Genomic DNA, 55465 nt, shown 5'->3' on the forward strand with positions numbered 1-55465 from the left:
CGCCCTCTTCGAGACGCTGACCGTGGCGGAGCAGGCCGCCGCGCTCCGTCGACGCCTCGACACCGAACCGACGATCGGCGCCGCGGGGGAGACGACCCCGGCCGAACAGAAGCGGAGCACTGCAGATGTCTGACATCCACACGGTCGGCGTGGTCGGCGCCGGGGTCATGGGCACCGGCCTGGCCCAGGCGCTCGCCCAGACCGGCCACCGGGTCCTGCTCGTCGACCGGACGAAGGAGATCCTCGCCGCCGCCGAGCGGACCATCGCCCAGGGCCTGCGCTTCGGCAGGGTACTGGGCGCCAAGGGCCCCAAGGAGGACCGGCGGACCGTCCTCGGGCGGATCGGCCTCACCACCGACTACGAGGGCTTCGACCAGGCCGACTTCGTGATCGAGAACATCACCGAGGACTGGGGCCTGAAGAAGGGCGTCTACGAGCGCCTGGACGCGGTCTGCCCGGAGCGCACCGTGTTCGCCGCCAACACCTCCGTCATCCCGATCACCCGGATCGGTGCGGCCACCTCCCGCCCCGACCGGGTGCTCGGCATGCACTTCATGAACCCCGTCCCGCTCAAGCCGACCGTGGAGATGATCCGCGGCCACCACACCTCCGCCGCGACCGTGGACACCGCCCGCACCCTGCTGTCCCAACTGGGCAAGGAGGGGATCCTGGTGGAGGACTCGCCGGGGTTCGTCACCAACCGGGTCCTGATGCTCACCGTGAACGAGGCCGTCTACCTGGTCCACGAGGGCGTGGCCGGCGCCGAGGAGGTCGACCGGATCTTCAAGACCTGCTTCGGCCACACCATGGGCCCGCTGGAGACCGCCGACCTGATCGGCCTGGACACCATCCTGCAGTCCGTCGAAGGCCTCTACACCGCGTTCAGCGACAGCAAGTACCGGCCGTGCCCGCTGCTGGTCCGGATGGTCGACGCCGGCCTGCTCGGCCGCAAGAGCGGCCAGGGCTTCTACAACTACGCCACCACCCTGGCCTGACCGTACGCATCAGCCCCAGCCCCAGCCCCAGCCGCACCCGGCACCCGAACGAGAAGAAGGAAACGCCCGCCATGACGACGGCCGACCACAAGCCGCAGATCCTCGCCTTCCTCGCCCAGTTCTTCGGCGAGCACCGCCTCACCGACGACGAGGACATCTTCGCCACCGGATTCGTCAACTCGCTCTTCATCATGCAGCTGGTGCTGTTCGTCGAGGGCGAGTTCGACATCACCGTGGACGACGACGACCTGGAGATGGCCAACTTCAACACCGTGCGCGCCATCGACGCGCTGGTCACCCGCAAGCGCGCCGCCGTCGGCGCCGCCGCGCAGCACTCCTGACCCTCCCGTGACCTCCCCGACCGCAGAGACGAGGAGAGAGAGGGACCGATGGCCATCAGAGTTCAACTGACCGAGCGCCAGGCCGCGGCGCGGGAGGAGTACGAGTCCTTCACCCGGCAGGCCGTCGCCCCGCACGCGGACGCCTGGGACCGCGCCGAACGCCTCCCCGAGGCGTTCCTCGAGGAGTTCGCCGCCCGCGGCCTGCTGGGCGCCGCCGTCCCGGCCGGGTACGGCGGCGCCGAACTGGACCCGATCACCTTCGGCCTGCTCAACGAGGAACTCGGCCGCGGCTGCTCGTCCGTGCGCAGCCTGGTCACCGTGCACGGCATGGCCTCGTACGCCGTCGCCCGGTGGGGCGGCGACCGCCAGCGCGAGCACTGGCTGCCGAGGTTCGCCACCGGCGGGGCGATCGGAGCCTTCGCGCTCACCGAGCCCGGCGCCGGCAGCGACGTCAAGGCCCTGCGCACCACTGCCCGGCGCACCGACGACGGCTTCCGGCTCACCGGCCAGAAGCGCTGGATCACCTTCGGCCAACGCGCCGACGTGTACCTGCTGTTCGCCCGACTGGACGGCCGGGAAGCCGCCTTCCTGGTGCCCCGGGACGCGCCCGGGCTGACCGTACGGCCGGTCACCGGGATGCTCGGCACCAAGGCCTCGATGCTCGCCGAACTCAGCCTGGTGGACTGCCTGGTGGCCCCCGAGGCGCTGCTCGGCCGCCCCGGCTTCGGCCTGGCCGCCGTCGCCGCCAGCGCGCTCGAGCTCGGCCGCTACAGCGTCGCCTGGGGCTGCGTCGGCCTCGCCCAGGCCTGCCTGGACGCCTCCCTCGACCACGCCGACCGGCGGGAGACCTTCGGCGTCCGGCTGCGCGACCACCAGCTGGTCCAGCGGATGATCGCCGACATGGCCACCGGCACCGCCGCCGCCCGGCTGCTCTGCCAGCAGGCCGGCTGGCTGCGGCAGGACAGCTCCACCGAGAGCCTGCACGCCACCTGGCTCGCCAAGTACCACGCCTCCCGCACCGCGTTCCGCTCCGCCTCGGACGCCGTCCAGGTGCACGGCGCCCAGGGCTGCGGCGACGGCCACCCCGTCCAGCGCTACCTGCGGGACGCCAAGGTCATGGAGATCATCGAGGGCAGCACCGAACTCCAGCAGACCACCATCGCCGAATCCGCCTACCACTCCCGAACCCGCACCACCCCCACCGAAAGGGTGACGGCATGACCTCCGAGGGCACCGCCGGCCGGCCGGACGGAACCACCGCCGACAGGCCCGCCAGGACTGTCAAGTGCGTCGTCTGGGACCTCGACCACACCGTGTGGGACGGCATCCTGCTGGAGGACGGCGAGGCGCCGCTGCGCCCCGGTCTGCGCGAGGTCATCGTCGAACTCGACCGCCGCGGCATCCTGCACTCGATCGCCAGCCGCAACGACCACGACGCCGCCACCGCGGCGCTGCGCCGGCACGGGCTGCTCGACTACTTCCTCTACCCGCAGATCAACTGGAACGCGAAGTCCTCGTCGATCCGCTCCATCGCCACCTCGCTCAACCTCGGCCTGGACGCCTTCGCCTTCGTCGACGACGACGTCTTCGAACGCGGCGAGGTCTCCTTCGAGATCCCCGAGCTGCTGGTGCTCGACGCGGCGGAGGCGGCCGGCCTCGCCGACCGGCCGGAGTTCTCGCCCCGGTTCATCACCGACGACTCCGCCCGGCGGCGCGAGATGTACCTCGCCGACCAGGAGCGCACCCGGGTCGAGAAGGAGTTCACCGGCCCGCAGGAGGCCTTCCTCGCCACCCTCGGCATGACCCTCACCATCCACCCCGCCCAGGAGGAGGACCTGCGCCGGGCCGAGGAACTGACCGTCCGCACCCACCAGCTCAACACCACCGGCTACACCTACTCCTACGACGAACTCGACGCCTTCCGCCGCTCGGACACCCACGAACTGCTGGTGGCCAGGCTGGAGGACCGGCACGGCCCGTACGGGACCATCGGTCTGGTGCTGCTCGCCAAGGACCCGGACGCCTGGACCGTCAAGCTGCTGCTGATGTCCTGCCGGGTGATGTCCCGCGGCGTCGGCGGGGTGATCATCAACCACCTGCGCCGCCGCGCCCGGGAGGCCGGCGTCCGCCTGCTGGCCGAGTACCTGCCCAACGGGCGCAACCGGATGATGCTGATCACCTACAAGTTCACCGGGTTCCACCAGCTCACCGGAGCGGACGGGCTGACGCTGTTCGAGGCCGACCTCACCGACGTCCCCGGCGACCCGCAGTACCTGACCGTCCGGACCCCGAGCGTCCACGCCCCGACCGCCGGCGCCCCGACCGGAGAGGACCGGAAGCGGTGACGGCGGCCGGCAGCTCCTGGGTGGTCAGGACCGAGCCCAACCCCGCCGCCCGGCTCCGGCTGATCTGTTTCGCCCACGCCGGCGGCGGCAGCTCGGCCTTCGCCGACTGGCCGCGCGCACTGCCCGACGACGTCGAGGTGTGCGCGGTACGGCTGCCCGGCCGCGAGTCACGGATCTTCCAGCCCGCCTACACCGACGTCGAGGACCTGCTGCCCGACCTCACCGCGCCCCTGGCCGACCACTGCCGGCCCCCCTACGCCCTGTTCGGCCACAGCATGGGCGCGCTGATCGCGTTCTCCTTCGCCCGCCGGCTCCGCGAGCTCGGCGCCCCCGCCCCCGACCACCTGGTGGTCTCCGGACGCCGGGCCCCGCAGCTCGCCCACAACCGGCCGCTGATCCACCACCTGCCGCAGGACCAGTTCCTGGACCGGATCAGGGAGTTGGGCGGCACCCCGGAGAGCCTGCTGGCGGACGCCCGGGTGATGCGGCTGGTCCTGCCCGGCCTGCGGGCCGACTTCCAGCTCAACGACTGCTACACCCACCGCCCGCAGGAGCCCCTGCCCGTCCCGATCACCGCCTTCGGCGGCCGCGCCGACCCGCACGTCGACCCCGAGGGCCTCGCCGCCTGGGCCCGGCAGAGCACCGGCGCCTTCACGATGCGGATGTTCGACGGCGGGCACTTCTTCCTGCACTCCGCCCAACAGGAGGTCCTGCACGAACTGTCCCGGCTGCTGCGCCGGCCGACCGACCGGATCGCCGGAGCGGTCGCCTTGTGAACCCATTCGACGTGAACCCGCCCGACGTGAGCCAGCCCGACCGGTGGCCGCCCGGCCCCGCCGCCCCGGCCCTCGCCGAGGACGAGGTGCACGTCTGGCGGGCCCGCCTCGACCCGCCCGAACACGCCACGCGCCGGTACGCCGAGCTCCTCGACCCCGAGGAGCGGACGCGGGCTGGCCGCTGCCGGCTGCCGGTCGAGCGCGCCCGCTTCGTCGCCGCACACGGCGCGCTGCGCACCGTCCTGGCCCGCTACACCGGTCGGCCCCCCGCCGACCTGCGCCTGCACCGCTCCGCCCGCGGCCGTCCCGGACTGACACCGGCACCGCACCACGCGGCGCTCGACTTCAACCTCAGCCACTCGGGGGACCTGGCGCTGATCGCCGTCACCCGAACCGGCACCGTCGGCGTCGACCTGGAGGAGGTCCGTGCCGACCTCGACCACCGCGCGATGGCCGCCCGCTTCCTCGGCCCCGCCGAGGCCCGGCTGATCGCCGGTCTGCCCCCGGCCGCCGGGCGCCACGCCTTCTACGCCCGGTGGACCTGGCGGGAGGCGTACGCCAAGGCCGCCGACCTGCCCGTGCCGCGCCGGCTCGGCCCCGGCGCGCCGGGGCCGCTGCCGATCACCGTGGATCTGTGGAAACTGAGCAACCTCCCACTGGACAAGGGATATTGTGCGACCGTCGCGGCCTCCGGATCCTGCGCGCCGCCGCTCCGGTGGACGCTGACCTGACGCAGGACCGGGCCCGCAGGACGTCACCCACCCGCTGCTCCGCCTGACGAGGACTGCGGACGAAAGGAGCCGGATCGCATGCCCGAACTGTCCAGCCTGTGGTGGTTCTTCACTGCCTCACTGGTGCTGCTGCTCATCCCCGGCCCGTCCGTGCTCTACGTGACCGGCCGGACCCTCGACCAGGGGCGCCGCGCCGGTCTGCTGTCCACCCTCGGCCTGGCCTGCGGCGACCTCGTCCAGGTGCTCGCTGCCGTGGTCGGCCTGTCCGCCCTGGTCGCGTCCTCGGAGACCGCCTTCAACGTGGTCAAGTACGCGGGCGCCGCCTACCTGGTCTGGCTCGGCGTCAAACGACTGCGCACCCCGGACCCGGACCCCGCCGCCGCACAGGCCGACGAGGCGCCCGCCCGCTCGCCCCGGATCTTCACCGACGGTCTGGTCGTCAACGCCCTCAACCCGAAGAGCACCCTGTTCTTCCTCGCCTTCCTGCCCTCCTTCATCCACAGCGGCAGGGGAGCGGTCTGGTCCCAGACCCTGGTCTTCGGACTGGTCTTCGTGGTGGTCGGCATGGCCACCAACGCCGGCTGGGCGCTGCTGAGTTCACTCATGCGCCAGCGCGCCCGGAAGAGCCGCGGTTTCCTCCGCGCCGAGCGGTACGTCGTGGCCGGAGTCTTTTTCGTCCTCGCCGCCGCCACCCTGGCGACCGGCCTCACCAGCGGCTGAGCCGCCCACGGGAGCCCACCGAGATGACCGACACACCCACCAGCACCCCGCCGGTGACCGCCCACCACCTGCTGGCGGGCAACGAGAACCCCTACCCGCCGCTGCCCGGCGTGCTGGAACGGGCCACCGCCGCCCTGCACACCCTCAACCGCTACCCCGACCCGGCCGCCACCCGTCTGGTCGCCGCCCTCGCCGACCACCTGAACGTCCCGTCGGCCCATGTGGTGGTCGGCCCCGGCTCGGTCGGCGTGCTGTTCCAAGTGGTCCGCGCGGCCGCCGGCCCGGGCGACGAGGTCCTGTTCGCCTGGCGCTCGTTCGAGGCCTACCCGGAAGCGGCCGAGCTCGCCGGGGCGACCGCCGCCGCCGTTCCGCTGGCCGACGGTGAGGTCCACGACCTCACCGCGATGGCCGCCGCCCTCACCCCGCGCACCAAGGTCGTCCTGGTCTGCAACCCCAACAACCCGACCGGCACCGCCGTCCCGCCCGCCGAACTCGTGAAGTTCCTGGACGCGATACCCGACACCACCCTGGTCGTCCTGGACGAGGCCTACCGCGAGTTCGCCCCCGAGGACACCCCGGACGGCATCGACCTCTACCGCACCCGCCCCAACCTGGTCGTCCTGCGCACCTTCTCCAAGGCCTACGGCCTGGCCGGCCTCCGGGTCGGCTACGCCGTGGCCCACGACACCGTCGCCGCCGCGGCCCGCGCAGTCGCCCTGCCGTTCGGCGTCAGCCGGATCGCCCAGGACGCCGCCGTGGAGTCCCTCGCGGCCGGCTCCGAACTGCACGACCGGGTAAGCAACCTGGTCGCCGAACGCAACCGGGTCCAGGCCGCGTTGCGCACCCAGGGCTGGCCCCTGGTGGAGTCCCACGCCAACTTCGTCTGGCTCCGGCTGGGTGAGCACACCTCGGCCTTCGCCGCGTCCTGCACCGAGGCCGGGATCACCGCCAAGGTCTTCCCCGGCGAGGGTGTCCGGCTCAGCATCGGCGAACCCGACGCCAACGACGCCGCCCTCGCCGTCGCGGCCGCCTGGCGCGCCCGCACCGCCTGATCTCCCTGGGCCCCGGGCCCCTCGGGAGCACGTACCCGCAGGGGCCCGCCGATCCCCCTGGACGACGCGCTGTGCGAAGCGTCAGGGGAACGTCCGGCCAACGTCCTTCCCCGACGTGCCGGTGCACGGGCAGTGTGCTGTGCGGACAAGGGGCGCCCCTGTGCCCCAGGCCACCGGATCACGGAGGAACCATGCGTCGTCGTATCGGAGCATTGATGGCTGCCGCCTCGCTGGCCGGCATCAGCGTCGTCGGCATCTCGGGAACCGCCCACGCGGGCACGACGGGTTCGGTGAGCATCTCGGTCCCCGGCTGCATCGGCCACCTGAACCTCGCGCCCAACTGGGCCTACGGCCACCTGGACTCGTACACCACCACCTGCTGGCTGACGGTGTTCGACCGGAACGACCAGACCGGAAAGGTGTCCTCCCAGACCATCTCCTACGGGCCCGGCGGGAGCGGTGACACGGGCCAGTTCTACCACGACAGCGTCGTCCACGCGGTTGCCATGGCGATCTCCAACGGCAGCCAGAGCAACGACACGGCCTGGTACCACTGAGGCCTCTGATCCCGGGGCAGTCCTGGGCCGGTGAGTCGCAGGACTGCCCCCAGCACCGACCGCTGCTCCGGCCGCCCCGTTCGGGACTCGTGACCGGGGCCGCCAGGCGCACCGCCTATGCCGAACGGGGCGGTTGCGGCGCGGGAGGGCACCTGTCCAGGCGGGCCCGGACGGCATCGGCGTCCCGGTGCTGCAGGTCCTCCAGGATGGCGAGGCTGCGGGCCCAGGCCGCCCGGGCGGACTCGACGTCGCCGAGCGCGAGGTGGGTGTCGCCGAGATGGGTGTGGATGTCGGCCTGGAGGAAGTAGTCGCCGACCGCCACCCGCAGCCGCAGGGACTCGTGGTAGGCGGGAAGGGCCTCGTGGTACTCGCCGAGGCGGTGGTGGATGAAGCCGATGCTGTCCCAGATGGACGACTGCCCGGGCAGGTTGCCCGCGTCGCGGGCCAGCTCCAGGGCGCGCCGGCAGTGCGGGAGGGCTTCCCGCAGCTCGCCCTGCTGGGCCAGGTACCAGCCGATGCTGTTGAGCGCGAGGGCCTGCCCGGACGGGTCGCCGATGGCCTCGAAGAGTTCGAGGGCCCGGCGGGACTCGGCCACGGCCTCGGCGTCGCAGTGCTCCTCGCCGTGGGCGATCGCGAGGTCGAGCCGGGTCCGGCCCTCCCGGGGCCGGTCGCCGAGTGTCTCGAACAAGCCGAGTGCCAGGCGCAGTTCGCGCTGGGCCTCGGGCTGGTGGCCCTGGGAGCGGTGCACCTGGCCGAGCCAGCGGTGCGCGTGGGCCTGGTGGCCGAGGTCCCCGGTGCGTTCGGCGGCGGCCAGCGCGGTCTCGCTCGCCCGCTGCCACTGCTGCCACAGCCCCGACTTGAGCAGGTAGGGCACCTGGGCGCCGACCAGCTGCCAGGCGTGGACGTCGGCTCCGGTCCGGTGCGCCGCGTCGACGATCCGCTCCAGCACCGGCTGCTCCTCCCGGTACCAGTCGAGCGCCTCCTGCCGGTCGGCGAGTTCCTCGGCCGCCACGCCGGTGGCGGGCTCCGCGAGGTCCAGCGACTGCCAGGAGACGTCGTCGGCGTAGGCGAGGCTCGCCGCGCGGTGGGCGGTGTGGAGGTAGTGGTCGAGCATCCGCAGGGTGGCCGCGGCCTGGCCCTGCGGGGGTTCGAGGGCGGCCGCCTGCTCGGCGGCGTAGGCGCGCAGCAGGTCGTGGAAGGTGTACCGGTCGCGCTCCGGCGCGGTGATCAGATGGGCCCGGTGCAGCTCCTCCAACAGGGCGCGGGTCTCGGGCAGCGGCCGGCCCGCGAGGCTCGCGGCCGCCGCGGTGCTGACGGACGGGCCCGGGTGCAGGCCCAGCAGCCGGAACAGCCGGGCGGCCCGCGGAGTCAGCGCACGGTAGGACCAGGAGAGCACCACCCGGACGTCGGCGTGGCTGTCTCCGGCCGACAGGAGGTCCAGGCGCGCCCGGGAGTCCCGCAGCTCGCGCGCCCACACCTCCAGCGGGGTGCCGGGGTGCTCGGCCGCCCTGGCGGCGGCGATGTTCAGCGCGAGCGGCAGCCGGGCGCACAGCTCGGTCAGCTCGTCGGCGGCCTCCTGCTGCTCCGCGACCGTCGCCGCGCCCAGGCGGCGGGCGAGCAGTTCGCGCGCCTCCGCGGGGGAGAGCACGTCCAGGGCCAGCGGTACGGCGCCGTCCAGCGCGACCAGTCCGGGCAGCCGGTTGCGGCTGGTGACCACGACCAGGCAGGTGTTGGAGCCGGGGAGCAGCGGTCGGACCTGTTCCGCCTCGCGGACGTTGTCGAGGACGATCAGCGTGCGGGTGCCCGCCAGCCGGCTGCGCAGCAGCGCGAGCTGCCCGTCCGGGTCGGCGGGGACGCGGAGGGCCGGGACGCCCAGCGCCTCCAGGAAGCCGCGTGCCACGTCGGCGGCGTCGACCGGGGCGCGGGCCGGGTCGAACCCGCGCAGGTTGGCGAAGAGCTGGCCGTCGGGGAAGCGGTCGGCGACCCGGTGGGCGAAGTGCACGGCCAGGGTGGTCTTGCCGACGCCCGCGGTGCCGGCGATGGCCGAGATCACGACCGCGCCGCAGCCGGGGGTCACGTCGGCGAGCAGGTCGTCGAGCAGCTGGAGTTCCCTGGTCCGGCCGGTGAAGTGGCGGATGGCCATCGGCAGTTGCTGCGGACCGGTCGGAGCCGTCGGAGCCGTCGTACCGACGGGGGAGACGGCGGGGCCGCCGCCGGGTACCGCCCCCGGTGCGTCCGTCCTGGCCGGCCGACCGACTCCGTCCGCTCCGTCCGCCCGGTCCGCCCGGTCCGCACCCTCCGGCTCCGTGACCTGTCGGGCGTCCGGATCCCGCGCGGCGGCCAGCCACTGGGCACGGGTCTCCGGATCGAGGCCGAGGGCCGCGGCGAGCCGGACCACCGACGACATCCGCGGGCGGCGCCCGCCCGCCTCCAGGGCGCTGATCGACCGGGCCGACACCCCGGAGCGCTCCGCCAGTTCGTCCTGGCTCCACCCCGCCGACAGGCGTCGCTCCCGCAACAGCGCAGCAAAAATCGCAGCCCCCACAGATCCCCCCGGTGCCTGTGATCCGCGGCGTCGCCTGGCTTCGCCCGTCCGACCCGGATCGCGAACGAGCGTAGCCCCACGGCGCCCAAGTGTCAGGTCAACGTCAGGTCAACGTCGTGGTCGGCGCGCCGGCGACGGGGCGAAGATGGACGCCTGGCGGACCGGTGCGAGGAGGAACGATTGAACGCCCGCAGGACTGCTTCGCGTCCGACCGGGGGTCCGGTCCGGGTCGTCGCCGCCCCCACGGCATTCGGACACACCGGAGGCTGCGTCGACGTGACCGACTGAGCTACCGGTCCGACGCGCGGTGCCCCCCCACGGTACCCGCTGTCGGACCGGTCCGCAGGCCGCGGCGACGGGGGTGCCGCGGCTCGCCGGGAGCCCCGCGACGGCCGACCGCAGCCCGGCCGTCGCGGGGGCACCGGCACCGATTCCGCCGCAGGTCGAACGGTGTCATGCTGAGGCCATGACAGATCACATCGAGACCGCCCCGGCCCGTGACGGGGTGCAGGACGGGGGCCGACGGCGGGAGTTGGCGGCGGCGACGGTGGGGTCGGTGGTCGAGTTCTTCGACTGGAACGTCTACGCCGTGCTCGCGCCCTACTTCGCCGCCGACCTGTTCGGCCACGGCAAGGGAGGGGTCAGCGGTGTGCTCGCCGCGTACGCCACCTTCGCGGTCGGCTTCGTGGCCCGGCCGGTCGGCTCGTACCTGATAGGCCGGCTCAGCGACACCCGGGGGCGGCGCTTCGCGCTCAGCCTCGGCATGGCCGTCATCGCCGTCGCGAGCCTGGGCATCGCCACGCTGCCGGGTCAGCGGACCATCGGCGCCTGGGCGGCGGTGCTGGCCGTCGTCGTACGGGTGGTGCAGGGCCTCGCCTTCGGCGGGGAGGCGCCGAGTGTCGCCGCGTACGTCACCGAGACGGGCCCGCCCCGGCACCGCTTCGCGTTCAGCTCGGTCTCCTACGGCGGGATCATCCTGGGTTCGCTGCTCTCCTTCGGGGTGCTCACCCTGCTGATCCACACGATCGGCAAGTCCGGTTTGGAGAACGGCGGTTGGCGCTGGGGCTTCCTGGTCGCCGCGCTGCTGGGACTGGGCGCGTTGTGGGTGCGCCGGGCCGCGCCGGAGAGCGCCGAGTTCCACCGCGCCCGGGCCCGGGTGCGGCCGGGCGCACGCCCGTCCTTCCTGCGCACGGTCCGCGACCACCGCTGGGCGGTGCTCACCGTCTTCCTCAACACCCTCGGCGGCACGGTCGGTTACTACTTCGCCCTGACCTACCTGCCGCAGTACGCCGCCGCCTACCACGTCATCGACAAGGAGCGGGCCGCCTCCTTCATGACGGTGGTGCTGGCGATCGTCCTGGCCACCATGCTGCTCACCGGCGCCGCCGCGGACCGCTTCGGCCTGCTGCCGGTCGCCCGGATCGGCTTCGGGCTGCCGATCCCGCTGGTCGGGATCCTGCTGGCCGGGCTGCGCGGTGGCTGGCTGCCGTTCCAGGTGGTGGCCGTGCTCCTGGGAATGACGGTGGCGACGGTGCTCGGCACCCTGAACGTCTTCACCGGGCTGCTGTTCCCGACCGAGGTGCGGGCGGTCGGCCTCGGCGTGGTCAACGCGGCCACCATCGCAGCCTTCGGCGGCACCTTCCCGCTGCTCGCCGAGTGGCTTGACCACCACAACGGCCTCGGGGTGATTCCGGTCTACGTCACGGTCTGCACCGCGGGACCGGCGTTGGGTCTGCTGACGGCCATGCGGGTGCCCTCGTTCACCGCCGCCCTCCGGCAGGCGGAACCGGACGTTCAGCGGCCACCGGGAACCGCCTGACGGGTGCTCACGTCCTGTGGTTGAGTGGGGTCCGGACCGGACGCCGGACGGGGAGGACGAGGCGACAGTGGACAGCAACGAGTCGGAAAGCTGGCTGATCGAGACCGATTTCGAGCAGCCACCGCAGGTGGACCTGCGGACCGACCGGGCGCACTCCGCGCGGGTCTACGACTACCTGCTCGGCGGCAAGACCAACTTCCCGGCGGACCGCGAGGTCGGCGACCGGGTGCTCGCCGACCTGCCCACCGCCCGGGCCGGGGCCGCGGCCGCCCGCGCCGTGATGCACCGGATGGTCCGCCGGCTGGCCGAGGAGCACGGCATCCGCCAGTTCCTGGACGTCGGCACCGGCATCCCCACCGCGCCCAACCTGCACGAGGTCGTCCAGGCGGTCGACCCGGCCTGCCGGGTGGTGTACGTGGACAACGACCCGATCGTGCTGGCCCATTCGCGCGCGCTGCTCACCAGCACGCCCGAGGGCCGCACCGCCTACGTCGAGGGCGACCTGCGCGATCCGGAGAAGTTCCTGGCCGACCCGGCGGTGGCCGCCACCCTGGACCTCACCCGGCCGGTCGCGCTGACGCTGATCAACATCGTGCACTTCCTCTCCGACGAGGCCGCGCACCCGCCCGTCCGCAAACTTCTGGACGCCCTGCCCTCCGGTAGCTTCATGGCCCTGACCGCGGGCACCGCCGACAACGCGCCGGACCAGGTCCCGGTGGGCGCGCGCCGCTACGCCGAGGCCGGGATCGAGGTGTACGCACGCTCGCACGCCGAGGTCGAACGCTTCTTCGCCGGGCTGGAACTGGACGACCCGGGCGTGGTCCTGGTCAACCGCTGGCACCCGGAGCCGGGTGCGGCCGACGGTGAGGTCTCGCTGTACGGCGGTGTGGGCCGCAAGCCGTAGCACCCGCCGCCGCGGTCACGGTGAGGGCGCCATGGCGAGCCCCGCCGAAGCGGCGCCGCGGCTGAGCACCACGGTGCGGATGTGCTCCAGCGCGCGGGCCCAGTCGGCGCGGCCGGGGTCCCGGCGGACGGCCTCGCGCAGGTCGAGCACCCGGTAGGGCGGGCCGAGGTCGGTGATCTGCGGGACGAACTCGGCCCGGCTCACCGTCCACCGCTGCCCGGGGGCGGCCGGCGGGCTGACGGTGAAGCGGGCCATCGAGCTCCAGTTGCCGCGCGGGTCCTCGGCGTTGTCGTAGGTGAACATGTGTCCGGCGAGCTGGTCGCCGAGGCCGTACACCGTCCAGGTGTCGCCGATCTTCTCGTAGGCCTGCGGAATGTGGGCGTGGGTGCCGAGGATCAGGTCGATGTCGGGCCGGCCCGGGCCCTGCCCGGCTGCGGACAACTCCTTGGCCAGGGTGAGTTGTTGTTCGTTCGGAGCGTCCTGCCACTCGGTGCCCCAGTGGATGCTGACCACCACCAGGTCCGCGCCGCCCGCCCGGGCGGCGCGGGCGTCGGCGAGGATCCGGTCCCGGTCGATCAGGTTGACGGCCCAGGGCTCGGCCTTGGGCAGCGCGATGCCGTTCGTCCCGTAGGTGTAGGCGAGTTGGGCCACCGTGGCGCCGCCCGCCCGCAGCAGTGCGGGCCGCCCGGCCTCCTCGGCGGTGCGGGCGGATCCGGTGTGGGCGAGCCCGACGGCGTCCATCGCGTCCAGGGTGCGGCGGATGCCGGCCGGGCCGTCGTCCAGGGTGTGGTTGGAGGCGGTGTCGCAGGAGGCGTACCCGGCCTCCTTGAGCGCCTTGGCGACCTGCGGCGGGGACTTGAACGTCGGGTACCCGGTGTACGGTCCGCCGTCGGCGCCGTAGACGGTCTCCATGTGGCAGATCGCCAGGTCGGCCGCGCCGATCACCGGCTTGACGCCGGCCAGCATGGGGCCGAAGTCGTAGCCGGAGCCGCCGGCGTCCTCCTTGGCCTGCTGGATGATCTCGGTGTGCGGCAGCACGTCGCCGGTGGCGAGCAGGGTGAACGCCTGTGGCCCGGTCGGGGTGGGCGTCGGCGTCGGTGCGGCACTGCCCTGGGCGGCCTGCCCGGAGGGGTGCGGGGCGCCGCAGCCCGGGACGGCGAGCAGCAGGGCGAGGGCCGTGACGGCGGCCCGGCGGCGGAGGAGGGGCATGGTCGGCTCGTCTCACGATCGGATGGTGTGACCAACCCTCCGAATATGCGGGCGCCCGCTCCGCAGGTCGTCGGCCCCACGCCCGCAGGTCACCCGGCGGGCCCTGCGTCCCGAAAAGTAGTGACCATGCGTGACCCCTTGTACGCGGTGTGCGGATGTGCTGACATATCCACGTCAATTTTGACGAGGGGCCGCGGGTGAGGCGCTCGGACCGTGCCGCGCCGTCGTGCCGCGCCGTCCCTGCCTCCGTGGACGATCGAAGGGGAAGTCCATGCTGCTCCGCACACTGGCCGCCGCGGCCGCCGTATCCGCCGCGGTGGTCGGCTCACCGACCTTCGGCGGGGACTCGCTGCCCACCCCGCCCGACCGGATCGTCATCGACGTCGCGACCGTCAACGGCTCCGGCTGCCCGGCCGGCTCGGCCGCGGTGGCCGTGTCGCCGGACAACACCGCCTTCACCGTGACGTACAGCAGCTACCTCGCCCAGGTGGGAGTGGGCTCCAAGCCGACCGACTTCCGGAAGAACTGCCAACTCGACCTGCGGGTGCACGTCCCCCAGGGCTTCACCTACGCCATCGCCTCCGCCGACTACCGCGGCTTCGCCCATCTGGAGAACGGGGCGAGCGGCGTCGAGCGGGCCAACTACTACTTCCAGGGGGACTCTGGGACGACCTACCGAAGCCACCGCTTCGACGGCCCGACGGACGACAACTGGCAGGCGACCGACAGTGTCGACGTCGCCGCCCTGGTCTGGGCCCCCTGTGGCGAGGAACGCAACTTCAACATCAACACCGAACTGCGCGTCTCCGCCGGCACCTCGGACCAGGCCCACACCACCAGCTTCATGACGATGGACTCCACCGACGGCAGCATCAACACCGTCTACCACCTCGCCTGGAAGCAGTGTCCCTGATACGAGGGCGCGCCCGGCCCCGGCGGTGCCCCGGCCGCCGGGGCCGCGGCGCGCCCGGAGGTGAGCGACCGTCAGTAAAGCGATCGCCTTTGCATGCTCATGCCGTTACAGTGCTGCGGGTCCCGCCCCCTCTCCACGCGAACGGGCCCACTCGGCAGACGGAGCGTCATGACCATCGCACGCAGGTCCATCCTCAAGGGCACCTCGGCGGCCGGAGCCGCCCTGGCCGTCGGCGGCGCGACCGCCCAACCGGCCTCGGCCTCCGACGGACCGGCCGACGGCTCGCCGGGCGGAAACGCCGACGGCCCCGCGAGCCCGCTGCTCCAGGCCCGCCCGCACCGGATCGGCACCCCCAGCGTCAGCGGCCTGCACCTGCAGTTCGGCACCGACCCCGCCACCGAGATGACCGTCTCCTGGATCACCCCGCAGTCCGTCCGCCGCCCGCAGGTCCGGCTCGGCTCACCCGACGGCGGCCTCGGCAAGGTGGTCCAGGCCGAGACCCGCACCTACCGCGACGCCCTCGGCAAGGACGAGGTGTACGTCCACCACGCCAGGCTCGGCGGTCTGCGCCCGGGCACCACGTACCTGTACACCGCCGGGCACGACGGCGCGAGCCCCGAGACCGGCAGCTTCACCACCGCCCCGCGCGGCCGCACCCCCTTCACCTTCACCAGCTTCGGCGATCAGGCCACCCCCAACCTGCGCCGCCACCTGGTCTTCCCCGACGGCATGCCCTCGCCGCTCGGCAAGTACCCGGTGTACACGAGCAACCAGATCGGCTCCCCGTACGCCGCCGACATCGTCGCCGCCGTCGAACGCGTCGGCCCGCTGTTCAACCTGGTCAACGGCGACCTCTGCTACGCCTCCTACAGTGGCCGGCACGGCGGGAGCCGCACCGCCACCTGGGCCGACTGGTTCATCAACAACAGCCGCTCGGCGCGGCTGCGCCCCTGGATGCCCTGCGCCGGGAACCACGAGAACGAGAGCGGCAACGGCCCGATCGGCGCCGACGGCTACCAGACCTACTTCACCCTCCCCGACTCCACCGCCGACCGCGACCAGGAGACCCGGGGCATGTGGTACGCCTTCACGGTCGGCTCGGTGCGCTTCATCAGCCTCGCCAACGACGACGTCGCCATCCAGAACTCCGGTGAGACCTATCTGCGGGGTTACTCCGGCGGAGCCCAACGGCGTTGGCTGGAAAGGGAGTTGCGAACGGCTCGGAGCAGCCGGGCGATCGACTGGATCGTGGTCTGCATGCACCACCCGATGATCTCCAGCTCCAAGCACGGCTCCGGCAGCGACCTCGGCGTCCGAGAGGCCTGGGGCCCGCTGTTCGACGCCTACGGGGTCGACCTCGTGGTCAGCGGGCACGAGCACTACTACGAGCGCTCCCACCCCGTCCGCGGCACCCTGCCCAACGACACCCGCACCCCGGTGCCCACCGGCACCGACCCCGCGGTCGCCGACACCGGCCGTGGCACCGTCCACATGGTCATCGGTGCCGGCGGCAACGCCGCCACCACCCAGGACGACCTGTTCGAACGCCCCCAGGGCCGGGTGGTCATCGGCCTGGAGGACAAACCCGCCCCCGGCGCCCCCTACCGGGAGTCGATCTGGCTCACCGAGGACGCCCCCTGGGCCGCCTACCAGGACCGCACCAACACCCACGGCTTCGCCGCCTTCGAGGTCGACCCCGGCGACCGCCGCGGCGGCACCACCACCATGCGCGTCACCTACTACACCTTCGACGGCCCCCACGCCGACCTCACCCCGGTCGACACCTTCACCCTCCACCGCCCGCGCACCGACGGCCACGACTGACCCGCCCCCGGCGCCCGCGGGTGACCCGGGCGCCCTGCCGCAGGACCCGGGCACCCCGTAGCCGCCCGGCGGACGCGAATTAGAGGACAGCCCCCAGCACGGAATCGGGCCCGGTGCACCCGACGCACCGGGCCCGATCCGCCGTTCGGGGGGCAACGGCCCCTTCCCGGTGTGGCTCCGGGAGCGGCGTCCGGAGCGCTCCTCTATGAATTGACCGGCGGGTCCGGCCGGGGCGGCAGCGGCGCGGACGCCGCCTTTCCGACGTGTGCGTGTCCGACCGAGGGAGCTCCCGTGACCGACACCCCCTGTGCCCCGGACCGCGGCCGCGGCGCCGCTGCCGTGCTGACCGGGCTGGGCGCGTGGCTGCCGCCGCGCCGCGTTCCCAACAGCGAGCTGTGCAACCGCATCGACAGCTCGGACCAGTGGATCCGCGAGCGCATCGGCATCGCCGAGCGCCGGTTCGCGGAGCCGCACGTCGCCACCGGGGACATGGCCGTGGAGGCCGGAGCGCGGGCCATGGCCTCCGCCGGGATCGGCGCCGTGGACGCGCTGGTGCTGGCCTCGAACACCCCGGACCGCCCGTGCCCGGCCACCGCGCCGTGGGTGGCCCACCGGCTGGGCTTGCCCGCCGTGGCCGCCTTCGACGTCATGGCGGGCTGTTCCGGGTTCGTGTACGCCTGCACGGTCGCCGCCGGTCTGATCGCCTCGGGCACGGCGCGCCGGGTCCTGGTGATCGGCGCCGAGACCATGACCGCCCTGGTCAACCCGCTCGACCGGGCCACCGCCCCGATCTTCGGTGACGGGGCCGGCGCCGCCGTCCTCGAAGCGGGCGCGCCGCACGCCGAGGGCGCCCTGGGGCCGGTGGTGTGGGGCAGCGACGGCTCCCTCTCCGACGCCATCTCCGTACCCGCGGGCGGTGCGCGCGGGCGCCACCGGCGGAACCGGACGGCACCCGAGGAGCACTTCGTGCACATGAGCGGCAACGAGGTCTTCCGGCACGCGGTGCGCAGGATGACGGCGGCCGCCCGGCACGCGGCCGCCGAGGCCGGCTGGGTGCTCGGCGACGTCGACCGGCTGATCGCCCACCAGGCGAACCAGCGCATCACCGCCACGGTGGCCGACCTGCTGGAGATCCCCGCGGCGCGCGTCCCGTCCAACATCGAGCAGGTCGGCAACACCGCGGCCGCGTCCGTGCCACTGCTGCTGGCCCACGCCGCCGACCAGGGGGAGCTGAAGCCCGGCCACAGGGTGCTGCTGGTCGCCTTCGGCAGCGGCCTGGCCTGGGCGGCCACCACGCTGGTGTGGCCGGCCGGCCTCAGCGCCCGCCTGTCCTGACACCCTGCCCGTTTCCGACACCGCCCGTCCCGACCCGCCCGTCCTGCCTGCCCGCGGCCGCCGCGTTGCGGGCGGGTCGTCTTCCACCGGAGGGAATCGCGCATGACGTTCGAGCAAGTCAAGGAGATCCTCACGGACAGGTGCGGCCTTCCGTCCGCGCCCGTCACCCCCGACGCCCCGCTCGCCAGCGCGGGCGTCGACTCCATGGCCCTGGTGATGCTGTCCCTCCACCTGGAGGACCGCTTCGGAGTGGAGATCAGCGAGGACCAGCTCTCCACCGCGACCTGCGTGGACGACATGGCCAAACTCATCAGCCGGTACGCGGTGAGCCGTTGATGACCCGTCCGTCCCCGCCCCGCCCCGCCGGGGACACCACCCCCACCGAGGAACTCCACCACCTGCGCTGGCAGGACATGAACTACGTCTGCCGGGTCGTGCACACGGATCCGGACGCCGGGCACTGGCGCGGACCGCATCCGGTGGCCGAACCCCTCCTGCTGCTCGGCGGCGCCCTCCAGGACATGTACGCCTGGCCCCGTCTGGAGCGGCGCATCGCACCGCACACCCCGGTGATCCTGGTCGACCTGCCCGGCACGGGCACCGCGGACGACCTGCCCGAGGAGGAGGGGTTCGACACCCTGGCCGCCGCCGCCCTGCACCTGCTGGACGACCTCGGCCTGGCCCGGGTCAACGTCCTCGGCGCCTCCTACGGAGCGCCGATCGCCTACCGGATGGCCCAGCGCCGCCCGGACCGGGTGAGCCGGCTGCTGCTGTCCGGCGCCACCCACCGGGTGACCGGCACCATGCGGGCGTTCCTGCGGGAGGCGGTCAGCCACATCGAGGGGACCGTCCCCGGGCCGGGCGAGTCCCTGGACGACGCGTGCCCGGCACTCGGGCTGTACGCCGACCGCCTGGTGAGCTACCTCGTCAACACCGAGGAGCACCAGCGCGTCCAGCAGTCGGCAGCGGTGCAGCGGCTGCTGCGCAAACAGGCCCTGCGCACCACCTGGCGGCAGGCCCGGCGCCACGCGGCCTGCCACCGCCGGGTCCTGGAGCCCGCCCTCCTCCCGCAGGGCGGCGTCACCGGCGTCCCCGCCCTGGTGTTCACCGGGGAGCACGACATGACCACCTCCCCGCGGCAGAACCGGGACGTCGCCCGTACCATCGCCGGCTCCACGATGGTCCTGCTCAAGGAGGCGGACCACATGGCCCACCTGGAACGCGACGCCGAGTACGCCCACCTCGTGCTCCGCTTCCTGCGCGACGAACCGCTCGACGGCCTGGACTTCGCCTACACCGCCTGACCACGCCACAGCCCGCCGGACGAGAGAGCGAACCCATGCCCAGGACACCCACCCGCCCGTGGCGACAGTGGCGCACCGCGACGGAACTGACCACCGGCCCGTCCGACGACGTGGAGAACGCCAGCCGGCGCTTCCTCCTCTACGGAGTGCTGCCCCTGTGGTTCGCACCGGCCGTCGGCGACTGGGTCATGCACCGCCGTTCGCACATCGAGGACACCAGCGGCCTGCGGGAATCCCTCGTGCACGCGCTGATGATGGCCGAGGCGGGCACGCCCGTCGTCCTCGGCCTGGTCGCCGAGATCAACCCCCTGGTCCTCGCCACCATGGGCGCCGCCGCCCTGGCCCACGGCGCCACCGCCCTGTGGGACGTCACGATCGCCACCGGCCGACGCGACGTCACCCCGTTCGAACAGCACATCCACAGCTTCCTGGAGGTGCTCCCGCTCACCGCCGTCGCCTTCACCGCCTGCCTGCACTGGGACCAGGTCCGCTCGCTGGCCCGCGGCGGCGGCACCCGCCGGGCCTGGCGCCTCAACCCCAAGCCCCACCCCCTGCCCGCCCGCTACCTGACGGGCTTCGCCGTCGCCACCGCGGCCCTGGTCGCCCTGCCCTACGGTGAGGAACTGCTGCGCTGCGCCCGTGCGGAGCGCCGCCGGGCCGCACCCTGACGGTGCCCCGGGTTCACCCTCCGGTGTCGTTATTCCGGGTGAACGGGCGCGGCGCGTCGGTACGGTGAACCGCGATCTCCCGGCGCGGACGGCTAGGACGGGGGGATGCGTCTTCTTCCCCTGACCGCGCTCCTCGCGGTCCCACTCGTCCTGTTCCCCGCCGCCGTGCCCGCGCAGGCGTCCCCGACCGCCTCTCCGGTTCCCTTCGCCGCCCTGCCGCTCGACGGTTCGACGGAGCCGCCGCCCGAGTACCGGTACACCGGCGCCGGGTTCGACGCCTGCTCGGCCCCGCCGGCCGAGGCCCTGTACATCTGGCGCACCGCCTCGCCGTACGGCGCGGTGAACATCTACAGCAGCGGCAGCCAGCGCGCCTGCGAGCAGGACCGACTGACGCCGGAGTGGGTCGCCACCGTCCGGGCGATGGGGTGGAAGCTGGTGCCCACCCACGTCGGCCTCCAGGCGCCCTGTGCCAAGCGCGCGGACAAGCCGCTGCGGATCGACCCGGAGCGGGCCGAGGAGCAGGGCGGACAGGAGGCGGGCGAGGCCGCGGCGGCGCTGGGGGAGCTGGGCCTGGGGCCCGGCAGCCCGGTGTACCTCGACATGGAGGCCTACCCGGTGGGCGACCCGGTCTGCAGCCGGGCGGTGGTCGACTTCACCGTCGGCTGGACGAAGGCCCTGCACGCGGCCGGCTACCGGTCGGGCTTCTACTCCAGCATGGACTCCGGGATCGCGGACCTCGTCGCCGCCGCCCGGGCCGGCCGGGCCCCGATGCCCGACGCCGTCTGGTACGCCCGCTGGGACGGGCACCCCTCGACCAGCGGGGATCCCGGGCTGCCCGACGACCTGTGGGCCGGCCACCGCATCCACCAGCACCGGGGCAGCGCCGACGAGACGTACGGAGGGGTGACGCTCAACGTCGACCCCGACGCCCTGGACGGACTGGTGGCCGGCCCCTGAGTCGCGACGTGCCGGGCAGGGCCTAACCGGGCGCGACGTCCTCCTCGGGCGCGATGTCCTCCTCGGGGGTGTCGGGCGTCGCGCTCCGGTCGGCGTCCCGGCACATCCCGCAGGCGGCCCAGTAGGGCCAGGGCCGGCCGTCGATGGTGGTCCGGTGCGGTGCGAGCGTCATGTCGGAGGTGTCCCGCCCGCACAGGGTGAGCGGGCCGCAGACGCCGGAGGCGTCCGCGGGGGCGGTGTGCGCGAGGCGCACCGAGTCCTGCGGGTCGACCGGCTCCTGGTCGGTGCCGAGGAGCCGGACGTTGGTCGGAGTGTCGGGTTCGAGCACGGTGACGGTGTCCATCTCCTCAACCTCGCCCGAGCAGCCGGATGTTGCACCCGCACGGCGGCATATGGACCAGTCGGCGGCCGGACCGGTCGGCGGCCGGCCGCCGGGTCAGTGCCGGGGCCGTTCCTCCAGCGCGTGCAGGACCTTGTCCAGGGTGATCGGCAGGTCCCGCACCCGCACGCCGCAGGCGTGCCACACCGCGTTCGACACGGCGGCGGCCGTGCCGACGATCCCGATCTCCCCGATGCCCTTGGACCCCATGGCGTTGACGTGGGGGTCGTCCTCGGCGAGCCAGTAGGCCTCGATCGCGCCGACGTCCGCGTTGGCCGTGATGTGGTAACCGGCCAGGTCGTGGTTGACGACATGACCGGTGCGCGGGTCCAGCACGCTCTGCTCGTGCAGGGCCATGGACAGCCCCATCGTCATCCCGCCGATGAACTGCGAGCGTGCCGTGCGCGGATTGATGATCCGGCCCGCGGCGAACACGCCCAGCAGGCGCGGCACCCGAACCTCGCCGGTGTCCAGGTGGACGTGTGCCTCGGCGAACTGCGCCCCGAAGGCGTGCATCGCGTGGCGGTCGTCGGCCGGTTGGACGCTGCCGGACGCCTCGGCCCCGTCCGGCGGCTCGCTGCCGTACTTCGCGCGGAAGGCACCCGCCGCCTCGACCACGGCCGAGCCCCAGGTCGTCATGCCCGAGGAGCCCCCGGCCACCGAAGCCATCGGGTAGTCGGTGTCGCCGATGCGCACGTCCACCAGGGCCACCGTCACGCCGAGCGCGTCCGCGGCGATCTGCGCCAGGGTGGTCCAGGTGCCGGTGCCGAGGTCGGCCGCGCCGATCTCCACGGCGTAGCGCTCCCCCTCCCGCCGGATCGTCGCCGTCGACTTCGGCATGCGGCTGACCGGGTAGGTGGAGGCGGCCACGCCCGTGCCGACGAGCCAGTCGCCGCGGCGGCGCACCCCCGGCCGCGGATCGCGCTCCGCCCAGCCGAACCGCACCGCTCCCTCCCGCAGGCAGCCGACCAGGTTGCGGCTGGAGAAGGGCTTGCCCGAACCGGGTTCGACGGCGGGCTCGTTGCGGATCCGCAGTTCGACCGGATCCAGGCCCAGGCGCTCGGCCAGCTCGTCCATGGCCACCTCGGGGCCGAACATGCCCGGGCACTCGCCGGGGGCGCGCATCCAGGACGGCACCGGGACGTCGAGGGCGGCGAGCCGGTGGGTGGTCGACCGGTTCGGCGAGGCGTACATCATGCGCGCGGGGACACCGCTCTGCTCGGCGAACTCCTTGATTCGCGAGGTCAGTTCGACGACGTCGACGGCGATCGCGGTGATCGTGCCGTCCCGGTCCGCACCGAGGCGGCAGCGCTGGATGGTCGGGGTGCGGTAGCCGGTCAGGGAGAACATCTGCTGCCGGGTCAGGGCCAGCCGCACCGGCCGGCCGGGGACCGCGCGTGCCGCCATGGCGGCCAGCACCACGTTGACGTGCGGCTGCCCCTTGGACCCGAACCCCCCGCCGACGTACGGGCAGACGACCCGCAGTTGCGCCTCGTCGAGGCCGAACACCGAGGCCAGGGCGGTCCGGGTCGGGTGCACGCCCTGAGTGGAGTCCCACAGGGTGAGGAAGCCCTCGCCCGCCGGGTCCCACAGCGCCGCCGTGGCGTGCGGCTCCAGCGGGTTGTTGTGGTACATCGCGGTCGTGTACGTCTCCTCGACGCTCACCTCCGCCGCCGCCAACGCGGCGTCGACGTCGCCCTCGGAGGTGTCGGTGGGGAGGTCCGGGTTCACCGACTCGGGCGCGTACAGGTCCTCGCGGTCGGCGCGGAGCTCGGCGTCGTGCGGCTGCTGCGCGTACTCGACCCGGACCAGGGCGGCCCCGTGCCGCGCCACCTCGGAGCTGTCGGCGACGACCAGTGCGACGACCTGGCCGCGGAAGGCGACCTCCTCGCCCTGCAGGACCGCCAGCTCCCTGTCCTCGGTGGAGGCCAGCCGCTCGGCGTTGCCGGGGGTGAGCACCGCGACCACACCGTCGAGTGCCTCGGCGGCCGCGGTGTCCAGCGCCGTGACGCGTCCCCGGGCGATCGTTGCCTGGACGGCGTGCAGGTAGGCGGCGTTCGCCAACGGCGTCTCGTAGGCGTAGGTGGCGGTGCCCAGGACCTTGACGGCCCCGTCCCGGCGGGGCAGGTCGCGGCCGACGGCTTCGGGTTCGCTCGGGAATGTCATCGGGGATCCTCTCCTGCCAGGTCGCGCAGGGTCGCGGTCAGGGTGCGGCGCAGCAGGGGGATCTTGAAGGCGTTGCCGCCGTCCAGCCCCTCGGCCGGCCGGGCGTCGGTCAGTTCCGCGTCCGCGGCGGCCCGGTAGCTCCCGTCCGACGCCGGGGCGCCGCGCAGCGCCTCCTCGGCCCGGCGGGCGCGCCAGGGCGTGTGGGCGACGCCGCCGAACGCGATGCGCGCGTCCCTGATCACGCCGCCCTCGACCTCGATCGCCGCGGCCACGCTGACCAGGGCGAACGCGTACGAGGCGCGGTCGCGCACCTTGTGGTAGGCCGACCGGCGGGCGATGGGCTGCGCCGGCAGGTCGATCGCGGTGATCAGCTCGCCGTGTTCCAGCGCCGTGTCGCGTTCGGGAGCGTCGCCGGGCAGCCGGTGCAGCTCGACGAAATGGATGGCGCGCTCCCCGGCCGGGCCGAGGGTCCGTACCCGTGCGTCGAGCGCGGCCATCGCCACGGCCATGTCCGACGGGTGGACCGCGATGCAGTGCTCGGACGCGCCGAGGACCGCGTGGTGACGGGTCCAGCCTCCGATCGCGGAACAGCCGGAGCCCGGCTCCCGCTTGTTGCACGGGGTCGTGACGTCCTGGAAGTAGACGCAGCGGGTCCGTTGCAGCGGGTTGCCCCCGACGGTGGCCATGTTGCGCAACTGCCCCGACGCGCCCGACAGCAGTGCCTGCGACAGCACCGGGAAGCGCTCGCGCACCCGCGGGTCGGCGGCGAGGTCGCTGTTGCTGACGCCCGCGCCGATCCTGAGGGCGCCGTCGTCGAGCTCCTCGATCCCGGAGGGCAGCAGGCCGGCGAGGCCGACGACCAGGCCGGGTTCGGCGACGCCGAGCTTGAGGTGGTCCACCAGGTTCGTACCGCCGCCGAGGAACACCGCGTCCGGGTTCGCGGCGACGCTGCGCACGGCCTCCGCGGCGTCCGCGGGGGCGAGGTAGTCGAAGGGCTTCACCTGTCCACCTCCTTGCCGGCCGTCGGCCCGGCCGGCAAGGAGGTGGCCGCCCGGAGCACCGCGGTCACGATGTTGACGTAGGCGGCGCAGCGGCACAGGTTGCCGCTCATCCGCTCGGCCACCTCGGCGCGGTCCAGTCCGGGCGCCCCCGGGCCCTCGGTGACGGCGCTGGGCCAGCCCGCCGCGAACTCGTCGAGCGCCCCGACGGCCGAGACGACCTGCCCCGGGGTGCAGTAGCCGCACTGGAGCGCGTCGCAGTCGACGAAGGCCCGCTGAACCGGGTGGAGGCCGCCCTCGAGCTGCTGTCCGGCGCCCGCCGCCCCGGGGGCGAGTCCTTCGGCGGTGACCACCTCGGCGCCGTCCTGGGTGACGGCGAGCGTGAGGCAGCTCAGCACGCGCCGCCCGCCGGACAGCACGGTGCACGCGCCGCACTGTCCGTGGTCGCAACCCTTCTTGGGGCTCGTGATCCCGAGCCGTTCCCGCAGCGCGTCGAGCAGTGTCGTACGTGTGTCGACGGTCAGCGGACGCGCCGTCCCGTCGACCCGAACGGTGATTTCCCTCTGCATCGCAGGAGCGTCCCCGGCCCCGGCCGCTCCCACACGGCGCACGCCACCGCGTCACACCGGCGGCGGCAGGACTCGGGACCGGAGAGGAGGGCGGGCCGGCTTCCCGGCCCGCCGCGGTGCGGGGTCAGCGGCGGAACAGGCCGGTCAGCACGTCCCACCAGCTGCGGCGCTGCGCCGGGACGGTCGCGACGGACCCGGCGGCCGCTCGCTGGGTGGCCTCCAGTGCCCGGGCGGCGAGTTCGCGCTCCTCGGCGGCCCGGGCCTCCGCCGCCCGCTCCGCCTCCGCGACCGACTCCGGGTCCGGCTCGACCTCATGGGCGGTGAACTCCACCGGCAGCGCGGTGAGGTGGCGGGAGATCCAGGCCGAGCTCCAGGTCAACTCCTCCTCGGGGACGGCGAGTCGGAGGTCCGGCAGCAGGGTGAGCAGGATGTCGATCCCGGCCTCGGCGACGTGCCGGCCGATGTCCTGTCCGGGGCACTCGTGCGGTCCGGCGCCGAAGGACAGGTGCGAGCGGTTGCCGTACAGCGGGGTGGTCAGGTCCGGCCGGACCACCGGGTCGACGTTGCCCGCGGCGAGGCCGAGCAGCAGCATGTCCCCGGCCCGGATCTGCTGGCCGCCGAGCTCGGTGTCGGCGGTGGCCCAGCGCCCGGCGACCAGGGACATCGGCGGGGAGTCCCAGAGCACCTGGTCAAGGGCCTCGCCCAGAGTCATCTGGCCGCCGGACAGGTGGGCGCGGAAGCGCGGGTCGGTGAGCACCATCTTCAGCGAGTCGGCGATCAGGTTGACGGTGGTCTCGTTGGCGGCCAGCAGCACCACCCGCAGGTGCTCCATCACCTCGTCGTCGGTCAGCCCGGCCGGGTGGGCGAGCAGCCGGCTGGTCAGGTCGTCCCCGGGGCTTTCGTGCTTGATCGCGATGGTGCGGCGCAGGCACGCCACCACGTACTCGTTGCTGGCGATCGCCGTCTCGGTGCCCTTCATCAGGTCCCGTGCGGCGTCGACGAGTTGGGGACCGTACTCGTCGGGCATGCCGAGCAGCTTGGTCATCACCAGCATCGGCAGGTGCTCGGCGAACTGGGTGATCAGCTCGGCCCGGCCGGTCGGCCCGACCACCTGGACCAGGTCGCTGGTGAAGCGGCGCACGTGGCGGCGGATGCCGCGCCGGTCGAAGCCGTTCAGGCCGTCCAGCAGGGCGGTGCGCAGCCGGCGGTGCTCCTCGCCGTCGGCGAAGACGCAGATCGGCTGCCAGGCGACCACCGGCAGCAGCGGGGAGTCGGCCGGGACCTCGTTGTTGCGAAAGGCGTTCCACAGCCGGGAGTCGCGGGAGAACAGCGACGGGGTGCGCATCGCGGTGATGTTGGCGCCGTGGCCGAGGATCAGCCAGGCCCGGTGGTCGCCGTGCAGCAGCACCGGGGCGACGTCGCCGTACTCGGCGCGCAGCTTCTCGTACAGGCCCGCCGGGTCGGCCTCGGCCTCGAGGCCGTACAGCCGGCGCAGGCCGCCGGGGCCGACCGGCTCGAGGGCGCGCCCGTGGGCGGGACAGCCGGGCGGGGGGACGGGCGCGGCGGCGTCGTCGGGGAACGGGGTGGTCACTGGGTCTCCGGTCGTTCGGACGAAAAGCGAAGGGCTCAGCCGGCGGGGGGCGCGGCCAGTTCGTACAGGTAGTGCATGAGCGCCATCAGGGTGTTCCGGCTGGATTCGCGGCTGCGCGCGTCGCAGGCGACGATCGGCACCTCGGACGGGAGGTCGAGCGCCTGGCGCAGCTCGTCGAGCGGGTAGCTCGGCGCCTCGGGGAAGCCGTTGACGGCGACCACGAAGGGCACGCCGCGGTCCTCCAACCGTCCGATCACCTCGAAGCTGACCTCCAGCCGGCGGGTGTCCACCAGTACGACGGCGCCGAGCGCGCCCTCGAACAGGCCGTTCCAGAGGAACCAGAAGCGCTCCTGGCCGGGGGTGCCGAAGACGTACAGCACGAGCTTGTCACTGATGCTGATCCGGCCGAAGTCCATGGCCACCGTGGTGGAGGTCTTGCGTTCGACCCCGGTCGGGTCGTCCACGCCGACCCCGGCCTGGGTCATGGTCTCCTCGGTGGTCAGCGGGCGGATCTCGCTGACGGCGCCGACCAGGGTGGTCTTGCCGACACCGAAGCCGCCGACGATCACCACTTTGACCGCCGTGGTGACGGTGTCGGGCAGCAGGTCCGCGCTCGCCGGTCCGACGACCGTGTCAGAGCCGCTGTAGTCCATGGATCACCGCCTCCAACAGGGCACGGTCGGGGAGTTCCGCCGCGGGTACCGCGGCACGGGCCTCGATCCGCCCGTCGTCGAGCAGGTCCGCCAGCAGGACGGTGACCACGCTGGTGGGCAGTTCGAGGTAGGCGGAGACCTCCGCCACCGAGAGCGGCGAGCGGCACAGCCGCAGGATCGCCGCGTGCTCGGGCTGCATGGCGGGGGTCGGTTCCGCGAGGGAGACGATCAGGGTGACCAGGTCGAAGACGCCCGGCCCGGAGGGGCCGCTGCGGCCGCGGGTGATCACGTACAGGCGGTCCGGCTCGGGGCCGTCCCAGCCGCCCTGGTCGGCGGTCATGTCACCGCCTCACTGTGCTCGTTCATGTGCCCGCCCGGGCGCCGGCGCTCGTGACCGGAGGGTTCACGCGACCACCTCCGGGTTGCGCGGCGGGGCGGACAGGTGCTCGCCGATCCGGTCCACCAGGTCGCGCATCTGGTGGCTGACCAGTCCGGCGTCCACGCCCTCGTCGGCGAGCACCGCGAGGTAGGCGCGGTCACCGGCCGACATCAGGTAGAAGTAGCCGCCGTCCACCTCGATCACGACCAGCTTCATCGCGCCGTTGCCGTGCGGGAACTCGTGTCCGACGGCGGCGGCCAGGCTCTGAAGTCCGGCGCAGGCGGCGGCCAGCCGGTCGGCGGTGTCCGGGTCGGCGCCGTACTGGGCGATCCGCAGGCCGTCGGCGGAGAGCACGATGACGTGGCGCACGTACGGGACGCTGTGTGCGAGGTCGTTGAGGATCCAGTCCATGTTGCTGCGGTGCGGAATCACTGCTCGCCTTTCCCTGCCGTCTCTTCACCGGTCTGTCCGGCGCTGTTCGGTGCGGTGCTGCTGGTTCCGGTGGTGGCGGTGCTGCCCGTGGCGTCGCAGCGCGTGCTCTCGCTGCCGGCGCCGGTGCCCTTGTAGCCCTCCATGAACGCCTCCAGCCACAGGCCGGGCTGTTTCCCGGGCCGGGGCGCCGGGGCGGCCGGCCCGGCCGCGGGCCCGGCGGTCGGGCCGCTGGGCTGCGCGGTGCCGCGGGCGGGCGCGGAGAAGACGGCCCGGCCGGTCGGACGGCTGCGGCGGCGCTGCGGCAGGCCGTTGGCGGTGCGCTCGGTGACGACCACCTCGTCGTCCCCGACGCCCGGGCCGGACGGGCCCCACGGGTTGGTCGCGCCGAAGGACGGCCCGACGCCGGCGGACTTCCCCAGGCCGGCGCTCTGCCCGAGTCCGGCGCTCTGCCCGAGTCCGCCGGAGGGCCCGGCGCCGGCGGAGGAGGTCCGGGCACCCCAGGGCCGGGCGGGGGCGGCGTGCCGGGGCGGGTTGGCCGGGAGCGGCCGCGGGCCGGAGAAGGCGCCGATGCCGTGCGCCCGCCCGGTCGGGGGAGCGGTGGTCAGCAGCTCCTGCGGCACCACCAGCACCGCGCGCACGCCGCCGTACGCGGAGCGGCGCAGCGACACCTGGAAGCCGTACGCCTGGCAGAGCCGGCCGAGGATGGCGAAGCCCAGCCGGGGGGACTCGGTGAGGTCGTCGAAGTCCTTGGAGACCATGGCCTCGCGCATCGAGCGCTCGGCCCGGGCGCGGGCCTCGTCGGTGAGCCCGAGGCCGCCGTCCTCCACCTCGATCGCTATCCCGCTCTGTACCTCGGAGGCGCTCAGGTGGACGTGGGTGTGCGGCGGGGAGTAGCGGGTCGCGTTGTCGAGCAGCTCGGCCACCGCGTGGATCAGGGGTTCGACGGCCGGGCCGGTGACCGAGATCTGCGCGACCGGGTGCAGATCGACCCGCTGGTACTCCAGGATCCGGGACATCCCGCCGCGCAGCACGCTGTACAGCGCGATCGGGCGGGTCCACTGGCGGCCGGGCCGGGCGCCGGAGAGGACGGCGATGGAGTCGGCGAGACGGCCGACCAGGGCGTTGCCGTGGTCCAGGCGCAGCAGGTCGTCGAAGACGGCCGGGTCGTTGCCGTGCCGGTCCTCCATCTCCCGCAGGTCCTTGGCCTGGCGGTGGATGATCGCCTGGACCCGCCGGGCCAGGTTGACGAAGGCGCGCTCGGCGGAGTCGCGCCGGCTGACCTCGTCGTCGACGGCCTGGGCGATGCCGCGCACCACCAGCTCCAGCGAGTGGCGGAACTTCCGTGACAGCAACGGGTTCGGGCGCTGGAACGGCTGGAGCAGCACATCGATGGACGAGCCGTACCGGGCGCCGCCGACCAGCCGGCGCAGCTCGCCGGTGGCCATCCGCTGGATCTCGTCCTCCTGCGCGGCCAGCTTGCGCTGCAACTCGTCCACTCGACGGGCGTGTTCGTCGCGCAGTTCGGCGAGGGCCCGGCCGCGGCGGGCGGATTCGGCGGCCACCACGGCGACCAGGACGGTGGCCGTCGCCCCGCACCACAGCAGTTGGGCCCGGGCTCCGGCCGACACCACCACCGCGGCGACCCCCACCGCAGCCGCCATCACGGCCGTGGGCAGCAGCCAGCCGAGCAGGGGCGCGGGGCGCCGTCTGGCGGGTGACGATCCAGGTCGAAGCATTCGGAATCCTCAAACGATCGGAACGGAACGGGAACGGGCGACGACCGGCTCCGGAGGCGTGGTGCTGCAGCATAGCCAAGTTCAGGACAATCCTGACCGAAGCTCAAAAATACTGTCCGTCAACCGACTTGTGGCAACTTGCCGGACATGCCGGACATCTCGCACACCAGTCGCAGCCCGGGTCGACGGCGCCCGGCCACCAAGGCTTCTCGCCCAGGCGCGTCCGCACAGGCAACCCGGTCCGGATTCGCTCATGTGAAGGGTTTCCGACCCAAGTCGGCACGGGCGTGGGTGAGTTCGTGCTAAGCGTCGCGCCGGAGCCGTTCGTCACTCCTGCGGGGGACGGCCCGGGCGCGGTACGGGGGCGGTGCGGCATGGCGCAACAGGTGTTGCTCATTGGAGCAATAACTGTTGACGGTTCGCGCGCCCGATCCCTACAGTGCGGAGCCATGGAGATGAACGATCTCGGTCGGCGGGTGGCGGCGGACGTGGCCGGTGGGGGCGGGCTGGACGGCCTGCAGCGGCTCTCGGGGGTGATCGAGGCGCTGGAGGAGCGGCGCACCGACCTGGTGGAGGAACTGCGGCGCGGCCGCGAGGCCACCTGGGAGGAGATCGGCCGGGCCTGCGGGATGACCAGGCAGGGCGCGACCAGGCGCTGGTCCGGGCGGCTGCAGGCCCGCTCCTTCGGCCTCGCCGCCGCCTCCTACCAGCACGGCCGTCCCGGCTATCCCCAGGCGCTGATCGGCTCGGCGGTGCCCCGCGAGGCCCGCCGGGTGCTCGATCTCGGCGCCGGCACCGGCAAGTTGACCGCTCTGCTGGTCGACGCCGGACTGGACGTGGTCGCGGTGGAGCCCGACGGGAGCATGCGCGACCGGCTCGCCGCCGCCGTACCGAAGGCGGCAGTCCGGGCCGGCTCGGCCGAGCGCATCCCACTGCCCGACGCCAGCGTGGACGCGGTGGTGGTCGCCCAGGCCTGGCACTGGTTCGACCGAACGACGGCCGTACCGGAGATCGCCCGGGTGCTCGCCCCCGGCGGGACCCTCTCCCTGGTGTGGAACGTCCGCGACGAGACCGAGCCCTGGGCCGCCGCCCTCGGCGCGCTGATGCACCGCTCGGCCCGTCAGCAGATCGACACCGCACCCGTCCTGCCCGCCCCGTTCGGCCCGCCCGAGCGGCTGGAGATCCGCTGGGAGCACTCCACCACCCCCGCCGGGATCATCGACCTGGTCGCCTCCCGCAGCTACGTCATCGCCCTGCCCGAGGCCGAACGCGCCCGGCTGCTGGCCGACGTCGAGCACCTGCTCACCACCCACCCCGGCCTGGCCGGGCGGGAGGAGATCGCCATGCCGTACGTGACCCGGTGCACCCGTGTCCGCCTCGGCTGACCCCGCCGCCGTCATCCGCCGCCTCGGCGTCGCGGACGCCGAACCGTACCGGGCCTTCCGGCTCACCGCCCTGCGCGAGACACCGACCGCCTTCACCTCCGACTACGCCGAGGAGCGCGCCAAGCCGATGGCCGACACGCTGGCCCGCCTCGCCGAGATCCAACAGGGGCCGGGCGTCCTGCTCGGCGCCTTCGGGCGCGACGGCGCCCTGGTCGGCACCGCCGGACTGCGGGTGCAGCCGCGCAGCCAGGAACGCCACAAGGCCGTCCTGTGGGGCATGGCGGTGGCCCGCTCGGCGGGTGGCCGAGGGATCGGCGGCGCCCTGGTGGACCGGGTGCTCGCGGTCGCCGCGGAGGACGAGCAGCTGCGACAGGTGCTGCTGACCGTCTCCGAGGGCAACGAACCGGCCCTGCGCCTCTACACCTCCCGCGGCTTCGAGGTGTGGGGTCGCGAGCCCCGGGCCGTTCTGGTGGCGGGGCAGGAGGTCGCCAAGCTGCACATGGTGCGGCTGTCGGCCGGGCCGACGGGCTGACAATTGTCACGGTGCGACGGTGTGGCAGCACACTGCCGTCCGGCCCCGCACCGCGGCCACGATGAGGGCATGACCTCCACCGACCTGAACCACCCCGACACCCGTCGGGCCTTCCGTACCGTACGGCGACTCGTGCTCGCTTACCTCGGCCTCAGCGCCCTCACCCTGGTCGCCGCCTTCGCCCTCCGCGACCACACCGACCTGATCACCCCGGCCGTGTGGGTCCGCGGCACCATCGTGCTGGCCGGCGCCGCCGTCGCCCTGCTGCTCACCGTCCGCGCGGCCCGCGGCTCGCGGGGGGCGTTCCGGCGGCTGCGGGTCGTTTCCGGCGCCATGCTGGTCGCGATTGCTGCGATCATCGCCGTGCCGGGGGTCTTCCCGGTCTGGATGAAGATCGAACAGGGCTTCTGCGGCCTCGCCCTGCTGGGAGTCGCCGTGGTGCTCAACGGACGGCAGCTGCGCGCGCTGTTCGCCCGGCCCTGAGAGGGGACGCAGAAGTGACCGAGCCCGACCGTGAGAACACGCCGCCCCTCGCCCACAGCTGGGCGGGCGGCTGGCGGCGGATCATGCTGGGCACCGGAATGCTGGTCTTCCCGACGCTCACCGCGGTGGCCGTGAGCGGCGACGTCGGCGGGTCCGCAGCGGTCGCCGGGCTCGCCGTGGTCATCGCGTTCAGCCTCTGTTACGTGCTCCTCGCGCTCGCCCTCGGGCGCGAGCGGCGGAGCTTCGTCAAACCGCTGCTGGCGGCGATGACCGCCCTGTTCCTGGCCTCGCTGCCGTTCGCTCACGCGGACGCCTTCTTCCTGGCCACCGTGATCGTCTCGGTGGTCGCGGTGCTGTGGCGCCGGCACACCCTCCCGGTGGTGGCCGCCGGCACGGTTGCCGCCCTGCTGGTGCCCTGGGCAGTGCCCGCCTGGCACACCGGACCGGGGGGATTCCAGGCGCTGGCCCTGCTGTTCACCTCGCTCACCTGCGGGGCCTTCGCCGAGATCGCCGCCACCAACCGGGCCCTGGTCGCCGCCCGGGCCGAGGTCGCACGCCTCGCCTCCGAGGCCGAGCGCAACCGGATCGCCCGCGACCTGCACGACCTGCTCGGCCACTCGCTCACCGCGATCACCGTCAAGTCCCGCCTGGCCCACCGGCTGGCCGCCAAGGACCTGGACCAGGCGGTGGCCGAGATGGCGGCCGTGGAGTCGCTCTCCCGCCAGGCCCTGGCCGACGTGCGTGCCGCCGTCACCGGCTACCGCGAGGTCACCATCGCCGGTGAACTCGCCCGTGGCCGCGAACTGCTGCGCGCCGCCGGGGTGGTGGCCGACCTGCCCAAGGCGGCCGACGCGGTCGGGCCGGAGCAGCGCGAACTGTTCGGCTGGGTGGTGCGCGAGGGCATCACCAACGTCGTCCGGCACGCCCGGGCGTCGCGCTGCTCGGTGCTGCTGACCCCCACCTCGGTGGAGATCCGCGACGACGGCCCGGGCGGTGCCGGGCGCGGCCTCATCGGTGCCGGCAAGGGCCTGACCGGGCTGCGGGAACGGGTCGCGGCGGTGGGCGGTACGGTCGAGGCCGGCCCGCTCGATCCGCGCGGGTGGCGACTGCTGGTGACCGTCTGGCAGGCCGACCCGCGCTCAGAAGGGACGACATGACGATCCGCCTGCTGCTCGCGGAGGACCAGGAGCTGGTCCGCACCGCGCTGGGCGCCCTGCTCGACCTGGAGGACGACTTCGAGGTGGTCGCCGCCGTCGGACGCGGCGACCAGGTGGTCGAGGCCGCGCGCGACCACCGTCCGGACGTCGCCCTGCTGGACATCGAGATGCCCGGACTGGACGGCTTGGCGGCCGCCGCCGTGCTCGCCCAGGAGGTCCCCCGCTGCCAGGTGGTCATCCTCACCACCTTCGGCCGCGCCGGCTACCTGCGCCGCGCCATGGAGGCGGGGGCGCTCGGCTTCGTGGTCAAGGACGCCCCGGCCGAGGTGCTCGCCGACGCCATCCGCCGGGTCGCGGCGGGGGAACGGGTGGTCGACCCGGAACTCGCCGCCGCCACCCTCGCCGCGGGCGCCTCCCCGCTCACCGCCCGTGAACGGGACGTCCTCGACGCCTCCCGCTCCGGCGCCGGAGTCGCCGAGATCGCCGCGAAGCTGTACCTGTCCGAGGGCACCGTCCGCAACTACTTCTCCTCCGCCATCGCCAAGACCGGCACCCGCAACCGCACCGAGGCCCTGCGCGTGGCCGACCAGCGCGGCTGGCTGTGAGGACGCCCCGGTGCACGGGGACGCGCGGGGCACCCGGGACGGTCCCGCGGGCGCCTCCGGGACGTCGGCACCGTGCCCACCTCCGCAGGCGCCGCGAGTTTCGGGGCCTGTGGGGCCGGTTAGACGCACGGAGTCGAGGCTGCGGGAGCGGCCGCGCGCGGAAGGACGACCCCGGAGGAGGAGGAGGGCATGATCGGATCGCAGGGCGAGAAGGACCAGGGCGAGTCGACGGTCCAGCGCTTCGCGGCGGGGTCGTTCGTCTGGGTGTTCGCGGTGACCGCGGTGGTGCTGGGCGTGCTGGCCGGTCTCCTCCCCGTCGACGGCACGACGACGGGCTACTACGCGCTGGGTGCGCTCCTGTTCGCGCTGCTGGCGGTCGGCACGGCCGTCGAGCGGACGGCCGTCCGGCGGCGGGCGGCGGGTCGCCGGCGTCACGGGGGAGGGCCACCGGTGCGAGACTCGTCAGGGGGACGGAACGAAGGACGGAACCATGACGGGTGACATCGGGATCGAAGCACTGGGTGATCACGAGTACCTCGTGAGCTTCCCCACCGGCGGCGAGGCGGTCTTCTCCCGCTTCCAGGCCAGCGAGGCGACTCTGGCGCAGCTGAGCCAGGCCCGCGCCGACGAGAAGCGGATCGTCGCGGAGACCGCCGCCTACCTCTCCGAACGCCAGCAGACGGCCGACCTCCCCCCGATGATCGACCTCGACGACGTCGCCGCCGCGTACGGCGACGACTACCTTGAGGAACTCGGGCGCCGTCTCAGCACCCGGTGACGGGCGACGGCGCGGCCCGCGGGCCGGTGGTGTGGGCGATGGCCGTTCGTGAGGCCGTCCAGGGGCCGCCGATCGCGGAGCTGATCGTGGAAGTGGGGGCGAACCTGCACGCCGACCTGTTCGAGGCGGCCGTCGACAGCGGTTTCACGGTCGCCGCCGGTGAGCCCCCGGCGACGACCGGGGTGATCGAGGTCGGCGGCGGCCGGGTGGAGCGGCTGCTGCTGGTCGGCGGCCGCCAGGGGTGGGAGCCGGGCTCACGGGTCGAGGTGTCGCCGCGCTGGCTGGCGGCGGCCGAGGGGCGGGGTGAGGCGGTAGTGGTGGTCGTCCCGCCGCCGGACTGGCCGCTCGGGCCGGTCGCCGAGGACCTGGGGACGCGGGTCGACGCGTTCACCCGCTGGGTCGAGGAACAACGGGTGGCGGGCCGGGTACTGCACGGGGCGGTGTCGGTGCGCGGTTGGGCGTGAACGGGCCTCAGCCGGTGTGCAGGACCCGGAAACGCCCGGGTGCCGCCGGATCGCGGTCGACGACCTGGACCGGCGGCCAGGCCCACTGCCACACGATGATGCCGGGCGAGCGGGAGAACCGGATCGGCCCCCGGGTGCCCTCCACGCCGACGCGCGGCCAGGCCTCGGCGATCGTCTTCCGGCCCGTACCGGCGGTGCGCAGCACCTCGGCGAGGACCGTCACCGTGTCGTAGCCCTCGAAGGCCACGAAGGAGGGCGCCTCGCCCAGCCGTTCGCGCAGGGCCGCGCCGACCCGCGCGCCGAGCGGGCCGAGCCGCTCCGGCAGGTAGCGCAGGAACGGGACGCCCGCGCCGTCGGCGCCCAACAGGACCGACCACTCGGCGAATTCGGGCTGCCCCGCCGGAGCGCCGATCAGTACCTCGGTGAGGCGCCCGTCGCGGCGAACGGCCCTGACGATCGGTACGGCGGGCTCAGGGTGGCCGACCAGGAGCAGCAGGGCCGTCGCGTCGTGCCGGACGAGCTCCTCGCACAGGGCGGCGGGGGAGAGCGCGCCGGTGTCGAGTTCGACGACGGTGCCGCCGTGCGGAGCGAGGTGGTCGCGCAGGACGCGGACCCCGGCGGCCCAGTAGACGCTCGGCTGGGTCGCCACGGCGATGCGGCGGTGGCCCGCACCGAGCAGGAAGTCCGCGTAGATCCGCCAGCTGTGGGACTGCGCCGGGCACAGGCGCGCGACCAGTTCCGACGGCTCGTCGGTGAGTGCGTCCAGCACCGCGGAGGAACAGAGGAAGGGCAGGCCGAGGGCGTCCGCCCTGGCGGCCACGGCGCGGGCGACGACGCTGTGGTACTCCCCGGCCACGGCGGCCACACCCAGGCGGTCGAGTTCCTCGACGGCCTCCGCGGCCCGCTGCGGGTCGGCCGCGGTGTCCCGGACCAGAAGTTCGAGCTGCCGTCCGGCGATCCCGCCGGCGTCGTTGACGTCGCGGACCGCCGCTTCGAGTCCGGCGAGCACGTGCCGGCCGGCCTCGATCCAGCCGGGCCTGGTCAGCGGGACGAGGGCGCCGATGCGTACGGATGGCCCGTCAGCGGGCACGGTGGCGGACGCCGTTGGTTCCGTACTCATGCGCTGGTGCCTCCCGACTGACGGTTCGGGGGCAGGCTCCCTGATCACCGACCGGAACACAAGCGGATTTTCTCGTCCCGGAGGGCGGTAGCCGAGCGCGGTCGCGCGGGGGTCGGAGGTGTTTCAGTCGCGGACGAAGCACGGCGGTGGTTCCTGGCCAGGGCCGGTGTCCGGGATGTCGCCGGGCACCTGTATGTTGATCAGTCGCCGATCCTGTGGCGGTCCCGTGCCGGGGTGTCGACGCACGGGCCCGGCCGTACCGGCGTCTGTTCCGCGCAGGTGGGGCCGCTGCTGCCGGGGAGTCCGAAGGATTCCGGCCCGGGGATGAACTGCCGCTCACCGTAACGACGTTCGCGAAGGATCTCGTATGACCGCTCCCGTCCCGCCCGACAGCCCGAAGTCCACGGAGGAGGCGCCGGCCGGCACCGACCCGTGGGCGCCGCCGAACCCGGGTGCGGGCGAGGCGCCGGGCCAGGGCGAGGCCACGGTCCCCGCCCCCGCGGCGGCCCCGGGAGAGGAGGCCGCCGTCTTCGCCGCGCCTCCCGGCGGGCACCCGGGCGGGCACCCGGGAGCACCGTACTGGCCGCCGTACCCCGTCCCGCCGTACCCGGTGGCGGCGCCGCAGCCCCGCAACGGCCTGGGCATCGCGGCGATGGTGCTCGGGATCGTCGGCACCGCGCTCAGCCTCGCCGTCATCCTGTTCTGGCTGTCCTGGCTGCCGGCCCTGCTCGCCCTCGTCTTCGGCTTCATCGGCCTGGGCTACGCGCGCAGGGGCGTGGCGACCAACCGGGGAATGGCGCTCGCGGGCGTCGTCCTGGGCATCACCGGCCTGGTCGTCTCGATCGGCGCCGGGGTGTTCGTCGTGGCACGGGTGCACACCGTGAACGAGGAGCGCAGGGCCGAGGCGGATGCCGCCCGGGCCCGCGCAGATGCGGAGCAGCGGGCCGCCGACGAGCGGCTGGCGAAGGCGAAGGAGCGGCTGGAGGCCGCGCGGAAGAAGGCCGAGGCCGACCGCCGGGCGGCGGCCGCGGACGAGCGCGCCCGGCGCCTGTCGTTCGGCCAGTCCTACACCTACGGGGACGGCCTGAAGGTCACGATGGCGGCGCCGGAGCCGTACGTCCCGAGCCGGACGGTGTTCGAGCCGCCGAAGGACGCCACGATCGTCCAGGTGAAGATCACCGTGGTGAACACCGGCTCCAAGGAGGTCTCGCTCCACGGGTCGGGGCTGCCCTTCGTCCACGACGCCAAGGGCGGCCTGGTTACCACGCTGATCGACGGGAGCGACCGGATGAAGATCCTCGGCGGCTCGCTGGCGCCGGGTCAGGACGCCACCGGCATGTCCGCGTACGCCCTGCCGAACGGCGCGGCGGACACCTTCTCTGTCGAGTTCGACTACGGCAGCGGGCTGGAGCGCAAGAACGTCATCTGGACCGGCGCCCCCAGCTGACCCGGCGTCCGGCGGGCCCACCCGGCCCGGGCCGTCCGCGTTACCCGTCCGGCGCAGCGTGGCGCGCGGGGCGGGCGGGGGGCTGCGATCTTCGGAAGGCACCCGGCCGTGCCCGATCGGCGGGTCCCGTCGTCCCGACACCGTGGAGGCCCGGATGTGGCAGGCTCCCCCCGCCCCCGTCAGCCGCGAGTGGCTTCCGGTGCTGGACATGCCGGCGCCCGGCCCGCAGAACCGGTTGACGGTGCTGGTGCGCGTCCTGCTGCTGATCCCGCAGCTCGTGGTGGTGTGGGTGCTGTCGGTGGTGGCGTTCCTCGTCACCGTGATCGGCTGGTTCGGCGCGCTGGTGCTCGGCCGGCTGCCCGGCTTCGTGGCGGACTACCTCACCGCGTACCTCCCCTACGACACCCGGGTCACCGCTTACCTGATGCTCACCGTGGACCGCTACCCGCCGTTCCGGTTCCGGGCCCCGGAGTACCCCGTGCAGGTCGGGCTGCGCCCGGGCGAGCTGAACCGGCTCGCCGTCCTGTTCCGCATCATCCTGGTCATCCCGGCGTCGATCGTGCAGGGCGTGGTGTACGCGGGGTGGTGGCTGGTGGCGTTCGTCATCTGGCTGGTGGTGCTGATCCTGGGCCGGATGCCGCAGGCGCTGTACGGGGCGACCACGGCGATCGTGCGCTACCGGATGCGCTACATGGCCTACCTGGTGATGCTCACCCCGGCCTACCCCAAGCGGCTGTTCGGCGAGGAGCCGGGCAGCGAACCCGAGCCGGTGTCGGCCACCCGCCCACTGGTTCTGAGCGGCGCCGGGCGCGGTCTGCTCGTGCTGTTCCTGCTCCTCGGCGTGGTGTCCTGGGTGACGGGCTCCGTGACCGGCTCGGTGAGTTCCGGCGACGACAACGACGACGACAACGGTCCCAACCCGACCCAGCGCGTCATGGCGCCGCTCGTCCCTGGCCCCGCCGATCGGAGCTGACTCCGGTCAGGCGCACGGTACTTGACGGGATCGTCGGTGGAGCGGGCTGCTGTGCGGCAGCCGGGCCAGCTGGCGTGAATGAGATCGCAGCCTCGTTCACGTCAGCTGGCCCGGTGCGTTCTGCCGGGGCTCACGGTGTCTGTGGGCCCCGTATGGCGGCAACCTGCCGCACGTGCGGCGGTTCGGCCGGTGTGCCGGGCGGCGTGGGCGCCGCCCGGCACGGGTGTCAGTCCGGGACCGGTTCTCGTGCGTTCCGTTGCAGGCCTCGCGCGTCATGGTGGACCGGGGCTCGAGGATTCGCTGGGCGGGTTCTGGGTGCCGTAGTCGCCGAAGCAGATGTAGCCCCGGCCCGGCTCAGCGGAAGTCGTCGGCGTGGTCGACGGCCCACTGGGCGTAGGTGTGCGCCGGCGTGCCGGTGATCTTTTCGGCGATGACGGAGGTCGGGGCCGGGACGCCGTCGGCAGCGGCCCACTGACTCACGATCGCCTCGGCCACGACCGGATGCATCGTTCTGCCCACGTCCGCGCGAGCCTGTTCGTCGGAGACGTGTTCGATCCGGATGCGGCGGCCGAGGGCCTCGCCGATGTGCTCGACCTGCTGTTGGAGGGTCAGGGACTCGGCTCCGTAGACGGTGTACGCCTGGTGCGAGTGGCCCGGTTCGGTGAGGGCGGTCACCGCAAGCGCCGCGATGTCCTTCTCGTGCACCGGTGCCGACTGTGCGAGCGGATAGGGAAGACGGACGACGTTGTCCGTGCGGACCGATTCGGCCCACCAGGTGCGGGTGTTGATCGCGAACGTCCCTGGCCTGACGAACGTCCAGTCCATGCCGGACCGTTGGACGGCCTGCTCGATCGTGCGGTTCAGGCGGGGGACCGGGTGGTCGGCGTCGTGGTTCACGACCGACACCGACGAGAGCAGGACCACCCGCCGGATCCCCGCGGCTGTGGCCGCGGCAGCGACCTTCTCGATGTGGTAGGGCTTCTGGGGGTCGAGCATTCCGTACAGGAACATCTTGTCGGCGCCGTCGAGCGCCGCGGGCAGCGTCTCGGGACGGTCCAGGTCGGCGACGACGGCTTGCCGTCCGGGCGTCGAGCCCGGGACCGGGCTCCTGCTGACTGCTCTGACCTGCTCGCCGGCGGCCAGCAGGCCGTCGGCCACGTGACGAGCGACGTTACCGCGAGCGCCGAAGACAACTGTCACCATGACGGGGGCCTCCTACGGGGTGTGGACCGGTTGGTTGTGGACGTGAACGGCCGCACGGCGGCGCTGCCGAGTTGGGGGGGCTGCCGTCGTCGGGGCGAGCGCCGTAGCAGGCCTGCCGGTCGCCGATCAGGGCTGGATGTTCTCCAGGTCCTCCAGGAGGCTGAGGTGCTTCGGCTCCCAGCCGAGGGTCTGCCGGGTGCGGGCGCTGGACGAGGGCTGGTCGTTCGCGAAGATCGGGCCGAGAGCGCCGTACGTCTGCGGCGGCACCGACTCGACCGGCAGGCCCAGCCGTCGGCCGATGACCGCGGCGATGTCGCGCACCTGGTCTCCCTCGTCGCCCACGGCGTGCCAGGAGGTTCCGGCTTCCGCCTGTCCCAGCGCGAGCCGGAAGAGGACCGCCGCGTCGAGGGCGTGCACGGCCGGCCAGCGCTGTGTGCCGTCGCCCGGGTAGCCGGACACTCCGGTCCGGCGTGCGATGTCGGTCAGCAAGCCGGCGAACCCGCCCGTGCCCTGGTTGTGGACCGTGCGCGGCAGGCGTACGGCCGTGCTCCGGACCCCGCGCGAGGCCAGGCCCAGGACCGCCGTGACGGCGCGGCCACGACCACCGACCGGCCCGTCGGTCGGCAGCGGGTCGGCCTCGGTGGAGGCGCGGCCCGGCACATGGGGCGTACCCGAGCAGGTGACCAAGGGCCGACCGGTGCCGATGAGTTCCTCGCCGAGGGTGGCGAGGGCGGCACTCTCCTCGGCGACCGCCCTGGCGACGGCGTCGGGGCTGCTGAAATCGTTGGCGAATGCCAGGTGGATCACCCCGTCGGCCTGGGCGGCGCCGGAGCGGAGGACGTCCAGATCGGCGAGGGCTCCCCGGAGGGGCTCGGCGCCGGCCGCCTCGGCGGCCAGCGCGGAGGCGTCGGAACGGGCGAGCGCGAGGACGCTGTGGCCGTTGCCGAGCAGTTCGGCGATGACGGCGGAACCGATCAGACCGGTGCCACCCGTGACGAAGACGTGCATGGGACTCTCCCTCAAGTGACGGGACTCTTGTCCCATCACTCTAGCAGGGTGATGGGACAAGAGTCCCGTCACGTATGATGGGCCCATGGCTCGATGGGAACCCGGTGCACGCGAACGCCTCGTCATGGCCGCAGTCGACCTGTTCACCGAGCAGGGGTACGACGCCACGACGGTCGCGCAGATCGCCGAGCGCGCCGGGGTCACCAAAAGCACCTTCTTCCGGCACTTCCCCGACAAGCGGGAGCTGCTGGTGGCAGGACAGGAGACGCTGAGCCGGCTGCTGACCGAGGGCATCGCCGAGGCGCCCGATGACGCCAGCCCGCTCGAGGCGGTCGCTGCCGGTCTTGAGCGCGCGTCGAGCACGATGGGGCCCATGAACCGCGAGCTCGCCCCGCGCCTGAAGGCCGCCGTCGCCGCCAGTGTCGAGCTTCAGGAGCGTGACGCCCTCAAGACCGTCAGCCTCGCGGCCGCGATGGCGACCGCCCTGGTCGCCCGCGGCCTGTCCGACCCGGCCGCGGCCCTCGCGAGCGAGCTGGGCGTCCTCGCCTTCAAGCGCGGGTTCGCCGAATGGTCCGAGGGTGACCGTGACGGCAAGGACGAGCTCACCGGGTACGTGCTGGCGGCCCTGGACGAGTTGCGCACGGTGAGCGCAACGCTGGGCTGAGTCTCGGCGGACAGGCGGTCACCGGGCGTGTTGTGTCGTTCGTGGCGGAAGCCGGTCACCCGCCCTGACGGTGCGTCAACCGGGTTCGCCGCGCGTAGCGCCTGGAGATCGTCGCGCGGTCCGGAGGGGCCGGGTGCGGGGGACTTACGGGCGGGTGGGGTGCTTCGACGGCCGGTGGGGCGGTGAGGCCGGCGCCAGCCGGGTCAGGGCGACGAGGCGCTGCGGGCGCTCCCGGCAGGCCGCTGACGCCGGGGTGGCCGCCGGGAATCCCCGGCGGCCACCCTTTCCCGGTCACACCAGGCGCAGCACCAGCTTGCCGGTGTTCTCGCCGCGGAACAGCATCCCGAAGGTCTCCGGGAAGTCGGCCACGGTGCCCTCGACCACGTGCTCCTTGACCTTGATCCGGCCCTCGCCGATCCAGCCCGCGATCTCGGCCGCCGCCTGGGCGTAGCGGCGGGCGTAGTCGAAGACCACGAAGCCCTCCATGCGGGCGCGCCGCACCAGCAGCGACAGGTAGTTGGACGGGCCCTGCACGGCGTCCTCGTTGTTGTACTGGCTGATCGCGCCGCAGACGACCACCCGGGCGTGCATCGCCAGCCTGGTCAGCGCGGCGTCCAGGATCGGGCCGCCGACGTTGTCGAAGTAGACGTCGATGCCGTCCGGGGCGTGGGTGCGCAGCGCCTTGCGGACGTCCTCGGAGCGGTAGTCGATCGCCGCGTCGAAGCCGAGCTCCTCGGTCAGCAGGGCGCATTTCCGCGGTCCGCCGGCGATGCCGACGACACGGCAGCCCTTCACCTTGGCGATCTGCCCGACCATCGTGCCGACCGCCCCGGCGGCGCCGGAGACCACGACGGTCTCGCCCTCCTTGAGCGCGCCGACCTCCAGCAGCCCGAAGTAGGCCGTCATCCCGGGCATCCCGAGCGCGCCGACGTAGGTGGACAGCGGCGCGAGCGCGGGGTCGACCTTGAGCGCGCCCTTGCCGTTCGACACCGCGTAGTCCTGGACCCCGAAGGTCCCCACCACGTGGTCGCCGACCTGGAACTTCGGGTGGTTGGAGGCCACCACCTCGACCACGGACCCGGCCCGCATCACGTCGCCCAGCCCCACCGGCGGCAGGTACGAGGGCCGGTCGTCCAGCCATCCGCGCATCGCCGGGTCCAGCGACAGGTAGCGGGTGCGCCCCAGGAACTCCCCGTCGCCGGGCACCCCGACGGGCTCCTCCCCGTACTCCCAGTCCTCCGGCCGCACCTCGCCGACCGGGCGACGGGCGAGGCGGATCTGGTGGTTGACGTCGGTCATGGCATCTCCTGGTGGCGCGCTCGGTGTCCGCATGGGCAGGTGCCGATTCTAAGCAAGCGCTTAGTCATCTGGCCAGAGAATGGCCGGATCCGGTCGGTGGCGCCGGCCGCGGCTCGGCGATCGGCCGCTTGAACTCCCCGACCGGTCCGCCGAAACCCTCGGCTGCGTGACCTGGCCCGGGCCGTCGCCGAGCGCGCCGCCGCCTCCTGACGTCCTGGGCCGAGGCGGACGGCCTCCTGGTCCGGGGTGGACGGCCGAGCGGCGCGCCCCCGGTCGGGGACGCGCCGCTCGCTCGTTCGATCAGCGGATCAGTACTGGGTGCTGACGGTCACTCCGCTGAAGTCCGTGGTGGCGTACAGGCTGACGTACCGGTAGCCCGCGGTGGTGTTGGTGACGGTGAGGGTCTGGGCGGTGCCCGGGTTGGTGGAGGCGGCGGTGTGGGCCGCCGGGGAGGCCCAGGTGTCGGCGTTGTAGTAGAGGGCCGCGCTGCCGGTTCCGCCGGAGGCGGAGACCTTCAGGGTCGTGGTGCCGGCCGGCAGGTAGAGGTAGAAGTAGTCGAGGTTCCCGGCGGTGCGGGCCTGGTTCGGACGGGAGCAGTTCCGGCCGAGGGCGTCGGTGCGCGGGTCGGTGCAGGTGGGCAGGGTGGCGCTGCCGCCCGTGGTGACGGTGACCGAGGCCGGGGTGCTGGCGGACGTGCCGTCGCTGTCGGTGACGGTCAGGGCGACGGTGTAGGTGCCGGCGGCGGCGTAGGTGTGGACCGGGTTCCGCTCGTCGGAGCTGCTGCCGTCACCGAAGGTCCAGTGCCAGGAGGCCAGCGACGCAGCGGGGTTGGTCTCGACGGACTTGTCCGTCAGGGTGACGGTGGCGCCGTCGACGGACTGGCCGAAGAGGGCGGTGGGGCCGTGGGCGTAGCAGGCGCCGGCGGCGCAGGCGGCCAGCCAGCTGTCGAAGTCGGCGTCGTAGGAGGTGCCGAGACCGTTGTAGACCGCGTAGCCGCCCTGGTAGTCGCCGGTGCGGAAGTGGCCGAGCACGTTCTGGACGTCGGCGGGGTGCTTCTCGAACATGTAGCGCACGGCGAGGTAGCCCCACGGGTAGGTGCGCACCGTGTCCGAGTTGTCGTAGGTGTTCTGGAAGATCGTGCTGAGCTTGTACCGGTGCGCGGCGGCCTCGTCCATCGCCTGGGTGTCGGTGGTGCCGCGGTAGGCGTAGGACTCGTACTCGGCGACGCCCTCGATCCACCAGATGTCCGGGACGGAGATCTCGGTGGAGAAGTTGCCCTTCATGTCGTAGATGTTGTCGAGGTAGTGGGTGTACTCGTGGTTGAGGTTCCACACGTTGGCGGGGAAGCCGTCGTTCCACGCCTTCTGGTACATCACCGAAACGGGCCTGTTGTTGGGGTCGGTGACGTCCATGATGGTCTCGCCGCCGTTGTCCGTGGAGTTGCCGTAGATCGCCCAGGAGTAGGTCTGGTAGTCCTCCCGGCTGGAGAAGACGGCGAGGGTGACGGTCTTGCCGTACTGGTCGGGGACGGCCCCGTTGTCCTTGACGAGGTTGTGGAAGAACGTGTCCTCGCCGCGCAGGCTCTCGCAGACGGTCGACAGCTCCTCGGGGGAGAGGCCCTCGGTGCGTATGGTGCGGTTGTCGCACACCAGGGTGTTCGGCAGGACGGCGGCGGTGAGCTTGCCGGGCAGGTCGCAGGTGCCGTAGTAGGAGCACTGGGCGTTGTCGTACTGGTTGGCGTTGTACGCGGTGTAGACGTACAGCTTGCCGACGGCGCCGGAGATCGGAGTGCTGTCCAGCACCTTCTTGACCAGCGGCTTGGCGAAGGCCTCGATGCTGCCGCCGTCGCCGGCGGTGCGGGCGAGGTCGTTGCCGGCGTTGACGTCGAGGAAGGCGTTGGGGGTGGTGAGCAGGTCCTTGTGGTTCTGCGCGAAGTTCGCCAGCGTGGTGGCCACGCTCGGGTCGGCGGTGACGGCCTTGACGTAGTCCGGGTTCCAGTTGGCGCGCCACAGCGGTGCCCACAGCACGGAGTTGACGGCGTTGACCATCTTCGGGAACGCGTTGTACCCGTTGTCGTAGCTGCTGAGGACCTGCTGGTAGACCTTCAGGTAGTGGGCCTGGATGTTCGCGCTGTCGGTGAGGACCAGCACCTCGCCGAGCACGGCGCCGTTGGCGTCGCTGACGTCCTTGCGGTGCGCGGTCGCGAAGAAGGCGTCGAGGCCGGCCCGGACGGCGGAGGTGAGCGTGGCGTCGTAGGGGCCCACGGCGCTCGCGTTGTTGGACTGGACGTAGTAGCCGGCCCGCAGGAAGAGCACGAGCTGCAGGAGGTTGGCGGAGTTGTCCCCGGTGTACTTCGCCGCCTGGGCCTTGAAGGCGTTGGCGACGGCGAGCATCTGCGACTGCTTGAAGACCTTGCCCGCGTCGGTGCCGGTGACGTTGAACAGCGTCTTGACGCAGTCCGTGGTCGCCCCCTGGACGAAGGAGACCAGGGCGGCGCCGCTGCGGCTGCCGAAGTCGGCGGACGTACAGGTGGGCGCGGCCGGGGCCTGCGCGGTCAGTGCGCGCTTGGCCGCGGGCGAGGTGGAGCGGGAGTCCGGGGCGGTCTGGACGGCCGTCCCGGTGGGCTGGAGCGACTGGCCGAGCAGCTCCGGCGGGAGCGGCGCAGCCGTGCGGCCCAGGTCCTCGGAGGTGTCGGCGGCGGCGGTCTCCGCGCCGAACGGCTTCGGCGCGGCGGCCCCGGCCCGGGCCGGGGCCTGTGCCTGGGGCGTCGGGTTCGCGGCCGCGACGGTCGTCGCCGACGCGGCGAGGGCGGGGGTCGGTAGCAGGGTGGCGGGGCCGGCGAGGGCGGTGGCCACCAGGAGCGGAAGGGATTGGCGCAGACGCACTGCGGTGTCCTTGTCCTGAGGTGGGGGAGGTGACGCGGCGTCGGCCACGAGGTGAAGGGGAAGTTGACGTGTGACCTGTCACCGGAATCAGGGTCAGAACAATGTCACAGGTTATATGTCATCGCAAGAGTGTGCGCGGCAGTGCCTCCGACGGCCGTCGGCAGCCGCCGGAGTCCTCAAATCACGTGTGGGAGAAGCGAAACGGCCGGACCGGCTTCCCGCCGGCGGGGCCCGGCCGAGGAGCGGGGACTGCCAGGTCCCGGCGCGCGGGCGGGGGACGCCGGACGGGCGAGAGGACCGGCCGCGGGAGCGCGTCGTTCGACCAGCGCGAGAGGGACCGTCAGACCGAGGGCGACCAGCCGAGGGCGGGGCCGAGCCGGGTGGCGAGGTCGGTGAGGATCTGCACGTAGTCCTGGTGCTCGAAGGTGAACGGCAGGGCGAAGGCGACTTCGTCGACCTCCTGGTAGCCGGCGTGGGCGCGCAGCCGTTCGGCGAGCTCCTCGGAGGTGCCGACCAGGTCCGGGGCGAACAGCAGCCCGCCCGGGCCCTGCGGGGCGAGGGTGCGCGGGGTGCGGGCGAGGGCGTACGCCTCGTACTTGGCGCGCTGCTCGGGGGTGGCGCTGTCGGTGGGGACGACCACCAGGCCCTGGGAGACCCGGGCGCGCTCGCCCGCGGGGTGCAGGGCGCGGAAGGCTCGGATCTGCTCGGCCTGGATCGTGGCGAAGTCCGCTGCGGATTCGCCCGGTTCGGGCTTCACGACGCTGCTGGTCAGCAGGTTGAGCCCGTGTTCGCCCGCCCAGCGGGCCGAGCGCAGACTGCCGGCGCCGTACCAGAGCCGATCGGCCAGCCCGGGGGAGTGCGGCTGGACGCGGCGCGAGTACACCTCGATGCCCTCGGTGCCGGCGAAGTCGGAGGCGTCCTCGCCGCGGACCAGGGCGAGCAGGCGTTCGGCGCGGCGGTGGCCGAAGTCCTCGTGGTCGCCGGTGTCCGGGTAGAGGGCGCCGCGCACGTGCTCGTAGTGGGTCGGCCGGCCGACGCTGAAGCCGGGGTTGAGCCGGCCGCCGGAGAGCAGGTCGACGGTGGCGAGGTCCTCGGCGAGCCGCAGCGGGTTCTCCCAGCCGAGCGGGACGACGGCGGTGCCGAGCTGGATGCGGCTGGTGCGCTGGGTGGCGGCGGCGAGGACGGCGACGGGTGAGGAGATCCCGTACTGGAGGTGGCGGTGGCGCAGCCAGGCGCTGTCGAAGCCGAGCCGCTCGCCGAGGGTGATGAGGTCGAGGGTGGACGCGTGGCCCCGGCGCGGATCGGCCTCGTCGAAGAGCCCGATGGTGAGGAAGCCGAGTTTCCGCAGCGGGCGGGGGGTGGGCGGCATGGTGGCGGCTCCGCGGGGGATCCAGCGGCCCCGAGGAGGGCCGGACGGCTGGTGCGCGTCGACCGTACGCAGGCGGTCCGCGGCCCGACAAGATCGCGCGCGATCCGGACAGCGGATCGCAACGGGCCGCAACGCGAAGCAACGCGGCGCAACGCGGGCCGGGGCCTGCCCGGCGGGATCTGCCGGGCAGGCCCCGGCGCACGCCGGTCGTGCGCCTGGGTCAGCAGCTGCGCAGCTCCGGGCTCTGGTTGCGGATCTGGTTGTGCAGCGAGGTGAACTCGCGGTAGGCCTCGCTGTCCTCGGAGCCGGGGCGGAAGGCCCCGACGCGGTGGCAGTTGACGAAGGCGAGCTTCACGCCGAAGTGGTCCTCCAGACTGCCCCGGATGGCGTTGCTGGCCAGTGCGCGCAGCAGCTGGGCGCGCTGCTCGTCGCTGGGCGTGGTGTTGTCGGTGGTGAACTCGGCCTCGGTGGCAGCGAGTTCGGTGCTGAGTCCGGCGACGACCTGGTAGGCGTACGGGAGCGAGGCGCGGACGGTGTCGAGGAAGTCGGCCTCGTCCACGCGGCCGTTGCGGGCCTGGTCGAGCAGGGCGGGGGAGACGTCGAGCGACATGGAGGTCCTCTTTCGCGGGGCGCGCGCAGGGCGCGGCCGGGGGACGGTCAACGAAGATGAAAACCATTTGCGTAAGAGACTGTCCTGGACGCCCCGACGGTCTGTCAAGTACCGACCCCCGAGGGGCCGGCGCCCGGCCCGCCGTCCGAGCGGCCGGCGACCGCCGCCTGCGGCACCCGCCGCACCTTGATGACGAACACCGCGATCAGCACCGCGAGCGCGGCGAACACCAGTCCCATCCGGAAGGCGGCTTCGATGCCGTGCACCAGCACCTGGGAGGAGTACGGCGCCGGCAGCTTCCCGCTCGCCCGGAACTGGAGGGCCTGCTGCGGGGTGGCCTGGCCGAGGAACTTCCCGACCTGCTGCCGGGCCTCGTTGCGGCTCGCCGTGCCGAACACCGTGACCAGGATCGACAGGCCGAGCGAACCGCCCACCTGCTGGGTGGTGTTGAGCATGCCGGTGGCCGCCCCGGTCTCGTGCGGGGCGACCTGCGAGACGGCGGTGAGCATCGCCGGGACGAAGATCGAGCCCATTCCGAAGCCGAACAGCAGCGTCGGCCCGAGGATGCCGCCCACGAAGGTGCTGTCGACGTCGATCCGGGTCGCCCAGAACACCCCGCACAGCACCAGGGCCGAGCCGGTGACCAGGAACGGCTTCGGGCCCCACCGCAGCTGGTTGCGCGCGGCGAACTGGGCGGCCGCCACGATCGCCGCGCTGATCGGCAGGAAGGCGAAACCGGCCCGCAGCGGGCTGTAGTTCAGGATCTCCTGCACGAACAGGGTGATGAAGAAGAAGATGCCGAACATCGTCGCCGCCACGCACAGCATCAGGCCGTACACACCCGAGCGGTTGCGTTCGCGGAACAGGTGCAGCGGGGTGATCGGCTGCGGCACCCGTCGCTCGTTCACCAGGAAGGCCGCCAGCAGTGCGACCGCCAGGCTGAACGCGGTGAGCGTGACGGCGTCCGTCCAGCCGTGGTCGGAGGCCCGGATGAAGCCGTACACCAGCGACACCATGCCCACCGTGGCGGTGAACGCGCCGGTCAGGTCGAAGCGCCCGGGGTGCCGCTCGGACTCGTTGATGTACAGCGGCGCCAGTACCGCGATCGCGACGGCGATCGGCACGTTGACGAACAGCACCCACCGCCAGGACAGCCAGGAGGTCAGCATGCCGCCGAGCAGCAGGCCCACCGTGCCGCCCGCACCGGCCACGGCGGAGTACACCCCGAACGCGCGGTTGCGCTCCGGGCCCTCCTTGAAGTTGGTGGCGATCAGCGCCAGGGCGGTCGGCGAGGCGATCGCCCCGCCCAGCCCCTGGAGCGCCCGGGCCGCCAGTAGCCAGGCCGGGGACTGGGCGACCCCGCCGAGCAGCGAGGCCAGGCCGAACACCAGCACGCCGACGATGAACACCCGCCGGCGCCCGAGGATGTCGCCGGCACGCCCGCCGAGCAGCAGCAGCCCGCCGAAGGTGAGGGTGTAGGCGTTGATCACCCAGGACAGGTCGGTGGTGGAGAACTTCAGCGCCTGCTGGATGTGCGGCAGGGCGATGTTCACGATCGTGACGTCGAGAACCACCATGAGCTGGGTGGCCGCGATGACGGTGAGGGCTATCCCTGGGCGCTGGCCCCGACCTGCGGTCGCGGGCGGAGCCGTGGCCTGGGCACGCGAGGTGGCCATGGCAGGTCCCCCAATGGCTCGGGGCGAACGACGGGCAGGGAACGGGTTCGTTCACCACCAATGACAGTAGACCCGGCCGATAGGGAACACAACCGTTCATTACGGGCAAGCAGTGTTTTCCGGACAATAACTGATCAGGGGTGTGAAAGCGGCCCGTCGCCGGGCGTCGTCACGTCCGGTTCGCGGCCTGCTTGACGGTACGGATCACCGGCGCCGTCTCGACCTGGAGGACGGCCGGGAGGGCGGCGACCCTCGTGGTCAGGTAGCGGTACAGCGCCCGCTGGTCCGCGCAGACCACGGTGGCGTACAGGTTGGTCGGGCCGGTCGTGGCGGCGGCGAAGGCGACCTCGGGGTGGCCCGCCAGCGCCCGGCCGGCCGCTTCGAGGTGCGGGGGCGCGACCGAGAGCCACAGCAGGGTCCGGGTGCCGGCGCCGAGCAGGCGCCGGTCGCAGTCGACGTCCAGGTAGAGCACCCCGCGTTCGCGCAGCTCCGCCATCCGGCGCCGGACCGTCGTGGGCGACCAGCCGGTCAGCCCGGCCAGCTGCTCGAAACCGGCGCGGCCGTCGGCGGCGAGCGCGGCGAGCAGTTTGCGGTCGCCGTCGTCGAGCCGTACGGGCCGGTCCGGCAGCGGGCCGACCGGTTCCGGCCGGTGCGGCGGCGGAGCAGGGCGCAGCGCCTCGACGGCCTGCGCGTCCAGCGGGCCCAGTTTGGCGATGAGGCTGTCCGGGCCGCCGTAGAAGGTGTGCAGGACGGAGTGGGCGCTCACCCCCTCCACCCGGGGGGTGCGCGGGAGGCGGGCCAGCAGCAGCGCCTCGCTGTCGGCCTCGCTCTCGGCGCGGACCGTACAGGTGATCTCGGTGCCGCCGGAGGACAGGCTCACCCAGGCGGTCTCGGGGTGCCGGGCCAGCGCCTCGGCGACCGCGACCGCCGCGGACGGCGCGCAGCGCACCCGCAGCAGCCACAGCACCGCGCCCAGCGCCGTCGGGTCGATCCCGCCGAGCACCCGCACCGCGCCGGTCGAACGCAACCTGGCGTACCGGCGGGCGACGGTGCGGTCCGACACCCCGAGGACGGCGGCGATCGTGCTGAACGGAGCCCGGCCGTCCACCTGGAGGGCGTGGACGAGGCGGCGGTCCAGGTCGTCGTAGTCGGATTCCACCGCGCCGAGCGTAGCCGGTGTCGGATCCCGCCGCCATCGCGCCGGTCACTCGCCCAACCGCCCCCGGTGGCGCGAACGTTGGCCCCGTCACGAGAACACTTTTCGACGGGAACCAGGGAGACAACCATGGACACCGACGTACTCGTCGTCGGCGCCGGCCCGACCGGACTGACGGCGGCCAACGAACTGCTGCTGGCGGGCGCCTCGACCGTACTGGCCGACCGGCTGCCGCAGCCCAGCGCCCTGTCCCGGGCCGGCGGCATGCAGTCCCGTACGGTCGAGGCGCTCGACCAGCGCGGTCTGCTGGAACCGCTGCTGACCACCGGGCACCACCCGGTCGGCACCAGCCACTTCGCCGGCATCCCGCTGCCGGCCGACGACGACTCCCGCCCCCGACTGCCGTGGCGTTCCGTTCCGCAGGTCGAGCTGGAGGGCTTCTTCGAGAAGCACCTCGCCGCACAGGGTCTGCACGTCCGGCGCGACCACGAGCTGGTCGGCCTCGCCCAGGACGAAGAAGGCGTCACCGCGAGCTTCGCCAACGGCCGTACCGTGCGGGCTCGTTACCTGATCGCCGCCGACGGCGGCCACAGCACGGCGCGCTCGCTGCTGAAGGCCGAGTTCCCCGGCCGGGCTGGCACGGCGACCACGATCGCCGCCGACGTCCGGCTCAGCGGCACCGAGCAGCTGGGCACGCACCACCGCGCCGAGGACGGCACCTGGGCCGCGGTGTTCCCTCTCGGCACCGACGGCCGGGGCAGGCCGCTGCGCCGCCTCGCCCTTGGCGGGCCGGGCCGGTCGGTGCCCAGGGACGTCCCGATCACCGAGGAGGAGATCCGCACCGGGCTGCGCGCCGTTTTCGGCGAGCGGGTGCAACTGCTCGAACTGCGCCATGCCCGCCGGATCACCAATGCGGCCCGGCAGGCGGCGCAGTACCGGCACGGCCGGGTGTTCCTGGCCGGCGACGCCGCCCACGTCCACCTCCCGCTCGGCGCCCAGGGCATGAACAGCGGCATGCAGGACGCCTTCAACCTGGGCTGGAAGCTCGGCGCCGCCGTGCGCGGCTGGGCACCGGAGGGCCTGCTCGACAGCTACCACACCGAACGCCACCTGGCCGGTGCCCTGGTGCTGCGCAACGTCCAGGCGCAGAGCCTGCTGATGGACTGGACGGGCAGCGGAGACCCTGAGGTGACGGCCGCCCGGGAGCTTTTCACCGAGCTGGCCGAACTGCCGGAGGTGCGGCGCCGCCTCGGCGACCTGATGGCCGGGACGGCCATCCGCTACCCGATGCCGGACGCCGCTCCCCACCCGCTCCTCGGCGGCCCCGCACCGGACGTCGACCTCGGCCCGACCCGGCTGCACGAGCTGCTGCGCTCCGGGCGCGGGGTGCTGCTAGACCCGCGGGGCGACCTTGCCGGGACCGTCGCCCCCTGGTCGGACCGGGTCGACCGCTTCGGCCGCACCGGCCGCGCCGACCGGGGCGCTGTGGCGGCCGAACCGATGCTGGTGCGCCCGGACGGCCACGTCTGCTGGGTCGGTGTTTCGGAGTCCCTGCGGCCCTCCCTCGCCCGCTGGTTCGGCGCCCCGGTGTCCGGCTGATCGTCCGTTTGCCGGGGCGGGGACGGCCGCCGGGGCCGCCCGCGCCCCGGCACGGCTAACAGGGTCACGACGTCGGCATGTATGTCACGGCCTCGGCCCGTAGTCGCCTGTGAGCCGCCCGGCCTACGGGGCCGGCGGGTAGCCGCGGGTGCGGACGAGGGCGTGGGCGAGGTCGGTGAAGGCGCGGGCGGCGGCGCTGCGGTAGGCGTCGGAGCGGCGCAGCAGGGTGACGGTGCGGGTGGGGAGGGGCGGTTCGAGGGGGATCCGGGCGAGGCGGGGGTGCTCGTGGGTGACGGCCTCGGGCAGGACGGTGGCGAGCGGGGTGCGCTGGACGACCTCGGTGAGGGCCTGGACGGAGTTGGCCTCGACGGCGATCCGCGGGCTGACCCGGTGCTGCGCGAAGTAGCCGTCGATGTGCCCACGGGTCGCGAAGTCGCCGCTGAGCAGCGCCAGTTGGCGGTCGCCGAGGTCCCGTACGGGGAGCGGTCCCGGCTGGTCGGTGGTCGGCGGGTCGGCGATTGGGCGGTCGGCGATTGGGTGGTCGGCGGTCGGGTGGTCGGCGCCGACGCCGGTGACGAGGGTGAGGGTCTCGGTGAAGAGGGCGGTGGCGGTGACGCCGGGCAGGTGGGGGCCGTCGAAGGCGATGCCGAGGTCGAACTCGTCGGTCAGCAGTCCGGCCTCGATGCGGTCCTGGCTGGTCTCCCGCACGGTCAGGGTGATGCCGGGGTGTCGGGCGTGGAGCTCGGCGGTGAGCGGGCCGACCAGATAGGCCGTGAAGGTCGGGGTGACGGCCAGGCGCAGCTGCCCGCGGGAGAGGTCCTGGACGTCGTGGACGGCGCGCTCGGCGGCGGCCAGGTCCCGCAGCGCGCCGCGGGCGTGGTGGGCGTACGCCTGCCCCGCGTCGGTGAGGCGCACGGTGCGTCCGGTGCGGTCCAGCAGCTGGGTGCCGAGGGTCCGTTCGAGCTGCTTGATCTGCTGGGACAGGGTGGGCTGGGAGATGTGCAGCTCCTCGGCGGCGCGGGTGAAGTTGCCGTGGTCGGCCACGGCGAGCAGATAGCGCAGGTGGCGCAGTTCCAGGGCCATGACGCAACTATAGATGTCATCAATGGAAACCATGGGCAGTAGCTCTTGGACACTATAGAAGCAGGTCATGCACAGTGGATCTCGTCGGGCCCCACCGGCCCGGCCGCCACGAAAGGAAGTGACCCCATGCGTGACTTCGCCCAGGGCATCGCACGCTTCCAGCAGGACGTCTTCCCCGCCAAGGAAGAGCTCTTCACCCGCCTGGCCGTCCGGCACGCCCCGCACACGCTGTTCATCGGCTGCTCCGACGCCCGCGTCGTACCGGAGCTGATCACCGGGGCGGAGCCGGGCGAGCTGTTCGTCATCCGTACCGCCGGGAACCTGGTGCCCGCCTACACCCCCGGGGCCGACGGCGTCACGGCCAGCATCGAGTACGCCGTCGCCGCTCTGGGCGTGCGGGACATCGTCGTCTGCGGCCACTCCGCGTGCGGCGCGATGACCGCCCTCGCCCACGGCCACGACCTGAGCGGCGCCCCGGCGGTCGCCGACTGGCTGCGGCTCGCCGACGCCTCGGTGGCCCGGACCGCCACTCCCGGGGACGTACCGGCCCTGGTCCGGCACAACGTGCTCGCCCAGCTGGCGAACCTGGCCACCCACCCGTCCGTCGCCCGCGCCCTCGCCGAACGGACCGTCACCCTGCGCGGCTGGGTCTTCGACATCGCCACCGGCCGCGTCGCGGACCTCACCCCGGACGGCCGCGAGGCCGTGCCCGCGGCCTGACCCGGGAAGACCCCAACCCCGAATCCAGCTGCTCCGCGCAGCCGTTAACCCGAAAGGAACACCCCCATGGTGCACGCCCAGTTCGACCCCACCGCTCGCCAGGCCCTCGCCGTCGCCGCCGTCGACGCCAAGACCCGCAAGGACCTCAGCTGGCAGCAGATCGCCGACGCCTCCGGCCTGTCGGTCGCCTTCACCACCGCCGCCGTCCTGGGCCAGCACGCCCTGCCCGAGGACTCCGCCAAGGCCGTCGCCGCCCTGCTCGGCCTGGACGACGACGCGGCGCTGCTGCTCCAGACCATCCCCACCCGCGGCTCGATCCCCGGCGGCATCCCCACCGACCCGACCATCTACCGCTTCTACGAGATGCTCCAGGTCTACGGCACCACCCTCAAGGCCCTGGTCCACGAGCAGTTCGGCGACGGCATCATCTCCGCGATCAACTTCAAGCTCGACGTGAAGAAGGTCGCCGACCCCGAGGGGGGCGAGCGCGCCGTCATCACCCTGGACGGCAAGTACCTGCCGACCAAGCCCTTCTGAGCCGAGCCTCCGGCGGGGCGGGCCCATCGCCCGCCCCGCCCCGCCCGGCCCGGACATAGCCACCCTTCGACACCCTTCGACCCCGAGGAGGCCCCGTGGACTTCGTCCAGCGCACCATCGACCTCGCCCGCCGGAACGTCACCGAGGGCGGCCGCCCGTTCGCGACCGTCATCGTCAAGGACGGCCGGATCCTGGCCGAGAGCGCCAACAAGGTCGCCCAGACCAACGACCCCACCGCCCACGCGGAGATCCTCGCCATCCGCGAGGCCTGCACGAAGCTCGGCACCGAGCACCTGACCGGCACCACCATCTACGTGCTCGCCCACCCCTGCCCGATGTGCCTGGGCTCGCTGTACTACTGCTCGCCTGACGAGGTCGTCTTCCTCACCACCCGCGACGCCTACGAACCGCACTATGTCGACGACCGCAAGTACTTCGAACTCGCCAACTTCTACGACGAGTTCGCCAAGAACTGGGAGGAGCGCCGACTGCCGATGCGGTACTCGCCGAGCGAGGACGCGGTGGAGGTCTACCGCCTCTGGCAGCAGCGCAACGGCGGCGAGCGCCGGGTCGCGGGCACCCCGACGGCCGGGTGAGGCCCCCGACGCCCGACGTGATCGAGAAGGTGGCCTGGACCCAGGTGGAACACGGCCGACTCCTGGCCACCCGCAGCCACGGCCGCGAGCTGTTCTACCTCCCCGGCGGCAAGCCCGAGCCCGGCGAAACCCACGTCCAGGCACTGGTCCGCGAGGTCGAGGAGGAACTCGGCGTCGCCCTGGACCCGGCGACCGCCCTACCCCTGCTGACCGTCGAG

56 protein-coding genes (2 of these 56 only partly in view) are annotated in these 55465 nt (G+C 73.2%); 35 read left to right on the forward strand and 21 right to left on the reverse strand.

Annotation, left to right across the window (positions count from 1 at the left end; translation table 11 throughout):
- The 10 genes from BOQ63_RS41540 to BOQ63_RS41585 form a co-directional block, all read left to right on the forward strand.
- Positions 1 to 133, forward strand: partial view of a type I polyketide synthase gene (locus BOQ63_RS41540; protein WP_454131994.1) — the final stretch only. Its footprint begins 5474 nt before the window's first position; 133 of the gene's 5607 nt are visible here — the last part of the coding sequence; its start codon lies beyond the left edge, outside the window; it ends in the stop codon at positions 131 to 133.
- Positions 126 to 995, forward strand: coding sequence for a 3-hydroxyacyl-CoA dehydrogenase family protein (locus tag BOQ63_RS41545; RefSeq protein ID WP_030550506.1), 870 nt, complete (start codon positions 126 to 128; stop codon positions 993 to 995). The genes BOQ63_RS41540 and BOQ63_RS41545 overlap by 8 nt, the downstream gene beginning before the upstream one ends.
- 71 nt (positions 996 to 1066) lie before the next feature.
- Positions 1067 to 1336, forward strand: coding sequence for an acyl carrier protein (locus tag BOQ63_RS41550; protein WP_030279555.1), 270 nt, complete (start codon positions 1067 to 1069; stop codon positions 1334 to 1336).
- Between the two features lie 48 nt (positions 1337 to 1384).
- Entirely contained in the window at positions 1385 to 2557 is a 1173-nt protein-coding gene (locus BOQ63_RS41555) for an acyl-CoA dehydrogenase family protein (protein ID WP_107488607.1), read from the forward strand.
- A complete protein-coding gene (locus tag BOQ63_RS41560; RefSeq protein WP_046386208.1) occupies positions 2554 to 3681 on the forward strand; it encodes an HAD-IIIC family phosphatase in 1128 nt (375 codons plus the stop codon). The genes BOQ63_RS41555 and BOQ63_RS41560 overlap by 4 nt, the downstream gene beginning before the upstream one ends.
- A complete protein-coding gene (locus tag BOQ63_RS41565; protein WP_072656053.1) occupies positions 3678 to 4457 on the forward strand; it encodes a thioesterase II family protein in 780 nt (259 codons plus the stop codon). Before BOQ63_RS41560 ends, BOQ63_RS41565 begins: the two co-directional genes overlap by 4 nt.
- 26 nt (positions 4458 to 4483) lie before the next feature.
- Entirely contained in the window at positions 4484 to 5188 is a 705-nt protein-coding gene (locus BOQ63_RS41570) for a 4'-phosphopantetheinyl transferase family protein (RefSeq protein ID WP_157881827.1), read from the forward strand.
- A 78-nt stretch (positions 5189 to 5266) separates the two neighbouring features.
- Positions 5267 to 5908, forward strand: coding sequence for a LysE family translocator (locus BOQ63_RS41575; protein ID WP_030279563.1), 642 nt, complete (start codon positions 5267 to 5269; stop codon positions 5906 to 5908).
- Between the two features lie 23 nt (positions 5909 to 5931).
- Entirely contained in the window at positions 5932 to 6960 is a 1029-nt protein-coding gene (locus BOQ63_RS41580) for a histidinol-phosphate transaminase (RefSeq protein ID WP_072656055.1), read from the forward strand.
- A gap of 215 nt (positions 6961 to 7175) precedes the next feature.
- Complete coding sequence (locus BOQ63_RS41585; RefSeq protein WP_030279565.1) at positions 7176 to 7517, forward strand: hypothetical protein; 342 nt, start codon at positions 7176 to 7178, stop codon at positions 7515 to 7517.
- A gap of 115 nt (positions 7518 to 7632) precedes the next feature.
- On the opposite strand, the gene BOQ63_RS41590 is transcribed toward BOQ63_RS41585, so the two are convergent.
- The gene (locus tag BOQ63_RS41590) at positions 7633 to 10035 is read right to left on the reverse strand and encodes an ATP-binding protein (protein ID WP_454131990.1); all 2403 of its coding nucleotides are present in this window, start codon (positions 10033 to 10035) and stop codon (positions 7633 to 7635) included.
- Between the two features lie 493 nt (positions 10036 to 10528).
- On the opposite strand from BOQ63_RS41590, the gene BOQ63_RS41595 reads away from it, so the two are divergent.
- Both BOQ63_RS41595 and BOQ63_RS41600 read left to right on the forward strand, forming a co-directional pair.
- Positions 10529 to 11881: an MFS transporter gene (locus BOQ63_RS41595; protein WP_072656057.1), complete on the forward strand. Its 1353-nt coding sequence runs from the start codon at positions 10529 to 10531 to the stop codon at positions 11879 to 11881.
- Between the two features lie 67 nt (positions 11882 to 11948).
- Entirely contained in the window at positions 11949 to 12785 is an 837-nt protein-coding gene (locus BOQ63_RS41600; protein ID WP_232790687.1) for an SAM-dependent methyltransferase, read from the forward strand.
- Between the two features lie 15 nt (positions 12786 to 12800).
- Here the strand turns inward: BOQ63_RS41600 and BOQ63_RS41605 are convergent, their stop codons facing one another.
- The gene (locus BOQ63_RS41605; protein WP_072656058.1) at positions 12801 to 13994 is read right to left on the reverse strand and encodes a CapA family protein; all 1194 of its coding nucleotides are present in this window, start codon (positions 13992 to 13994) and stop codon (positions 12801 to 12803) included.
- A 271-nt stretch (positions 13995 to 14265) separates the two neighbouring features.
- Between BOQ63_RS41605 and BOQ63_RS41610 the strand changes: the two genes are divergently transcribed.
- From BOQ63_RS41610 to BOQ63_RS41640, 7 genes are all read left to right on the forward strand, one after another.
- On the forward strand, positions 14266 to 14907 hold the full coding sequence (locus BOQ63_RS41610) for a DUF4360 domain-containing protein (protein WP_030279576.1): 642 nt from the start codon (positions 14266 to 14268) through the stop codon (positions 14905 to 14907).
- Positions 14908 to 15075: 168 nt separating this feature from the next.
- Positions 15076 to 16731, forward strand: a complete 1656-nt coding sequence (locus BOQ63_RS41615) for a purple acid phosphatase family protein (protein WP_030550520.1) — start codon at positions 15076 to 15078, stop codon at positions 16729 to 16731.
- 291 nt (positions 16732 to 17022) lie between these two features.
- The gene (locus BOQ63_RS41620; protein WP_030279581.1) at positions 17023 to 18066 is read left to right on the forward strand and encodes a beta-ketoacyl-ACP synthase III; all 1044 of its coding nucleotides are present in this window, start codon (positions 17023 to 17025) and stop codon (positions 18064 to 18066) included.
- Positions 18067 to 18168: 102 nt separating this feature from the next.
- The gene (locus BOQ63_RS41625) at positions 18169 to 18402 is read left to right on the forward strand and encodes an acyl carrier protein (RefSeq protein WP_030279583.1); all 234 of its coding nucleotides are present in this window, start codon (positions 18169 to 18171) and stop codon (positions 18400 to 18402) included.
- On the forward strand, positions 18402 to 19370 hold the full coding sequence (locus BOQ63_RS41630; protein WP_030279586.1) for an alpha/beta fold hydrolase: 969 nt from the start codon (positions 18402 to 18404) through the stop codon (positions 19368 to 19370). Before BOQ63_RS41625 ends, BOQ63_RS41630 begins: the two co-directional genes overlap by 1 nt.
- A 35-nt stretch (positions 19371 to 19405) precedes the next feature.
- Positions 19406 to 20038 carry a hypothetical protein gene (locus BOQ63_RS41635; protein ID WP_033347503.1) on the forward strand — a complete coding sequence of 211 codons (633 nt, stop codon included), beginning with the start codon at positions 19406 to 19408 and terminating at the stop codon, positions 20036 to 20038.
- A 105-nt stretch (positions 20039 to 20143) separates the two neighbouring features.
- Positions 20144 to 20995: a DUF1906 domain-containing protein gene (locus tag BOQ63_RS41640; protein WP_050367079.1), complete on the forward strand. Its 852-nt coding sequence runs from the start codon at positions 20144 to 20146 to the stop codon at positions 20993 to 20995.
- Between the two features lie 22 nt (positions 20996 to 21017).
- On the opposite strand, the gene BOQ63_RS41645 is transcribed toward BOQ63_RS41640, so the two are convergent.
- The 9 genes from BOQ63_RS41645 to BOQ63_RS41685 form a co-directional block, all read right to left on the reverse strand.
- Entirely contained in the window at positions 21018 to 21338 is a 321-nt protein-coding gene (locus tag BOQ63_RS41645) for a hypothetical protein (RefSeq protein ID WP_030279596.1), read from the reverse strand.
- A 93-nt stretch (positions 21339 to 21431) separates the two neighbouring features.
- On the reverse strand, positions 21432 to 23540 hold the full coding sequence (locus BOQ63_RS41650) for a xanthine dehydrogenase family protein molybdopterin-binding subunit (protein ID WP_030550526.1): 2109 nt from the start codon (positions 23538 to 23540) through the stop codon (positions 21432 to 21434).
- A complete protein-coding gene (locus BOQ63_RS41655) occupies positions 23537 to 24541 on the reverse strand; it encodes an FAD binding domain-containing protein (protein WP_072656059.1) in 1005 nt (334 codons plus the stop codon). The genes BOQ63_RS41650 and BOQ63_RS41655 overlap by 4 nt, the downstream gene beginning before the upstream one ends.
- Positions 24538 to 25107, reverse strand: coding sequence for a (2Fe-2S)-binding protein (locus BOQ63_RS41660; protein WP_072656060.1), 570 nt, complete (start codon positions 25105 to 25107; stop codon positions 24538 to 24540). Before BOQ63_RS41660 ends, BOQ63_RS41655 begins: the two co-directional genes overlap by 4 nt.
- A gap of 124 nt (positions 25108 to 25231) precedes the next feature.
- A complete protein-coding gene (locus BOQ63_RS41665) occupies positions 25232 to 26698 on the reverse strand; it encodes a cytochrome P450 (protein WP_499504854.1) in 1467 nt (488 codons plus the stop codon).
- A 35-nt stretch (positions 26699 to 26733) separates the two neighbouring features.
- On the reverse strand, positions 26734 to 27351 hold the full coding sequence (locus BOQ63_RS41670) for a GTP-binding protein (RefSeq protein ID WP_030279605.1): 618 nt from the start codon (positions 27349 to 27351) through the stop codon (positions 26734 to 26736).
- Positions 27332 to 27691, reverse strand: coding sequence for a DUF742 domain-containing protein (locus BOQ63_RS41675; RefSeq protein WP_030550528.1), 360 nt, complete (start codon positions 27689 to 27691; stop codon positions 27332 to 27334). The genes BOQ63_RS41670 and BOQ63_RS41675 overlap by 20 nt, the downstream gene beginning before the upstream one ends.
- A gap of 63 nt (positions 27692 to 27754) precedes the next feature.
- Positions 27755 to 28141, reverse strand: coding sequence for a roadblock/LC7 domain-containing protein (locus tag BOQ63_RS41680; RefSeq protein WP_197698027.1), 387 nt, complete (start codon positions 28139 to 28141; stop codon positions 27755 to 27757).
- A 17-nt stretch (positions 28142 to 28158) separates the two neighbouring features.
- Positions 28159 to 29898, reverse strand: a complete 1740-nt coding sequence (locus BOQ63_RS41685; RefSeq protein WP_454131983.1) for an ATP-binding protein — start codon at positions 29896 to 29898, stop codon at positions 28159 to 28161.
- 449 nt (positions 29899 to 30347) lie between these two features.
- Here BOQ63_RS41685 and BOQ63_RS41690 point away from each other — a divergent pair, with 449 nt between their 5' ends.
- The 8 genes from BOQ63_RS41690 to BOQ63_RS41725 all read left to right on the forward strand — a co-directional run bounded on the left by BOQ63_RS41690 (position 30348) and on the right by BOQ63_RS41725 (position 35302).
- The gene (locus tag BOQ63_RS41690) at positions 30348 to 31283 is read left to right on the forward strand and encodes a class I SAM-dependent methyltransferase (RefSeq protein WP_318277501.1); all 936 of its coding nucleotides are present in this window, start codon (positions 30348 to 30350) and stop codon (positions 31281 to 31283) included.
- Positions 31267 to 31815: a GNAT family N-acetyltransferase gene (locus BOQ63_RS41695; protein WP_030279615.1), complete on the forward strand. Its 549-nt coding sequence runs from the start codon at positions 31267 to 31269 to the stop codon at positions 31813 to 31815. Before BOQ63_RS41690 ends, BOQ63_RS41695 begins: the two co-directional genes overlap by 17 nt.
- Before the next feature lie 69 nt (positions 31816 to 31884).
- The gene (locus BOQ63_RS41700) at positions 31885 to 32298 is read left to right on the forward strand and encodes a hypothetical protein (protein WP_072656062.1); all 414 of its coding nucleotides are present in this window, start codon (positions 31885 to 31887) and stop codon (positions 32296 to 32298) included.
- A 14-nt stretch (positions 32299 to 32312) separates the two neighbouring features.
- On the forward strand, positions 32313 to 33455 hold the full coding sequence (locus tag BOQ63_RS41705; protein WP_318277503.1) for a sensor histidine kinase: 1143 nt from the start codon (positions 32313 to 32315) through the stop codon (positions 33453 to 33455).
- Positions 33452 to 34060: a response regulator transcription factor gene (locus tag BOQ63_RS41710; RefSeq protein WP_072656063.1), complete on the forward strand. Its 609-nt coding sequence runs from the start codon at positions 33452 to 33454 to the stop codon at positions 34058 to 34060. Before BOQ63_RS41705 ends, BOQ63_RS41710 begins: the two co-directional genes overlap by 4 nt.
- A gap of 189 nt (positions 34061 to 34249) precedes the next feature.
- Positions 34250 to 34561, forward strand: a complete 312-nt coding sequence (locus BOQ63_RS41715) for a hypothetical protein (RefSeq protein WP_072656064.1) — start codon at positions 34250 to 34252, stop codon at positions 34559 to 34561.
- Entirely contained in the window at positions 34551 to 34838 is a 288-nt protein-coding gene (locus BOQ63_RS41720; protein ID WP_030279625.1) for a hypothetical protein, read from the forward strand. The genes BOQ63_RS41715 and BOQ63_RS41720 overlap by 11 nt, the downstream gene beginning before the upstream one ends.
- Before the next feature lie 38 nt (positions 34839 to 34876).
- Positions 34877 to 35302, forward strand: coding sequence for a hypothetical protein (locus tag BOQ63_RS41725; RefSeq protein WP_141763905.1), 426 nt, complete (start codon positions 34877 to 34879; stop codon positions 35300 to 35302).
- A gap of 7 nt (positions 35303 to 35309) precedes the next feature.
- Here BOQ63_RS41725 and BOQ63_RS41730 read toward each other — a convergent pair whose 3' ends face one another.
- Positions 35310 to 36422, reverse strand: coding sequence for an ABC transporter substrate-binding protein (locus BOQ63_RS41730; protein ID WP_072656065.1), 1113 nt, complete (start codon positions 36420 to 36422; stop codon positions 35310 to 35312).
- A 367-nt stretch (positions 36423 to 36789) separates the two neighbouring features.
- On the opposite strand from BOQ63_RS41730, the gene BOQ63_RS41735 reads away from it, so the two are divergent.
- Positions 36790 to 37869 carry a DUF4190 domain-containing protein gene (locus BOQ63_RS41735; RefSeq protein WP_454131977.1) on the forward strand — a complete coding sequence of 360 codons (1080 nt, stop codon included), beginning with the start codon at positions 36790 to 36792 and terminating at the stop codon, positions 37867 to 37869.
- Between the two features lie 154 nt (positions 37870 to 38023).
- Complete coding sequence (locus BOQ63_RS41740) at positions 38024 to 38842, forward strand: DUF4389 domain-containing protein (RefSeq protein ID WP_072656066.1); 819 nt, start codon at positions 38024 to 38026, stop codon at positions 38840 to 38842.
- A gap of 354 nt (positions 38843 to 39196) precedes the next feature.
- On the opposite strand, the gene BOQ63_RS41745 is transcribed toward BOQ63_RS41740, so the two are convergent.
- Both BOQ63_RS41745 and BOQ63_RS41750 read right to left on the reverse strand, forming a co-directional pair.
- Entirely contained in the window at positions 39197 to 40045 is an 849-nt protein-coding gene (locus BOQ63_RS41745; RefSeq protein WP_072656067.1) for an NAD(P)H-binding protein, read from the reverse strand.
- A gap of 126 nt (positions 40046 to 40171) precedes the next feature.
- The gene (locus BOQ63_RS41750; RefSeq protein WP_072656068.1) at positions 40172 to 41053 is read right to left on the reverse strand and encodes an SDR family oxidoreductase; all 882 of its coding nucleotides are present in this window, start codon (positions 41051 to 41053) and stop codon (positions 40172 to 40174) included.
- A gap of 85 nt (positions 41054 to 41138) precedes the next feature.
- On the opposite strand from BOQ63_RS41750, the gene BOQ63_RS41755 reads away from it, so the two are divergent.
- Positions 41139 to 41717: a TetR/AcrR family transcriptional regulator gene (locus BOQ63_RS41755; protein ID WP_030550550.1), complete on the forward strand. Its 579-nt coding sequence runs from the start codon at positions 41139 to 41141 to the stop codon at positions 41715 to 41717.
- Positions 41718 to 42008: 291 nt separating this feature from the next.
- Here BOQ63_RS41755 and BOQ63_RS41760 read toward each other — a convergent pair whose 3' ends face one another.
- The 6 genes from BOQ63_RS41760 to BOQ63_RS41785 all read right to left on the reverse strand — a co-directional run bounded on the left by BOQ63_RS41760 (position 42009) and on the right by BOQ63_RS41785 (position 50715).
- Entirely contained in the window at positions 42009 to 43016 is a 1008-nt protein-coding gene (locus BOQ63_RS41760) for an NADP-dependent oxidoreductase (protein ID WP_030550555.1), read from the reverse strand.
- A gap of 308 nt (positions 43017 to 43324) precedes the next feature.
- Positions 43325 to 45901, reverse strand: a complete 2577-nt coding sequence (locus BOQ63_RS41765; protein ID WP_072656069.1) for a collagenase — start codon at positions 45899 to 45901, stop codon at positions 43325 to 43327.
- A gap of 340 nt (positions 45902 to 46241) precedes the next feature.
- A complete protein-coding gene (locus BOQ63_RS41770; protein ID WP_072656070.1) occupies positions 46242 to 47270 on the reverse strand; it encodes an LLM class flavin-dependent oxidoreductase in 1029 nt (342 codons plus the stop codon).
- 220 nt (positions 47271 to 47490) lie between these two features.
- Positions 47491 to 47880 (reverse strand): SCO5389 family protein, encoded by a 390-nt coding sequence (locus BOQ63_RS41775; RefSeq protein ID WP_072656071.1) that lies wholly within the window; start codon positions 47878 to 47880, stop codon positions 47491 to 47493.
- A gap of 104 nt (positions 47881 to 47984) precedes the next feature.
- The gene (locus BOQ63_RS41780) at positions 47985 to 49556 is read right to left on the reverse strand and encodes an MFS transporter (protein WP_072656072.1); all 1572 of its coding nucleotides are present in this window, start codon (positions 49554 to 49556) and stop codon (positions 47985 to 47987) included.
- A 169-nt stretch (positions 49557 to 49725) separates the two neighbouring features.
- Positions 49726 to 50715: an Lrp/AsnC family transcriptional regulator gene (locus tag BOQ63_RS41785; protein WP_454131973.1), complete on the reverse strand. Its 990-nt coding sequence runs from the start codon at positions 50713 to 50715 to the stop codon at positions 49726 to 49728.
- Positions 50716 to 50841: 126 nt separating this feature from the next.
- Here BOQ63_RS41785 and BOQ63_RS41790 point away from each other — a divergent pair, with 126 nt between their 5' ends.
- Positions 50842 to 52311 (forward strand): FAD-dependent monooxygenase, encoded by a 1470-nt coding sequence (locus BOQ63_RS41790; RefSeq protein WP_030279657.1) that lies wholly within the window; start codon positions 50842 to 50844, stop codon positions 52309 to 52311.
- 123 nt (positions 52312 to 52434) lie between these two features.
- Here the strand turns inward: BOQ63_RS41790 and cynR are convergent, their stop codons facing one another.
- Complete coding sequence (gene cynR / locus BOQ63_RS41795) at positions 52435 to 53394, reverse strand: transcriptional regulator CynR (protein ID WP_030279659.1); 960 nt, start codon at positions 53392 to 53394, stop codon at positions 52435 to 52437.
- Positions 53395 to 53520: 126 nt separating this feature from the next.
- Here cynR and BOQ63_RS41800 point away from each other — a divergent pair, with 126 nt between their 5' ends.
- From BOQ63_RS41800 to BOQ63_RS41815, 4 genes are all read left to right on the forward strand, one after another.
- The gene (locus tag BOQ63_RS41800) at positions 53521 to 54114 is read left to right on the forward strand and encodes a carbonic anhydrase (protein WP_072656073.1); all 594 of its coding nucleotides are present in this window, start codon (positions 53521 to 53523) and stop codon (positions 54112 to 54114) included.
- Positions 54115 to 54180: 66 nt separating this feature from the next.
- Positions 54181 to 54651, forward strand: coding sequence for a cyanase (gene cynS / locus BOQ63_RS41805; protein WP_030279662.1), 471 nt, complete (start codon positions 54181 to 54183; stop codon positions 54649 to 54651).
- A 95-nt stretch (positions 54652 to 54746) separates the two neighbouring features.
- A complete protein-coding gene (locus BOQ63_RS41810; protein ID WP_030550567.1) occupies positions 54747 to 55247 on the forward strand; it encodes a nucleoside deaminase in 501 nt (166 codons plus the stop codon).
- Between the two features lie 17 nt (positions 55248 to 55264).
- A protein-coding gene (locus tag BOQ63_RS41815) for an NUDIX hydrolase (RefSeq protein WP_072656074.1) crosses the window boundary here: on the forward strand, positions 55265 to 55465 show its 5' portion. It continues 198 nt past the right edge of the window; the window shows 201 of its 399 coding nt (coding positions 1-201); the start codon lies at positions 55265 to 55267; its stop codon lies off the right edge, out of view.

It is taken from the genome of Streptomyces viridifaciens, from assembly GCF_001888885.2.
GTDB lineage: Bacteria > Actinomycetota > Actinomycetes > Streptomycetales > Streptomycetaceae > Kitasatospora > Kitasatospora aureofaciens.

Bases quoted from the DNA above. Each gene is read 5' to 3' on its own strand.
- BOQ63_RS41545 (WP_030550506.1), top strand. From the start codon at position 126: ATGTCTGACATCCACACGGTCGGCGTGGTCGGCGCCGGGGTCATGGGC.
- BOQ63_RS41550 (WP_030279555.1), top strand. From the start codon at position 1,067: ATGACGACGGCCGACCACAAGCCGCAGATCCTCGCCTTCCTCGCCCAG.
- BOQ63_RS41555 (WP_107488607.1), top strand. From the start codon at position 1,385: ATGGCCATCAGAGTTCAACTGACCGAGCGCCAGGCCGCGGCGCGGGAG.
- BOQ63_RS41560 (WP_046386208.1), top strand. From the start codon at position 2,554: ATGACCTCCGAGGGCACCGCCGGCCGGCCGGACGGAACCACCGCCGAC.
- BOQ63_RS41575 (WP_030279563.1), top strand. From the start codon at position 5,267: ATGCCCGAACTGTCCAGCCTGTGGTGGTTCTTCACTGCCTCACTGGTG.
- BOQ63_RS41580 (WP_072656055.1), top strand. From the start codon at position 5,932: ATGACCGACACACCCACCAGCACCCCGCCGGTGACCGCCCACCACCTG.
- BOQ63_RS41585 (WP_030279565.1), top strand. From the start codon at position 7,176: ATGGCTGCCGCCTCGCTGGCCGGCATCAGCGTCGTCGGCATCTCGGGA.
- BOQ63_RS41595 (WP_072656057.1), top strand. From the start codon at position 10,529: ATGACAGATCACATCGAGACCGCCCCGGCCCGTGACGGGGTGCAGGAC.
- BOQ63_RS41605 (WP_072656058.1), bottom strand. From the start codon at position 13,994: ATGCCCCTCCTCCGCCGCCGGGCCGCCGTCACGGCCCTCGCCCTGCTG.
- BOQ63_RS41610 (WP_030279576.1), top strand. From the start codon at position 14,266: ATGCTGCTCCGCACACTGGCCGCCGCGGCCGCCGTATCCGCCGCGGTG.
- BOQ63_RS41615 (WP_030550520.1), top strand. From the start codon at position 15,076: ATGACCATCGCACGCAGGTCCATCCTCAAGGGCACCTCGGCGGCCGGA.
- BOQ63_RS41625 (WP_030279583.1), top strand. From the start codon at position 18,169: ATGACGTTCGAGCAAGTCAAGGAGATCCTCACGGACAGGTGCGGCCTT.
- BOQ63_RS41630 (WP_030279586.1), top strand. From the start codon at position 18,402: ATGACCCGTCCGTCCCCGCCCCGCCCCGCCGGGGACACCACCCCCACC.
- BOQ63_RS41635 (WP_033347503.1), top strand. From the start codon at position 19,406: ATGCCCAGGACACCCACCCGCCCGTGGCGACAGTGGCGCACCGCGACG.
- BOQ63_RS41640 (WP_050367079.1), top strand. From the start codon at position 20,144: ATGCGTCTTCTTCCCCTGACCGCGCTCCTCGCGGTCCCACTCGTCCTG.
- BOQ63_RS41645 (WP_030279596.1), bottom strand. From the start codon at position 21,338: ATGGACACCGTCACCGTGCTCGAACCCGACACTCCGACCAACGTCCGG.
- BOQ63_RS41650 (WP_030550526.1), bottom strand. From the start codon at position 23,540: ATGACATTCCCGAGCGAACCCGAAGCCGTCGGCCGCGACCTGCCCCGC.
- BOQ63_RS41660 (WP_072656060.1), bottom strand. From the start codon at position 25,107: ATGCAGAGGGAAATCACCGTTCGGGTCGACGGGACGGCGCGTCCGCTG.
- BOQ63_RS41670 (WP_030279605.1), bottom strand. From the start codon at position 27,351: ATGGACTACAGCGGCTCTGACACGGTCGTCGGACCGGCGAGCGCGGAC.
- BOQ63_RS41675 (WP_030550528.1), bottom strand. From the start codon at position 27,691: ATGACCGCCGACCAGGGCGGCTGGGACGGCCCCGAGCCGGACCGCCTG.
- BOQ63_RS41680 (WP_197698027.1), bottom strand. From the start codon at position 28,141: ATGGACTGGATCCTCAACGACCTCGCACACAGCGTCCCGTACGTGCGC.
- BOQ63_RS41685 (WP_454131983.1), bottom strand. From the start codon at position 29,898: ATGCTTCGACCTGGATCGTCACCCGCCAGACGGCGCCCCGCGCCCCTG.
- BOQ63_RS41690 (WP_318277501.1), top strand. From the start codon at position 30,348: ATGGAGATGAACGATCTCGGTCGGCGGGTGGCGGCGGACGTGGCCGGT.
- BOQ63_RS41700 (WP_072656062.1), top strand. From the start codon at position 31,885: ATGACCTCCACCGACCTGAACCACCCCGACACCCGTCGGGCCTTCCGT.
- BOQ63_RS41710 (WP_072656063.1), top strand. From the start codon at position 33,452: ATGACGATCCGCCTGCTGCTCGCGGAGGACCAGGAGCTGGTCCGCACC.
- BOQ63_RS41715 (WP_072656064.1), top strand. From the start codon at position 34,250: ATGATCGGATCGCAGGGCGAGAAGGACCAGGGCGAGTCGACGGTCCAG.
- BOQ63_RS41720 (WP_030279625.1), top strand. From the start codon at position 34,551: ATGACGGGTGACATCGGGATCGAAGCACTGGGTGATCACGAGTACCTC.
- BOQ63_RS41725 (WP_141763905.1), top strand. From the start codon at position 34,877: ATGGCCGTTCGTGAGGCCGTCCAGGGGCCGCCGATCGCGGAGCTGATC.
- BOQ63_RS41730 (WP_072656065.1), bottom strand. From the start codon at position 36,422: ATGAGTACGGAACCAACGGCGTCCGCCACCGTGCCCGCTGACGGGCCA.
- BOQ63_RS41735 (WP_454131977.1), top strand. From the start codon at position 36,790: ATGACCGCTCCCGTCCCGCCCGACAGCCCGAAGTCCACGGAGGAGGCG.
- BOQ63_RS41740 (WP_072656066.1), top strand. From the start codon at position 38,024: ATGTGGCAGGCTCCCCCCGCCCCCGTCAGCCGCGAGTGGCTTCCGGTG.
- BOQ63_RS41745 (WP_072656067.1), bottom strand. From the start codon at position 40,045: ATGGTGACAGTTGTCTTCGGCGCTCGCGGTAACGTCGCTCGTCACGTG.
- BOQ63_RS41750 (WP_072656068.1), bottom strand. From the start codon at position 41,053: ATGCACGTCTTCGTCACGGGTGGCACCGGTCTGATCGGTTCCGCCGTC.
- BOQ63_RS41755 (WP_030550550.1), top strand. From the start codon at position 41,139: ATGGCTCGATGGGAACCCGGTGCACGCGAACGCCTCGTCATGGCCGCA.
- BOQ63_RS41760 (WP_030550555.1), bottom strand. From the start codon at position 43,016: ATGACCGACGTCAACCACCAGATCCGCCTCGCCCGTCGCCCGGTCGGC.
- BOQ63_RS41770 (WP_072656070.1), bottom strand. From the start codon at position 47,270: ATGCCGCCCACCCCCCGCCCGCTGCGGAAACTCGGCTTCCTCACCATC.
- BOQ63_RS41775 (WP_072656071.1), bottom strand. From the start codon at position 47,880: ATGTCGCTCGACGTCTCCCCCGCCCTGCTCGACCAGGCCCGCAACGGC.
- BOQ63_RS41780 (WP_072656072.1), bottom strand. From the start codon at position 49,556: ATGGCCACCTCGCGTGCCCAGGCCACGGCTCCGCCCGCGACCGCAGGT.
- BOQ63_RS41790 (WP_030279657.1), top strand. From the start codon at position 50,842: ATGGACACCGACGTACTCGTCGTCGGCGCCGGCCCGACCGGACTGACG.
- cynR (WP_030279659.1), bottom strand. From the start codon at position 53,394: ATGGCCCTGGAACTGCGCCACCTGCGCTATCTGCTCGCCGTGGCCGAC.
- BOQ63_RS41800 (WP_072656073.1), top strand. From the start codon at position 53,521: ATGCGTGACTTCGCCCAGGGCATCGCACGCTTCCAGCAGGACGTCTTC.
- cynS (WP_030279662.1), top strand. From the start codon at position 54,181: ATGGTGCACGCCCAGTTCGACCCCACCGCTCGCCAGGCCCTCGCCGTC.